The sequence below is a fragment of the Candidatus Allofournierella merdavium genome, from assembly GCF_944382735.1.
Classification (GTDB): domain Bacteria; phylum Bacillota; class Clostridia; order Oscillospirales; family Ruminococcaceae; genus Allofournierella_A; species Allofournierella_A merdavium.
In genome coordinates this window covers 56177-112669 of record NZ_CALWND010000002.1, presented here as the reverse complement: position 1 = coordinate 112669, position 56493 = coordinate 56177, and the positions used below count along the sequence as shown (strand labels likewise).

Sequence of the window (56493 nt, the reverse complement as noted above, 5' to 3'; positions counted from 1 at the left end):
CGCCTCGTTGATGGCGACGCCGGGCAGCTTTTCCGGCCCGTAGGCAGCTTCCGCGATGGCCAGGCGCAGCACCGTCAGGTTGACGCGGGGGATGCGCTCCAGCGTCCAGCCCTTGAGGTTCGCGCGGATGAGTTCGTTGATCTCGGCGCTGTGGTCATAGTAAGCGGCGAGCAGCGCCTGGGCGAACTCGTCCAGCGGGTAGTCCCCCGCTTCGTTGGCCCGCTCGATCACATCGGCGAGGGGCATATCGTCAAAAGTGGCGGCAAAAGCGGCCAGAAACGCGTTTTCGCGGGCGGCGCGGCGGGATAATTTCTCCATTTTCGTTCCTTTCACAGCGAGCGGCCCCCCCTGCGTGGCGCGGGAGGGCCCTGGCGTTTTTTGTTGGTTCGTCGGCTTATTCCTCGGTGGGCTCCGGGCGGACCTGCACGCCGGCCACGATCACATTCACCCGGGAAACGGTGATGCTGGTCATGCTCTGCACGGCGGCCTTGACGTTCTTCTGCACCTTTTCGCACACCGAAGGAATCCTGGCGCCGTAGAACACGACGATCTGCAGCGTGAGTTCGGCCACATCGTCGGTCAGGCTGACCGCCACGCTCTTGGATTTGGAGAGCAAGCCCTTCACGCCGGCAGCGGCAGGGCTGACTTCCTTGACGCCCTCGATCTCCAGCGCAGCCATGCGGGCGATCTTGGCGATCACTTCGGTGGAAATCTGCAGGCTGCCATTCACAACGCAGGTATTTGAAACGTCCATACCCGGCCCTCCCAAAACAAGCTTTTTTGCGTCCATGCCGCGGCATGGGAACTTCCCTGTTATTATACCATCATCCGCCCGATTCTACAACTGTTATTTTACCTCCACGATGGTGATGTTCTGGGCGGTGACCTTGCACTTGCTCAGCACGATATCCCGGATCTGGGCCACCTCTTCCTTGGTGAGGCCGTCGCTGGTGGTCATCACGGTCACATCCACCGCGTCCCCGTCGATGAAGGCGACGCAGTCCACAAAGCCCTTGGCTTTCACCAGGTTTTCGATGTCGCTCTCGGCGGTGATATGGTCGATGGTGGCGGTGAGTTCGGCGGTGAGTTTATCCTTCTCCTCGTCGGAGAGTTTCGCGCTCTTCAGGCTTTTCTGCAGGGTGTCCAGCGCCTCGTCCCGGGATTTGGTGCGGGAGAGACGCGCCTGTTCGAAGAACTCCTCGCCGGTGGGCTCCCCCACGCTGACCAGCTGGGCCTCGCCGTAGTTCTTGTCGCCGGTGGTCACGTCGCCGTCCACCGCCAGCGCGTCGGACACCACACCGGCGGTCACCGGCGCGTTGGCCTCGGCGGCGTCCAGCGCCAGGTCGGTGCTCTTGGCGTACTCCCAATTCAGGTAGACCGCCACGCCCAGGGCGACCACAAGGGTGAGCAGGGTCATCTTCTGGTTCAATTTTTTGCTGCGCATCACGATACCTCCAACTAACTCATTTTTGCTATGCTGATCCGGTTTGTGGACACCCCGGTGAGCACCGAGACCGCCTGGGTGATCTGCGCGTTCACCGTAATGTCGTCCGCGCCCTCGCACACCACGGCAATGCCGCGGATCACCGGTTCCCAGGTCATTTCCACCAGCGCGTCCTGGCCATCACGGGTATCCACCAGAATGTGTTCCAGCTGCCGCTGGCCATTCTCTCCGCCGTCGGTCTCGTCCAGGGCGTAGACCGTTTCCGCGCTGGCGTCCAGCGTGACCGCCACCCGCGTTTTGCCGGCGCCCTGGATGGAGCCGATCAGTTCGGTGAGGGTCTGTTCCAGCTGCCGGGCATATGCCTCGCTGCGCTGCTGGGCGGTCTGCACGGCAGCGGTGTCCACTGACTTCTCCCCGCTCCCGAAGGGAAGCCCGCCGGCGATCAGGAAAAACACGCCGAACACTCCCGCAAAAAACACGAGACTGCCGCGCCCGGCAAGCTGTTTGGGCAGCAGCGCCCCGATCCGTTCAAGTTTCATCTTCCCATCCCTCATGTTTGCGGCGGCGCGGTGTCGAATGTATACGCCGTTTCGTCCAGAAGTTCCTTCGCCAGCGCCAGTGCCTCCTCCGGCTGATCGGTGAAGAGCGTCACCGCCGCCGGCGCATCCGCCGCCGCGGCGGTGATCCGCACCTGCGCGACGACACCCGCGTCGGCCAGCCGGCTCTCCAGCTGCTGCGCAAGCTGTGCTGCGGCCAGGTCGGAGACGTAGGCGGTGTAATCCGCGGGCTGCGCGGCCGTCTCAAAGGAGAGATCCGCAAGCCCCCGCCAGTCCGCTCCGGCCGCAGGGCTGACCACCGATACTAAAATATACAGCGCCAGCACGGTTTTTATGCTCTTGAAACTGCCCTGCCGGGGCAAAAACAGATCCAGCGCCCCGGCCAGGATGCAGGCCACACAGACGTTCAGTGCCCACAGTTTCACCCTTATCCACCTCCCCCCATGGTGATCATCAATGCGGTGGACAGCACCACCAGCATGAAAAAGAACACCAGGAACGACACGCAGATGCCCACGGCCTGCCCCATGCCCTCCAGCACCCGGCCCGCCCGCTCCAGGCCGAAGGCCTTGGAGGCGGCGCCGCCCAGCTGATAGGCGGCGTAATAGAACACGCTCTGTACCAGGATGGGCAGAAAATCGATGGCCAGCACCGCGATGGCGGCAAAGCCCAGCGACCCCTTGAGCACCCGCAGGCCGCTGAGCACGCTGCCCATGGCGTCGGACGCCACGCTGCCCACCACCGGGATGCTGCTGCTGAGCAGGAATTTGCCGGTCTTCATGGCCAGGGTATCCGCGTTCTGCGCCAGCACGCTCTGCAGGCCCAGCACCGCGCCGAACACAACAGACACCAGCCCCAGCAGCCACTTGACCGCCTTTGCCAGCAGTTCGCAGCCGTCGGCCACGCCGCCCACGCCGCACAGGCCGCCGGCGGTGTTCAGCGCCAGATACACCTGCAGCACCGGCAGCGCCGCCGCGCAGATGACCTGGGCGCTGAAATTTGCCATGGTCAGGAACATCCCGCTGTAGACCATGGCCTGCGTGGGCTGGCCGCAGCTGGCGATCACGCCGGAAAAGACAGGCACAAAGCTGACCAGATAGACCTGCCATTGTGAAACGCTCTCGCTCACCGCATTCATCAGTTCCAGGGCCGGGGCAAGGCTCACGGCGAACATTCCCAGCACGCAGACGCTCTCCAGCGGCCGTGCCCAGTCGCCCTGGGGCGCGAGGGCCAGCGCCACCGCCCCCAGCAGCGCCGCGCCCACCAGCTGCACCAGCAGCCGCACCGGCTTTTCAAACTGCTGCCGCGCTGTTTGGAACAGCGCGCCGAGCATTTCTTCCAGCGACGTTTGCTGAAACTCGTCGGCCGTAATGCCCGGCTCGTCCAGCGCCTGCTGCACATCGGGCGGCAGCGTCTCCCCTTCGGCAAACACCCAGGCCGGCAGCATAAACAGCAGGATCAGGATACACACGATTTTTCTCATTGCAAAAACGCGATCAGCGCCCCCATGATCGTTTCAAACAGCGGCAGCGCACACACCAGGATCAGGCAGCGGCCCGCCAGTTCCACCTTCCCCGCGAGGGTGGAAAGCCCGGCGTCTTTGCACACATCCTGCATATTCTGGGCCACCAGCGCAATGCCGGCGGCCTTCAGCACCACCAGAAAACTGTCGCCGTCCAGATAGCCGGCAGCGGCGGAAAACCAGGCCACCAGCGGCTGCGCCAGCTGCAGGATGCGCCCCAGCAGCAGCACCGCGCACAGGCTCAGGCACACGGTGGCATAGGCGGGCAGATACTGGCGCAGCAGCGCGGTGAGCATCGCCGCCACCAGCACAAACGCCGCGATCCCGAAGATCTCCATGGCCCTTAGAGATTGAACAGCGCCTTGATGCTCACGAACAGGTCGCTGATCTGCCGCACCAGCATCGAGAGCACCACGATCAGGCCGGCGAGGGTGGTCATCATGGCTTGATCCTCCCGACCCGAGCGGATCAGCAGCTGATTGAGCACCGCCACGATGATGCCGATGGCGGCGATCTTGAATACCAGGTCAATATCCATTTGCAGCTCCTTTTTCATGGTCAAACCAGCAGCAGCGCCACCAGCGCACCGCAGCACAGCCCTGCTTTGGTGTACAGCTGTTTTGCCTGTTCATACTCCTTTTGGGCCTGCCCCCGCAGGCCTGCGCACCGTTTCAGATAGTAGGCGCAGTGCCGCGCCTCCTCCTGCCCCGCGGCGCTGCCCAGCCGCGCAAAGAATCCCTGCAGCTGGTCCCAGGCGGGCCTGTCCAGCGCGGGCGGGCAGGCAAGATCCTGCAGCTGCGCGCAATCGGCAAGGAAAAGTTCCGGCAGGTCCCGGCGCTGTTGCAGGGTCGAGAGGATTTCCCCCAGCGGCGCGGCACGGTACAGAATTTCGTCCTGCACCAGGGCGATGAGCCGCTCCAGCTGCTCCAGCGCGGCCAGCCGCCGGTGTTTCCTCTCGGTCAGCCAACGTCCGGCGGCCCAGCCCGCAAACACCACAAGCCCCGCCCCCAGCAGACGGATCACCGCGCTCACAACCAGCACACCTGCTTGATAACGCCGGGATGGGAGGCGCCCGCCAGCAGGCCGATGCAGGAAAAACTCTTTGCCAATTGTTCCCGCGTGGCGCAAAAGCGCTGCTCCACCGCCTCCACGTCGTCGCCGTGGACGGTGCAGACAAAACTGACCCCGCCCTTGGACCCGGCGCAGACCGCGGAAAAATCCTCCGCGTCTCCCAATTCGTCGCAGAGGATCACCTGCGGGCCAAGGCTGCGCAGGGCGCTGAGGATGCCCTCCTGCTTGTCGCAGCCGCTGAGCACATCGCAGTGGAGCGGCACCGGCGCGGCAAACCCGCTTGTCCCACAGGGCCAGATCTCCATGCGCTCGTCCACCACCGACACCTTTTTGCCCGCCCGGCTCAACAGGGCGGACACTCCCCGTAGCAGGGTGGTCTTGCCGCTGCCCGGCGGCCCCACCAGCACAAGGCCGCGAAAGGGGCCGAGGATGTGATCCCGCAGCGAGGCGGGCAGTTCGCTCGTCACGGTGCGGGCCACACGGATGTTCAGCGAAGTGACGGCGCTCAGCCCCATCATGGCCTGTCCCTGCAGGTGGAACAGGCCGGCTACCCCCACCCGATGCCCGCCCGGCAGTGTGATAAACCCCCGGGCCAGCTGTTGCTCATAACTGTGCACAGAGTGGTCGCACAGCGAATAAAAGCATTCCTGCAGCTGCGCGTGGGTGAGCGTGGGCCCACCCTGCCCAGGCAGGCAGAATTGGCCGTCGGCGCAGGTCAGCACCACCGGTCTGCCGCTGCGCAGATGGATCTCGTGGACAGTCTGCGCCTGGCGCGGCGGCACCTCCTCCAGCGGGCGGCGCAAAAATCCCGGCAGCCGCCGGATCGCGGTGTAATACTCGTCCATTCTGTTTCACCGTCCTTTGTTTTCTATGGTATGTGCCCCCCCGGCGGGATAGAACAAAAGAACAGAGCGCCCGTCCCCCCTTTGGGACAAGCGCTCTGTCTCAGATAAAATTGTAAAGTAAATCAACTTTGCAGCATCTGCAGGAACTCCTGCTCGGTGAGCACCGGCACCCCCAGCTGCTGCGCCTTGGTGAGTTTGGAACCGGCGGCCTCCCCGGCAAGCACATAGGAGGTCTTTTTGGAGACCGATCCGCTGGCCTTTCCGCCGTTTTTGACGATCAGCGCCTCGGCCTCGGCGCGGGACATGGTCTCCAGCGTGCCGGTGACGACCACAGTCTTGCCCGCCAGCTTATCGGTCTTCTCTTCTCCATGCCAGACCATGTTCACGCCGGCGCGGCGCAGCCGGTCCACAAGGTCGGCGGTGCCCTCCCGGGCAAAGAACTCCACAACGCTCTGGGCCATCACGCCGCCGAACCCGTCGATGGCGCTGATGGATTCGGCATCGGCGGACTGTACCGCCTCCATCGAGCCAAAATGCTCCGCCAGCAGCGCGGCGGCCTTGTCGCCGATGTTGCGGATGCCCAGCCCGAACAGCAGTTTGTCCAGGTTGTTCTCCTTGCTGGCCTCGATGGCGCCCAGCAGGTTGTCGACGCTCTTTTGTTTGAATTTGTCCAGGGTGAGCAGCTGGTCGGCGGTGAGATCGTAGAGATCGGCGGCACAGCGCACATACCCCTTTTCCACCAGCTGCGCCGCCACCGCCTTGCCCAAGCCGTCGATGTCCATGGCCCCGCGGGAGGCGAAGTGGATGAGGTTGCGCAGCGTCTGGGCCGGGCACTCGGGGTTGATGCAGCGCAGCGCCGCCTCCCCCTCCAGATGCACCGCCTTCGCGCCGCAGCTGGGGCAGGTGTCCGGCAGCTGGAAGGGCCGCGCGCCGTCGGCGGCGTGGGCGGTGACAGCCACCACCTCGGGGATGATGTCCCCCGCCTTGCGCACCAGGATGGTATCGCCCACGCAAACGCCCAGCTGGTCGATGAAATCCTGGTTGTGGAGGATGGCGCGGCTGACGGTGGTGCCTGCCAGCTGCACCGGCTCAAAGACCGCCGTGGGGGTGAGCACGCCGGTGCGGCCCACCGTCACGTCCACCCGCAGAAGGATGGTGGGCTTTTCCTCCGGCGGGTACTTGAAGGCGATGGCCCACCGGGGGAATTTGTTGGTGCTGCCCAGCCGCTCCCGCTGGACAAAATCGTCCACCTTGACGACAGCGCCGTCCATATCAAAGGTGAGTTCCCCCCGGCTTCGGCCGATGTCCTCGATCTCGCAGATGGCGGCCTCAATGTCGGTGAAGGCGTTGTAGCGGGGGGACACCGGGAAGCCCAGTGATCTCACATAGTCCAGGCTCTGCCGGTGGCTGGTGATGGCCGGGCCGCCCCGCAGCTGCTGGATGTTGAACACAAAGATGGAAAGCCCCCGTCCGGCGGTGATGCGGCTGTCCTTCTGGCGCAGCGAGCCGGCGGCGGCGTTGCGGGGGTTCTTGAAGGGCTGCTTGTCGCTGAGCTCCTGTTCCTCCACCAGCTTTTCAAAGGCGGCATGGGGCATGTAGACCTCGCCCCGCACCTCCAGAAATTCCGGCGCCTTTTCCAGCTGTTTGGGGATATCCGCGATGGTGGCGAGGTTCGCGGTCACGTCCTCGCCCACCACGCCGTCGCCCCGGGTGGAGCCGCGCACGAAGCGCCCGTTCTCGTATTCCAGGCTCACCGAGAGGCCGTCGATCTTGACCTCCACCACATACAGCGGGTCAATGCCCTCGCCCCGCACCCGCTTGTCAAACTCACGGATCTCGTCATAGCTGAACGCGTCCTGCAGGCTTTCCATCTTGACCTGGTGGGTCACCTTGGCAAACCGGCCGGAAGGTGCGCCTCCCACCTTTTGGGTGGGCGAGTCCGGCGTGACCAGCTGGGGAAACTCGGCTTCCAGCGCCTTCAGTTCCCTTGTCAGCGCGTCGTATTGGTAATCCTCCAGTTCGGGGGCGTCCTGTTCGTAATAAAGGCGGTTGTTGCGCTCGATCACCTGTCGAAGATACGCTACCCGCTCCTTTGCCTGTTCCAGTTCCACTTGTTTCACCTCTGCAGCTGCCGCCCTCCCGTCCATCGGGAGGCTCACGGCCGATCGTCCCGGATATTATACCACATTCAGCCGGAAGAATCTGCCCCCTCCAGATAAAATTGCGGCGTGTCGCCCACGATCAGAAGCTGGGCCACGCAGATCCCGCTCTCGGCCGTGGTCTCCACCTGCATCCCCGCCAGCACAGCGCACAGCTGCACCGAAAATACCAGATCCGTTTGCAGCTTTGTCTGGTTGACGCCGGCACTGACAAAGCCGGTCTCGACACGGCTTTCAATATGTGAAAGGGGGATCACCTTTACAGCGATGTCAGGCCCGCGGCCGGAAAAAAGCTGCAGGCCAAGGAGGGTCCCCAGCGGAATGGCAAAATCCGCCTTCCCTTCTCCCATGGAGCGGGTGAGATCGCTCTCCAGCGTGTATTGCAGCAGGGTGAGGCGGGCGGTATCCCCCACAACGCTCTGCACCTGGCCAGCCTCATCGTATTGGAGGGTGTACAGGTCTTCCAGCAGTTCCGGCGCGTTCTGCAGGCAATCGGCCACCGCCGTTTGCATCCAGCGCACGGCCTGTTCCCGGCAGGCGTATTCCGCCATGGCCCGGGCCACCGGACGGATCTTCTGTTCCAGCTTTACAAGGCTGAACAGGAGCAGCGCGGCCAGAAGCAGCGCGCAGATCATAAACCTGCGCGCCGGGCCGTGTTTCTGCCGGACTGCATACGCCCGCCGCTGCATAAGATTTCCCCCTTTTTGCGCATTGTTCTCTTAAAACAATATTCGCGCGGGGGGAAAAATGTGAAACTTCAGCTTTCCTGGCCATCCTTGCGCCAGAGGATCAACCGGAGAACGCTTTCCAGCACGGCGTACAGCACGCCGGCCACCGGCCAGACCAACCAGGTGACGTCCCACCGGCCGCTGGCAAAACTCCAGGCGAGATAGACGGCGACCGCCAGGAGCCAATAGGCCGTTGCCACCGCCTCTTTCACACCGCTTCTTTTCTTTTCCGCGACCGAATAGTCCTCTTCCTGCAGCAGTTTACCCATGCTGGCCCAGCGCACGCCGCACAGGATGAACAGCACCGCGCCCACCCCCGCCAGCAGGATGGAGAGGCAGAGCAGCAGCACGGGCAAAAATGTTTTTTCCCCCGTGAGGATGGACAAAAACAGCGGTACGGGCGAGAGGATGCACAGACAGGTGGCCACAATGTTGCAGACGGCGTAGGCACCATGGAAATCCTTCTTTTTTTGCGCCACCATGCCCCGCACACCATACTCTGTTTCAAAGGGTTCGGTATCGATGAAAGCGTAGGGGGCGTTGCGGAAGCCGCACCATACGAAGAGGGCCACACCAGCGGCCACCAGCACCGCCAGGGCGCACAGGCCCACGGATGCCGCGACTCCCCCGCTCACCGCCGCGGCGCCCGTCACGGCGGCGCCTCCCAGCAGCAGCAGCGGAAGGACTGCCACGATGCACAGAAAAGCGCCCGCAGCGATGAGAACAGCGGCTTTTCCGCGCCATTGCAGATACTCCTGTGCCTGCGCAAGGGTAACACGCTTTATGGCGCGTTCCTCCCCGCACGGGGCGTATTCCTCCTGTTCCAGTTCGTCCTTGAGAAGATAGTCGGTGGTCACACCGAACAGGGCGCTCAACTGCAGGATCTTCTCCAGTTCCGGCACGGTCTGGGCCCCCTCCCATTTGGACACCGCCTGCCGGGAAACATTCATTTTTTCCGCCAGTTCCTCCTGAGACCAGCCGCTCTTTTTGCGCAGCCGGATGAGCTTGTCAGCAAATATCATATTTTTCCTCCTCCGTTTCGATGCTGCGGCCCGGCGGCCCCTGCCGCTTACCGCTGCGCAAAGAATACCAGAATGCCGGGTTGCGCGCCACCAAACGGCGGCTTGAAATTTGTCAACCGGGGGTTGCGTGCCGGTGCGAGAAAAAAGAAAAGGGCCCGCCGCACAGAGCGAGCCCAAAGGGACACAGGTTCAGATGGAGATGGTCTCCGCCACATCCAGCAGGGTGGTGTCGATGCTCTTGTGCATCGACAGCGCCACATTGATGTCATAATCAACGATCTTATCAGCCGACACGGCCACCACGCGGTTGAAAATGCCCTTTTCCAGCAGCACCACCGCCTGATAGCCCATACGGGATGCGGTGACGCGGTCCCGCAGGCTGGGGTTGCCGCCGCGCTGCACATGGCCGAGCACGGTGGCGCGGGAGTCGATGCCGGTGCGGGCCTGGATCTCGTTGGCCAGGTCCTGCGCATGGCCCGCGCCCTCGGCCACGATCACAATAAAATGCTTTTTGCCGGTCTTCTGGGTGAATTTCATCCGGTCCAGGATATCGCGCTCCAGATCGTAGGGTCGTTCGGGGATCAGGATGGAGATAGCGCCGGTGGCGATGCCCACGTTCAGTGCGATGTAGCCGGCATTGCGGCCCATGACCTCCACCACGCTGCAGCGGTCATGGCTCTGGGTGGTGTCACGCAGTTTATCCACCATCTCCACCGCCGTGTTCATCGCGGTGTCATAGCCGATGGTGTACTCGCTGCAGGCAATGTCGTTGTCGATGGTGCCGGGGATGCCGATGCAGGGGATCCCCAGGTTCGCCAGCGCCTTGGCGCCGCGGAAAGAGCCGTCGCCGCCGATGACCACCAGCGCGTCGATCCCAAGCTGCTGGCACATCTCGGCGCCCTTGCGCTGGCCTTCCTCGGTCATAAATTCCAGGCAGCGGGCAGTGTACAGGATCGTGCCGCCGCGATGGATGATCTCGGAAACGCTGCGCAGGTTCATCTCATAGGCCTCACCGTTCAGCAGACCGTTGAAGCCGCGCTCAATGCCGATCACCCGCATACCATGGCTCAGGGCAGTACGCACAACAGCACGCACCGCGGCATTCATGCCAGGCGCATCGCCGCCGCTGGTAAGCACGCCGATCGTCTTGACTTCCTTAGCCATAAAAAAAGCCCCCTCTGTTACGATTCATTCAAAACAAACCGCCCGGAAACACGTTCCGAGGCAAAAACCGCGATCACGCAGCTGTGATTTATCACAGGGCTATTATACCATCGGTGCAACAAAAACGCAAAAGAAAGATGTGCCGAAATGTTCACAAATTTTGTCTGACCGTCTCTTAACAAATTGTGCGAATGGCGCTATCAGGCGTTTTTTTATTTGAACGCCACATTTCCGTCGCCCAAAATGCGTTTTAACTCACACGTCAAAAGTTCATGTTCCATGCTCCACAGATTGCGGGGGGCGAGTGTGAGTTGTTTGCGGTCTTCAAAATAGATGTAAACCGGCAGCGGGCCCTCAAAAATGGACAACAGATTCTCCACCTTCGCAAACTCCGCACTGTCCCGGCCGGGCACCTTCAGATACATCCCCTTGCGGGCTGTTTTGGCCGGCGCCGGGCGCGATGCGGCGCCGGGCGCCGCGGGAGAATACGCAGCGATGGGCATGATCTTTTCCGCCACCAGTTTGGCGTTCTCCTCTTCCTTGACAGAGACACGCCCGTTGATGACCACCACCGCGTTCTCCTGCAGCGCGCTGCGGCAGTCCGCCAGCACCTTCGGGAAAACGATGATCTCCATGGTGCCGCTCAGGTCCTCCACGTTGGTGAAGGCCATCATCGTATTGGAACGAGTGGTCATGAATTTGGTCTTGATCACCGCGCAGACGATGTTCACATGTTTGCCGTCGTAGCGGCGGGCCTCCTCCCCCATCAGGTCGGCAATGCGGCAGGCTCCGATGGCCTGGATCTGCTTGCGGTATCCGTCCAGCGGATGACCGGACAGATACAGCCCGCTGACCTCCTTTTCCATTTTCAGCAGTTCCGGCAGTTCAAATTCGCCGTGGTCCTCGATGTGGAAATCTTCGCCGGCGCTCGCTTCCCCGCCGCCCATCTGGCTGAACAGGTCCAGCTGCCCCTCCACGTTGCGGCCGATGTCGGTCTCCACGCTCTTAAAGATGGCGTCCACGTTCTCCAGCATTGCCTTGCGGCTGACGCCGGTCTCGTCGAAGGCGCCGCACTTGACCAGGCTCTCCACCGCGCGGCGGTTGAGTTCCTGCCCGTGCAGCCGGCGGCAGAAGTCATAGAGCGAGGCAAAGGGCTTTTCCCTGCGCTCGCGCACCACGGCGGCGATGAGGTTGCGCCCCACATTTTTGGTGGCGTTCAGCCCGAAGCGGATGTTTTTTCCGTCCACCGTGAATCCGCCGTCGCTGATGTTGATGCTGGGCGGCAGCACCTTGATGCCAAGGCGCTGGCATTCGCCGGTGTACTCGATGACCTTGTCGGTGTTGTCCAGCACGCTGGTGAGCAGCGCCGCCATGAATTCGCTGGGGTAATGACACTTCAGGTAGGCCGTCTGGAACGCCACATAGGCATAGCAGGCCGCGTGGGATTTGTTAAAGGCGTAGGAGGCAAAGCTGCTCATGTCGTCAAATATCTCGTTGGCAGCCTGTTCGCTGATGCCGTTTGCCGCGCAGCCGGTCACGAAGTGCTGGCGCTCCTTTTCCATGACATCGTGCTTTTTCTTGCTCATGGCGCGGCGCACCAGGTCCGCCTGGCCCAGGGTGAAGCCCGCCAGTTCCCGGCAGATCTGCATCACCTGCTCCTGGTAGACGATGCACCCGTTGGTCACGTCCAGGATGTGCGCCAGCTGGGGCGTTTTGTAGCGCACCTTGTCCGGTTCGTGGCGGTTGCGCAGATAGGTGGGGATGGAATCCATCGGGCCGGGCCGGTACAGGCTGATGAGCGCGATGATGTCCTCCAGGTTCTTGGGTTGCAGCCCCGTCAACACCTGCTTCATGCCGGTGCTTTCCAGCTGGAACACGCCCTCCGTCTCGCTGCGGCCCAGCATCTCGTAGGTGGCGGCGTCGTCGTAGGAGATGGCATCCATGGAAAAATCCGGTTCGCGGCGGCGCACCATGTCCTCGGCGTTCTTGATGACCGTCAGGGTACGCAGGCCCAGAAAATCCATCTTCAAAAGGCCCAGTTCCTCGATGGTGGTCATGGTGAACTGGGTCACCGGCACCCCGTCGTTGGAGGCCAGCGGCACATACTCGTTCGCTGCCTCCCGGGTGATGACCACCCCCGCCGCGTGGGTGGAGGCGTGCCGCGGCATCCCCTCGATCTTGATGGCGGTGTCGATGAGCTCCTTCACCTGGGGGTCGGCGTCGTACTGGGCTTTGAGCTCCGGCGAGACCTCCAGCGCCCGGTGCAGGGTCATTTTCAGTTCCATGGGCACCATCTTGGAGATGGAATCCACCTGGGCGTAGGGCATGCCCAGCACCCGGCCCACGTCCCGGATGGCCGCCCGGGCCGCCATGGTCCCGAAGGTGATGATCTGGGCTACATGGTCGTGGCCGTACTTCTCGTTCACATAGTCGATGACCTCCTGCCGGCGCTCGTAGCAGAAGTCCACGTCAAAATCGGGCATACTCACCCGCTCGGGGTTCAAAAAGCGCTCGAACAGCAGGTTATAGCGGATGGGGTCGATGTTGGTGATGCCCACGCAGTAGGCGGCGAGGCTGCCCGCGCCGCTGCCGCGGCCGGGGCCCACGGGGATGCCCTGCTGTTTCGCGTAGTTGATGAAGTCAAAAACGATCAGATAATAGTTGGTGTATCCCATCCGGCGGATGACGTCGATCTCATATTCCAGCCGATCGTGCATCTCCTGGGTCACGCCGTCGCCGTAGCGCCGTACAAGCCCTTCCCGGCAGAGTTTTTCAAAATAGACCTGGTTGTCCATCCCGTCGGGCGCTTCGAAGTACGGCAGTTTGGTGACGCCGAACTCAAAGTCAAAATTGCACATCTCGGCGATTTTGGCGGTGTTCTCGCAGGCGTCCGGCGCGATGGAGAACAGGTCATACATCTCCTCAGTGCTCTTGAGATAGAATTCGTCAGTCTCAAACTCCAGCTTGTCCGCGTCCTGCACCGTCTTGCCGGTCTGGATACAGATGAGGATGCTCTGCATCTTGCTGTCCTCCCTGCGGAGGTAGTGGGCGTCGTTGGTGGCCACCAGCGGGATGCCTGTCTCCCGGGCAAGGCGGATAAGCAGCGGCAGGATCTGCTGCTGGGCGTCAATGCCGTGGTCCTGGATCTCCAAATAGAAATTCCCCTGGCCAAACAGGTCGTTGAAGTAGAGGGCGGCGGCCTTCGCCTTCTCATAATCCCCCGCCAGCAGCGCCTGGGGTATTTCGCCGGCGAGGCAGGCGGACAGACACACCAGCCCCTCGTGGTGCTGTTCCAGCAGTTCCTTGTCCACCCGCGGCTTGGAATAAAAGCCCTCGATGAACCCGGCGGAGACCAGCTTGATGAGGTTTTTATAGCCGGTCTCGTTTTTGCACAGCAACACCAGATGGTTGGAGCCGTCGATGCGATTCACCTTGTCGAACCGCGAGCGGGTGGCTACATAGACCTCGCAGCCGATGATGGGCTTGACCCCCGCCTTCTTCGCAGCCTTGTAAAAATCCACGCAGCCGTACATCACGCCGTGGTCGGTGATGGCGATGGCAGTCTGCCCCAGTTCTTTTACCCGGTCGAACATCCGGTCGATGCGGCAGGCGCCGTCCAGCAGGCTGTATTCCGTGTGCACATGCAGATGCACAAATTGCTTTTCAGACATCGCTTCTCCTTTGCCGCAGATCATCGGCCAGATGTTCCAGCTTTTTCAGCCGGTGGGACAGGCCGGATTTGCTGATGGGCTCCGCGCTCTTTTCCACCAGCTGCGCCAGCGACAGGTCCGGCCAGTCCAGCCGCAGCTGCGCCGCCTGCCGCAGCGGGGCGGGCAGCGCGTCAAAGTCGCCGTTTTGCTGTAAGTACTCGATGGCCCTGCGCGCCGCCACGTTGGCGGTGACCACCTTGTCGATGTTCGCCGTTTCGCAGTTGTTCAGCCGGTTGGTTTTGTTGCGCAGTTCCTTGAACAGCTTGTGGTCCATGATCTGCATGGCGGCGCCCCCAGCCCCCATGAAGGTGAGCAGGTCCGCCACCTGTTCGCTGGCCTTGACATAGATCACATTCACCCCTTTGCGCACCGTGCGCCGGGGGGTGAACTCGTGTTCCGCCAAAATCCCTTCCAGGTCTCTGGCCAGGTTGTAGCGGGGGCACAGGAATTCCAGATTGTACTCCTTGCGGGGGTCGGTCATGGTGCCGCAGCACAGAAAGGCCGAGGCCACAAAGGCCGAAAAACAGTGCCCGCAGCGGATGAGCCGGGGGTCGATATGCCGGCTGACCTGCTCCTCTTCACAGTGGAACAGACGCAGCATCGCTTCCACCTCGGCGGGCTCGTCCACCTTGAACTCGTACAGCGGGCCGCTGGGCCGTTCCTTGGTGGTGATGGTGCCGTGGATGCCGCAGATGCCGAACAGCCGCCTGGCGTACTGCGCCACCCCCTGCAGTTCGGTGTGAAGCACAAGGCCTTTCCGGTCAAAATATCGTCCGAAACAGGCGATCCCGTAGCTTGCGGCCAGCGCGCAGCACTCCCGGGTGATCTTCTTTTGCACGATCTCGTTTTTCACGTCCTGGGAAAAACTCACACGCCGCACCTCCTTTCAAGCACAGGCCTGCCGTCAGGCCGTGCGGTTCACATCCCGATGATGGACGGCGGGATGATAGCCCAGCCCGGCACAAAACCGGCCGATCAGCCGGGCAAAGGTGATGGACCGGTGCTTGCCGCCGGTGCATCCCACGGCGATGGTCAGCTGGCTTTTCCCCTCTTTGACATACAGCGGCAGCGAATATTCCAGCAGCGACTGGATGCGGCGCAGCAACTCCCGGGACTCGGCCGAGTCCATCACATAGTCCACCACGGCCTGATCGAGGCCGGTGAGGGATTTGAGCTGGGGCACATAAAAGGGGTTGGGCAGGCAGCGCACATCCAGCACGATGTCCGCCTCCTTGGGCAGCCCGTATTTGAATCCGAAGGACACGATGTTCAGCACCATGCCCTCCTTCTCCTCCTGAAGGAACAGGCTGCAGATCCGCTCCTTGTTCTGGGCGGGCGAAAGGAGCGAGGTGTCCAGCACGAAATCCGCCCGCTCGAAAAGCGGCCGGAGCACCTCCCGCTCCATGGCGATGGCACGAGAGGTGGATACTCCCTCGTAGCTGGTCAGCGGATGGATGCGCCGGGTCTCCTTGTAGCGGCGCTGCAGCACTTCCTCGGAACAATCCAGAAACAGGATGCGGTAATTCACGCCGCATTTGTCCAGGCCGTCCAGCGCTTCCTGCACGTCGGAGGCGCTGCGGCAGCCGCGCACATCCAGCACCACCGCCACCTTTTCCAGCAGATTTTCGCCCTGCTGCGCAAAATCCACAAGGCGGGGCATCAGCCCCGCCGGAATGTTGTCGATGCAGAAATAGCCGATATCCTCCAACACGTTCATTGCCAGCGATTTGCCGGCGCCCGAAAGGCCGGTCACGATCAGAAGTTCCATGGTTTTTCCTTCCCGCTCCGCCCGGCTCACTCCACCACGCGGATCTCCTTTTCCAGCACAAAGCCGGTCTGCTCTTTTACCGTTTTGCTCACAAGATCAGCCAGGGCCAGCACGTCCGCGCAGGTCGCATCGCCAAGGTTGATGATGAACCCGCAGTGCTTTTCGCTGATGGCCGCGCCACCCACCCGCGCGCCCCGCAGGCCGCACTGTTGGATCAGCGCGCCCGCGAAAGCGCCCTGGGGCCGCTTGAACGCGCTGCCGGCGCTGGGGTATTCCAGCGGCTGCTTGGCAATACGGCGGGCCATCAGGTCCTCCATCACGGACTCGATCTCCCGGCGGTCGCCCGGGGCGAGGCGGAACGCGGCGCTGAGCACGCACCAGCCGGTGCGCCCGAAGATGCTGGTGCGGTAGCCCAGTTCCAGTTCCTCCACCGGCAGTGTGCGCACCGCGCCCTGATCGTCCAGGAAGGTCACGCTGTGCAGCACATTGCGCATCTCGCCGCCGTAGGCGCCGGCGTTCATATACACCGCGCCGCCCACGCTGCCGGGGATCCCAAAGGCAAATTCCAGGCCGGTGAGGCTTTGGGCCGCCACCGCCTTGCAGAGGGCGTTCAGCCCCAGGCCCGCGTCCGCGTGGACGATCTCCCCCTCAAAGCGTGGCTCGCCGGCCAGGGCGGCGGTGCTGATCACCATCCCGTCGAACCCCGCGTCGGAAAACAGCACATTGGACCCTTTGCCCAGGATATAGCGGCGCACGCCGAACCGCTCGCACAGTTCGATCGCCCGGATTATCTGCCCGGCGTCCGCCGGCGCGCAGAACACCCGCGCCGGGCCGCCGATGTGAAAACTCGTGTGCCTGGACAGCGGCTCCCCACAGAGAAAGTCGATGGATTCGTCTTTTAAGGCCCGGCACAGGGCCTGCAGTTGCTCCACAGAGTTCAGCCTCCGAATACTTATTTGCGGTGAAACGCCGCTCAGGTCTTGACCTGGTCGCCCAGACGGGCGGCGCCCACCACACCGGCGTCGTTGAACAGCTCGGCCGCCTTGATCTTGACACGGCGCTTGCCGTCGCGGGAGTAATCTTCCCAGTCCACCTGGCGGCGCACCGGCCCCAGCAGCACCTCACCCTCGCGGGAAACGCCGCCGCCGATGCAGACGATCTCCGGCTGGAAGATGTTGATCACATTGGTCAGGCCGCAGGCCACATACTCCACATATTTGTCGATCAGGCGTTTTGCCAGTTCGTCGCCTGCGCGCATCCCCTGAAAAGCGGTCTTGGCGTTGACCTTGTTCACATCGCCGTCCACCAGCTTCCACATCATGTTGTCGGGGTGGGACAGCATCGCAGCCTTTGTGTCTTCGGTGAGCGCCCGGGCGGAGGCGTACTTCTCCCAGCAGCCGTTTCGCCCGCACATGCAGGCACGGCCGTCCTTCTGGATGACCATGTGGCCCAACTCCGCGCCGGCGTAGTTAAAGCCGGCAAAGATCTTGCCGTCGATGATGATGCCGCCGCCGATGCCGGTGCCCAGCGTGATGACCACCGCGTAGCGGGCGCCCTTCGCGCCGCCGGCTATGTATTCGCCATAGGCCGCCGCGTTGGCGTCGTTCTCGATGAAGACCTGGCAGTTCAGCAGATTTTCCATCTGCTGCTGCAACGGCCAATCCCGATACCCGAAATTCGCGTTAAAATCCACAACGCCCAGCTGGCTGTTCACGCTGCCGGGCGTGCCGATGCCCACCCACTGAATGTCGTCGAATGTAAGCTGATTTTCCGCAAGGACCCGCTTGCACAGATCGGCGATCTTCTGTTCGATCGCCTCCTGGGGCTGTGGCAACTCGGTGGCGCAGGTGCTTTTTGCGATGATGTTGCAATCCTCGTCCACAATGCCCGCAGTGATGGTGGTGCCGCCCAGATCGACGCCGATGGTATACTTTTTCATAATGCTCCTCCTATACGTTCCGCAACAGGTTTGTTGTGCAGTTTTAACTCTTCCAGCAACCGCTGGGGCGATCCGTTCACCACCAGTTCCTCCGGAAAATCGATCTCCTCCAGCAGCCGGACCAGGTGTTCCACCCCTGCCCGCATCTGGTAAATCGAGTGCGCGTCCGAGTTGAGCGCCACCGGGCACCCCGCCTTTTTACAGGCCAGCGCCAGCGCTTTCATGTTGCCGGCCCCTTCCGGCCGCACCACACAGGAATTGCCGTTGAGCTCCACGACCTTTCGCTTGCTTGCAAACACCCGGGCAACGGCGTCATAGTCATATACATGCTGTGCCTGCTCCGAGTGGCCGATCATATCCACCAGCGGGTTTTCCGCGATCTTCAGCCACAGATGTGTGGCCTGCTCCACCGTGAGGGTGCCCGGCATGCAGTCGGTGTGGATGGAGGCCGTGACCCAATCCAGCTTTGCCAGAAGCTCCTCCGGCAGGTCAAGCCCGCCTTCAAGATCCACAACGTCCACTTCCGCCCCCTTGAGCACCGGGATGCCCTCCAGCACATCCGGCAGCCGCCGCAGGTTGTGGAAGTACCAGATGTGGGGCGAATCCGGCATGGCGGGCCCGTGGTCGGTGACGGCAAGGGCCCGATACCCCATCTCCCTGGCCGTGCGGGCCATCTCGGTGATGGTGTTGAATGCGTGATTGGATACAAGAGTGTGGGTGTGCAGGTCTGCAATGATCCGATACAAAATGATATGCTTCCTTTCCGATTAAATGCTCACGTCGTCCTCCAGACCGAGACGTGCCAGCAGTTCCTTTGCCGCGTTGTAGCCCATCTTCTTCTGGCGGTTGTTGATGGCCGCCGTCTCGATGATGACCGCAAGGTTCCGGCCCGGCATGACCGGGATCACCGTGCAGGGGATCTGCACGCCCAGAATGTCATAGGTGTCGTTTTCCAGGCCGGTGCGGTCGTAATTCTTGGTCTTGTCCCAGGGTTCCAGCTGCACCACCAGATCCACCCGCTCGCTGACCTTGACCGCGCCGATGCCGAACACCCGCGCCACGTTCACGATGCCGATGCCCCGCAACTCGATAAAATGGCGGATGTTCTCCGGCGCGGTGCCCACAACGGTGCGGTTGGAGGTCTTGCGCAGTTCCACCGCGTCGTCCGCCACCAGCCGGTGACCGCGCTTCACCAGTTCCACCGCCGTCTCGCTCTTGCCCACGCCGCTGTCGCCCAGGATCAGGATGCCCTCGCCGTACACCTCCACGAACACGCCGTGGCGGGTCACGCGGGGGGCCAGTTCCACATTCAAAATGTTGATGAGGGAACTGAGCAGCGTGGACGTGCTCTCGGTGGAGACCAGCAGCGGAACCTCATACTGGCGGGCAAACTCCAGAAATTCCGGCAGCACCTCCAGCCCCCGGCTGATGATCACGGCGGGGGGCTTGAGCGAAAGCATTTTTTCCAGCCGGCTGCGGCGCTCCGCTTCAGGCAGCTCTTTCAGATAGGCGATCTCCACCATGCCGCAGATCTGGATACGGCTTGCGTCAAAATACTGGTAGTACCCTGCCAGCATGATGCCGGGACGGTTCACGTCCGCTGTGTAGATCGGAATGTCGGAAAGTTCCTTCGGGGCGTAGATGGTATCCATTTTCAAGGTGGCCGCAAGGTCGCTTAACGGGACGGAAAACGCTGGCATGAAGAACACCCTTTCTTTGATTCGCAGGACCAAAGCCCCACCGCCCGGCTTGGGCCGTGCCATGAAAAGCGGAGCGCCGGTCTTGTCTGCAGATACACTTATTATATAATATACCGTTCGGAATGGCAATTTCCAATCGCAACAAAAAGTGACCCGCACAGAAAAACGCCGGCCGCAAACCGATGCGGCCGGCGGGTCGTTCCTGATTTCAAACCATTCGCAGCAGGCAGTCAAACTGCACCACGCCCGCCTGCGAAAGGCGTCCGTCCGCCTGCATGGCTGCACAGGTACGCTCGTCCAGGTTCGCCAGACGGCTGCCCAGCAGAAACACGTCGTTGCCCTTTCTCAATGTATCGTCCACAAGTTCGTTCAGAAGGCTGTGCACCTCCCGGTCGATGGCCTCCTCCAGCTGCCTGTCCTGGCCGGGCAAAGCCGCGCCCCGGGGGCTGACCAGCCGCTGGATCGTGCCGCTGAACCGAACGTCCAGTTCCATCCCCTCCCGGGTAAACACGGGCTCAAAGCGCAGTTTGGGCGAGCGCACCTGGAAGCTGACCGAGAGCGGCTCCAGCGTCAGTTCCATCTCATCGGCCTGGCCGGCCAGCAGCCGTGCAAGCTGGGCCTTTGCTCCCCTCCAGACAGCCGTTGGCCGTCCCGCTCCGTAGAGGGTCAATTTGTCAAACGCGGCGGTGTTTTCCTGCACCGACAGCCCCGGAATGATGCCGCTGTCGCCCTCAAACTGGTACAGATAGGTTTTGAACAGCCCCCGTTTTTCCAGCTGCTCCACACTGTTCAGAAACTCTGTACCCTCCTGCTGCAGCTGTTCAAACGTGTCGGGATCCGCATCCAGGCCGTACACCGCCATATTCGGCCTGCCGCTGGTGTCGCTGGCCAGATACCGGCAGGCATCGAGCACGCCGTCTTCCATCAGCCGCGGCCCGATGAACAGCAGCTCGTTCTGCCCGTAAAACAGGCGCTTGCTCTCGCTTTGTTCGGCAGCCTGCAGCGCCTCGTACACCGTCGTCCCGCTGCCCGCAAGGCAACGCGCCTGTTCGCTCGCCTGGCCGGTGTCGGCGCTGGGCGCTGCCTCCAGTACCAGGATCCGCGCCTCGTAGTCCGCTTCCTTTTCAACGTACACCGCTTTCACCGCCACCCGGTCTCCCAGCCCGCCGCTGGTGCAGCCCGCAAGAAGCGCCGCCATAGCCAGCACAAGGCCCATCCGCCAGAATCTCATGGTTTTTTCCTCCCCTTCTTCATTCTGCAGCTTGCCGGCGCGGCCAGCAGCGCCAGCGCCAGCGCCAGCAGCACCTGCTGGACCAGCATCGCCTGCGCCTCGCGCTGGTTCCAGACCATCAGGAACGCTCCCATCACCGCGGCCAGGGCAATCCAGTAAGGTGCATGACCTTTACACGGCTTAATGTTCTGCCACAGCGCCACAAACCCGGCAAAATACAGGCTGATCTTGATGAGGAACAGCAACAGCCACACCCCTACATGCAGCGCGTCCAGACGGCGGAAGACCGACAGTCCGCCCAGCCGCGCGATGGTGTACACGGGCTGCGTCTCGTTTGCATAGGCGACACCCAGGGTCATCTCCCCCAGCAATGCCAGCAGGCTGTCCACCAGGAAAACGACCCCGATCAGTTTGGCCGCGCCGCGCCCGCTGCCGCCCCGCCTGCAGAGAAAGGGCAGCAGGATGAGTTCCGGCGGCAGATAAAAGCGCTCCAACGCAAGCCGCGCCAGCAATTCGGGCGAAGCGGCCGGCGTTTGCAGGTGGCTGAACTGCATCTGCCCCGCCACCGACCAACCCAGCGCCAGCACCGACGCCCCCGCCAGCACCAGCACCGGCCAGGCCGCGCGGCCCAGCGCCTGCACCCCGGCGAAGGCTCCGTAATAGGCGGCGCCGAACACGAGGATCAAAAACACCAGCGCCTGCAGCTGTTGTTGCATCACATAGTTATAAAACCGTTCACCCTGGATGATCTCCAGCGCGATGGAGATCACCAGCGCGCCGCACAAAAGCAGCGAGCGGAGCCTCCCGGGCTGCCCGCGCCCGCACCAGCGCAGGTACAGGACCGTTATCCCGCACAGCAGGGCAAACTGGACGGCGCCCGACAGGATGGCCGTGCGGGCGGGCAGAACGTCGGCCTGCCGCCCGAAGGGCTGGATAAAACTGTCGGTCAGAAAGGCGGCGAGCACCAGCACCCCCGCCTGCTTTTGCTCAAAAATCGATTCATGATTCATACTGCTGTTCACCACCGGGCAGATCGTTCACGTCAAAGGGATGGTCCGCCAGCCGATGCCAGGGCATCCGCACCAGGGCATCCCGCATCGCGCCGCGGCCAAAGGGCACAAGCGGCGAGGTGTAAGGCACGCCGAAGGAGTGCATCCCGCAGATGCTCACCAGCATCAGAAAAAACATGGTCACCATGCCGAAGGGCCCAAACAGACCGCCGGCCAGCACAAACAGCACCCGCAGAACGGTGGCCGGCTCGTACAGCGAGGGGATCACGAAGATGGAGATGGTGGTCAGCGCCGCGACGATCAGCACCGGCGTGCTCATGATGCCGGCCTTGGTGGCGGCGTCCCCCACGATCAGCGCGGCCACCAGGCTCACCGAATGGCCGATGGGCTTCGGCAGCCGCAGGCCGGCCTCCCGGATGATCTCCAGCAGCACGATCACCAGCATCATCTCCATGAACAGCGGCAGAGGCGTGGCCGTCTCGGCGGCGGCCACCTTGTAGAGCAGCTGTGGCGGGAAGAGTTCCGGCGTGTATTCCGCGATGGAGACGAACAGCCCCGGCAGCAGCACGGATAAAAGGAACGCAGTGTATTTGAGCAGCCGCACGGCGCTGGCAAAGTAAGCCTTGCCGGCATAGTCGTCCAGGCTCTGAAAGTTTTCGTTGAAGAAATAGGGCACGATCATCGCGAAGGGGCTGGCGTTCACCAGCACCACGATCTTGCCCTCGCAGATCTTTGCGGCGGCGGTCACCGGGCGTTCGGTGTATCCTACTTCCTGAAAGAAACTGAAGCTTCCCCGCTGCAGAAAAGGCGCCAGATAGCCGCTGTCAAACAGCACCGGAAGATCCACCGCCTGCAGCTTTTCCACGATGGCGTTTACGAAATCCGGCTTTGCCAGCGCCCGGTCGTACAACACGGCCACCTCGGTAGCCGTGCGCCGGCCAACGGGAAAGATCCGGGTAGTGAGCGTCTCAGTGCGCACCAGCCGGCGCACCAGGCTCACATTGATCCGCACAAGGTCGCAAAAGCCCTCCCGGGAGCCACGGATGTCCCCTTCGCCGGAGGGCTCCTGTACCGAGCGGAACTGCATATTCTGAGTGGAAAGCACTATCGCTTTACAGCAGTTGTCGATGAGCATCACCGTCGTGCCCGCGGTGAGCTGGGTGCGCAGCGCGTCAAAGTCCTCCACCGGCGTGTTCTCCACCGGCAGATCGGTTCGATTCTGGATATAGTCGAACAACTCCTGCCCGTCAGCGGGTTCAAAGCGGCTTTCGTTGAGCATCGAGAGCATCACCACCCACAGCCGTTCCAGGGTGGACAGGCCCTCGAACATACACAGGCAGCAGGGTATGCCGCGCACCTCTACGGGCTTTGCATACAGGTCGGCGGAATTGCCAAACATCTCTTTCAGGCGGGCAACATTCGCTTTCAGCGAACAAGACAGGGGTTTTGGCATCGTGTTTCACCTCGCTGCTTAGTATACCCCGGCCCCGACGCCGCAAAACCACATGCCGGGAGGAGTTTCGTATGTTGGTGCTCATGCTCCGAACCTTGATGATCTACCTTTTGATCGTTGCCGCCATGCGGCTGATGGGAAAGCGCCAGTTGGGCGAACTGCAGCCCTCGGAACTGGTATCCACCATCCTGATCTCCAATCTTGCCTCCATCTCCATCGAATCGCCGGAGGTACCGCTGGCCGCCAGCCTTGCCCCGGTCTGCCTGATCGTGGTGCTGGAACTGCTCTCCTCCGCGCTGTGTTACCTGAGCCCCACGGCGGCCAGGATCCTGTCCGGCACGCCGGTGGCGGTGATCCGCGGCGGAAAGATCGACCAGAAGACCCTGCGGGAACTGCGCTTCAGCGCCAGCGATCTGCTGGAAGCGCTGCGGAGCAAGGACATCTTCGACCCCGCCGAAGTAAACTACGCGCTGGTGGAGACCAACGGTACCCTGAGCGTCAGCCGGATGCAGCAAAAGGATACCCCCACCCGGGAAGACCTGCACATCCCCCCGCCCCAGGCCCGCACCCCCATGGTACCTCTGGTGATCGACGGCCGGCCGCTGACCGACAATCTTGCCTGGTGCGGAAAAAACGAAAAATGGCTGGAAAAGGTGCTGCGGCAGAACAAATGCACCCTGCGGCAGGTGCTTCTGCTGCTGGGGGACGATTCCGGCCAGACTCAGCTGATAAAAAAAGAGAGCCGCTGAGGATTCAGCGGCTCTCCGAAGGGAGGACGAGAGGATGAAACGGGTGCGAGCAGCGTTTGGCCTGCTGGCGCTTCTGGTGGTGTTGATCATTGCCAGCAGCATCCTGGTGCACACCACCAACGACGCATTGCTGCAGGATCTGGACAGGATCGGGCAGCTGAGCGCGGCCGGCAGTTACGAGGAGGCCCTGCGCACCATCGACGAGATGAACGACTATTTTGCCCATCGTGAACACTGGATGGCGCTGTTCATCAAGCGGGATTACCTCAGCGGCATCGCCATGTGTCTGGGCGGCCTTTCGGCCTATGTGGGGCCGGACAACCAGCAGGATCTGCAGAGCGAACTGGGGAAAGCGCGCACCCAGATCCTGATGACCGGCCACTTATTTTTCAGTATGCTTTGAGGAGTGGCTGTTGAGCATATCCTTCAGCTCATCCATGAAGGTGTTCAGATCGCTGAACTGCCGATAGACCGAGGCAAAGCGCACATAGGCCACCTCGTCAATCTTTTTCAGTTCCGCCATGGCCAACTCCCCGATGCGCATGGAGGTGACCTCCCGCTCATAGCTGTTCAGCAAGGTTTGTTCGATGTTGTCCACAGCGGCCTCCAGCGTTTGATAGCTGACCTCCCGCTTTTCGCTGGCCCGCAGCATGCCGCCCAGCAGTTTCTGCCGGTCGAACGCTTCGCGGGAGCGGTCCCGCTTGATGACCATCAAAGGCACCGTCTCCACGATCTCGTAGGTCGTGAAGCGCTTGGAGCAGCTCAGGCACTCACGGCGGCGGCGGATCTTCTCACCGTCCTCGGTGGGACGCGAGTCGATCACCTTGGAGTCGAGTTCGCCGCAATAGGGGCATTTCATGGCTTTTTCCTCCTTGGCTGGGGAATGGGCGGCCGCTGAGCCGCCATCAAAACGCTATACCAACAGTATAACATATTTTTCCATAAAGAAAAGATTTTTATCCTCTGGTTTTGTTCAAAAGTGCTTCGTACAGGGCCTTTGTCTCGCTTTCATCCGCCGCGCTGAGCACCATGGTCTTCCCTTTCACCTGCAGCACAATACAGGCCTCACAGCCGGTGTAAGCGTAGCGGGTGTAATCTCCGAACACATCGTTGCGGAAGGCCCCCATGGAAAGGCGCGGCGAGCCGAAACCGTTTGTACGGCTTCCTGCCGGGACGCCCTCAGCGTACTCCACGCTCTCCACATCGACGTAATCCACCTTGGCGTCAGGCCAGTAACTCGCCTGAATCGTGAGGGCGCTCTGCCCCACGGTATAACGGATGTCGCCGGTGAAGAGAAGCACAAAGGTTCCCACCGCCGCCGCGGCCAGAATGGCCAGTACGGCAGCCGCCACCATACGGTCGGCCTTTGACCTGCGCAGAGTCGCGTTCCAGCTGCCGTTTTGAACCTGCGCGCGGTACAGCCGGTAGGAATAGACACAGGGCGCCACGGCCAAAACCGCGATGACCGCCAGCATTCCCGCGATCATGGCAGTCTCCGGCAGCAGGCAGAACACCAGCAGCACAAGGCCGCCCGCGACCCACATCCTGCCACCCGCGCGGTGGGTGCGGTTCCAGTTCTCTTCGTTGGCCAGCGTCCAGGGCAGACGGATGCCCAGCGTGGGATTGCGCTTCATTTTGGGCATGTAGTTGCCGATGACAAGGAACATCAGCCCCAGGCTGGCGGGCACCAGCCGCTCCCAGCCCAATTTTACGTCCAGCGCCACCGCGCAGGTGCCGGCGCTACAGAACAACGAAACACAGGGCAGCAGCCAATACACCAGTTCCAGAGCCTTTTTGCTCTGCCCGTTTTGTCGGTTGGTGCGGAAGGTGAGCCAGAGGCACAGCCAGTGAGTCGCCAGCATCGCGGCGGGTGTACCAAGGCAGAAAGCCAGCTTTTCCGGGCCATTCCCGCCGGGAAGGCGGTTCCACAGCGCAATGCCGGCCATCGCAGGCAGCAGGATGAGCGCGGAGGATGCCAGCGCCTTGCGTCTATTCAAAAGTTCCATGGTTCCCTTCCCCCTTCAGCATCGTCAACCAGAGCAGGATCTCCTCCAGCACCGAGGCGTTGAGTTCATAGTAAATATACTTGCCGTCCCGCCGATCCCGCACAAGGTCCGCTTCCTTCAGCACCGACAGATGACGGGAGACCGCCGCCGCCGAAACCGGGAACCGCTCGGCGATCTGCCCGGCTGTTCGCGGGCCTGCACGCAGCAGTGTCAGTATTTCACGGCGCGTGGGGTCTGCAAGCGCCCGCAGCGTATCCTGCATCGCCATGAAGTCACCTCATTTAACATTTAACTTTATTGTTAAATGAAATATACCATCATCCGGCATCTTTGTCAACACGCAAGAAAAGGCCGCCCTTTTTTGCGAGGGCGGCCCTTCCGGGACAGGGTTTATTTGGCCAGCAGTTTTTCCAGCGTGGCGATGCGCACGCAGATGCAAAGCAGCGTCGCGGCCTGCTCCAACTCCTCCAGGCTGGGATAGGTGGGGGCGATGCGCAGGTGGTGATCGTGGGGATCAATGCCATAGGGATACGCGGCGCCGGCGGGGGTCAGCACCACGCCCGCCTGCTTGCACAGTTCCACCGTGCGCTTGGCGCAGCCGTCCATCACATAGAGGCTCAGGAAATAACCGCCCTTGGGCTCGGTCCAGTGGGCGATGCCGGGGCAGCTGCCCAGGTCACGGCTGAAGATCTGCTTTACCAGATCAAACTTCGGCGCGATGATGGCCCGATGCTTCGCCATATGCTCCAGCACGCCCTTGCGGTCCTTCAAAAAGCGCACATGGCGCAGCTGGTTCATCTTGTCGTAACTGATGATCATGGAGCTCATGTTCTTCAGGATGTGCTGGATGCTTTTGCGGCTGGAGGCCACGGCCGCAACGCCCGCGCCGGGGAAGGTCATCTTGCTGGTGGAGCAGAACATCAGCGCCCGGTCGGGATGGCCGGCCTTGTCGCACTCCTCCAGGATGGGCAGCACATTGTACACCTCGTCGGTGAGGGTGTGCACACAGTAGGCGTCGTCCCAGAAGATCTTGAAGTCGGGCGCGGCGGTCTGCATGGCAGCCAGCCGGCGCACGGTGTCGTCGCTGTAAGAGTAGCCGTCGGGATTGGAATAAACAGGCACGCACCAGATGCCCTTTACGCTGTCGTCATCCTTCACCAGCTGCTCCACCACATCCATGTCCGGGCCACTCTCCAGCATGGGCACCGGGATCAGCTGGAACCCGAAGTACTCGGTGACTTTGAAATGCCGGTCGTAGCCGGGAGTGGGGCAAAGGAATTTGATGTTGGTGCAGAAGCGCCAGGGCCGCACGGAATCCACGAAGCCCACGCGCCAGCCCAGATCCACCAGATAGTACATGGTGGACAAGGCGGAGTTGCCGCACACCAGCACCTGTTCCGGGCTGGGCACACGCATCAGGTCGGCAAAGAAGCGCCGCGCCTCGGGCATCCCCTCCAGGTAGCCGTAGTTTCGGGCGTCCACACCGTTTTCACCGATGTAACTTTCCAGCTTCATCATGTCGTTGGAGAGATCCAGCTGTTCCGGGCAGGGTTTGCCGCGGGACATATCCAGTTTCAAACCTTTCTGTTTGAACGCGTCGTACTGGCTCTGCTGAGAGCTGAGTTCTGCCTCCAGCGCGGCCCGGTCCATGGAACCGTATTCCTTCATTGCATCCATTCCCCTCTTTCATATATTTCACTCTATGCTGCCGCCGCGCTGTTTGCGCACTGCGCCGCGGCCTTTCCCTTGCCGCACAGCCCAACGGATAAAGTGTACTCCGATATTATAGTACAATTTTCGGCGGGAGACAAGCGTTTGCCCCCATCGGTTTTCATTGCGGCATTCAGGGCCGCTGCCGCAAGCCCAAAAACAGCCCTGCCGCAGGGCAGGGCTGTGGGATCAGGCGTGCGCGGGGCTCACACCTGCATGTTCATGGGATTCTCGGCGGTCTCGCTGTCCACCTTGTCGAACTGGTAGTCGTTGCCGGGCAGGATGGCGTTCAGCAGGATGCCCAGGATGGCGGCGATGGCCAGGCCGGACAGGGTGATGCTCACACCGGCCACGTTGAAGGTAAGGCCACCCAGGCTGTTGAAGCCCAGCGCGCTCACCAGGATCACCGCGGCGATGATCAGGTTGCGGCTGTTGGTGAAGTCCACCTGGTTCTCCACCACGTTGCGCACGCCGATGGCGCTGATCATGCCGTACAGGATGAAGGACACGCCGCCGATGATGGCGGTGGGCACGGTGTTGATCACCGCGTCGAACTTGGGGCTGAAGCTCATCAGGATGGCAAACACGGCGGCGATGCGCATCACGCGGGGGTCGTAGATCTTGGTGAGGGCCAGCACGCCGGTGTTCTCACCGTAGGTGGTGTTGGCGGGGCCGCCCAGGATGCCGGCCAGGCTGGTGGCCAGACCGTCGCCCAGCAGGGTCTTGTTCAGGCCCGGGTCGCGGATGTAGTTTTTGCCGGTGGTGGCGCTGATGGCGGCGATGTCGCCGATGTGCTCCATCATGGTGGCCAGGGCGATGGGCATGATGGTCAGGATGGCGGAGATGTCAAACTTGGCCATGGCGCTGGTGTGTACAGGCAAGCCCAGCCAGCTGGCCTCGGCGATGGGGGCGAAATCCACCGAGCGGGTGATGAGCGCCACCGCATAGGCCACCAGAACGCCCAGCAGGATGGGCAGGATCTTGACCATGCCCTTGCCCCAGATGTTGCAGACCACAACGGTGCCCAGGGCCACGAAGGCCAGCAGCCAGTTGGTCTGGCAGTTGGTGATGGCGCTGGGTGCCAGAATCAGGCCGATGGCGATGATGATGGGGCCGGTGACGACCGGGGGGAAGAAGCGCATGATGCGCCCGATGCCGAACACCGTGATGAGCAGGCTCATGACCAGATACACGATGCCGGCGAACACCACGCCGCCGCAGGCGTAGGGAAGCATCTCAACGTTGGGGGTGCCGTCCGCGGCCATGGGCGCGACGATGGCGAAACCGCCCAGGAAAGCGAAGGACGAGCCCAGGAACGCGGGGACCTTGCCCTTGGTGATCAGGTGGAACAGAAGGGTGCCCAGGCCCGCGCACAGCAGCGTGGTGGACACATCCAGGCCGGTCAGCAGAGGCACCAGCACCGTGGCGCCGAACATCGCAAAGGTGTGCTGCACGCCCAAAATGATCATTTTGGGCACACCCAGCTGGCGGGCGTCAAAAATGCCCTCGTTCACTTTCTCATTCATTCACATTTTCCTCCTCTGTCTCTTTGCTGCTCTATTCTAAAAACCGGCGGGAACCACCGGCGCATAGAAAGCCAAAAAAAGAGGCATTGGTGTTAAAACACCAATGCCTCTTTGGAAACCGAAAACAAAACCGGCGAAAAGCCAGCAGCGCATTTTTCAAAAGCACTTTTTTCTTCATGCCCGCCGGCCTCCTTCGCAAATTTTTTACATTATATCAGTTCCCTTCACAAAATGCAAGCCCTGTTTTCTTGCGTTGTGACTGAAAATCCAATTCAGTATTTTCCGCTGCCCAAATCTCTTGCGGAAGATGCAAAAGCATAGATTATCACTGCAACGGACAGCCCGCCTGCAGCAGGAAAAAGCCAGCCGGTCAAAAGGACGCACTCCAGCGCAATGCAGAAAAATGTGACAGACAGAAAGGCAAACACCACACCGGACTGGCGATAATGCAGCTTTTTGTCCATTGCTTCCCGTTCTTTCCTCGTCGCCCATATCCAGGCATTGTTCATGAGCGGGCCTTTTTCCATGAACTGCATGACACTGACGATCAGGCAAAAAAGCGCAAGCACACCGCAAACGGCGGCCGTGATCTCCGAAGGCATATCGAACCCCTCCTGCTGTGCAAAAGAGAAAAACGCCGGGGCAAACAAGCGTTTGCTCCGGCGTGGTGCCGCTGACCGGGATCGAACCGGTACGGTGTTGCCACCGAGGGATTTTAAGTCCCTTGCGTCTGCCAGTTCCGCCACAGCGGCGCAGTTGAAAAACTATTCTATACTATACAATACCCACCCGGTAAAGTCAACACGAGGGGTGGGAAATTGTATTTTTGCCGTTCATGCCTTATAATAATGGAAACACGCTGCCCGCCTTGTGCCGGGCGGCCATGCACGGAGGCTGCGATGACCCTGACCAAACAACGAAACACCCGTCTTTTTCTGCTGGGGACCCTGCTGGGCCTTGCGGCCTTTCTGTGTGTGTACGGCGTTTCAGCGCTAGATGTGACCAACGACGCCTTTTTGCGCGGCGGCTACATCGAGCAGGACGTGCAGCAGCATTACGCGGGCTGGCTGTTTTACCGCCAGTCTCCCCTTTCGCTGCCCCTGTGTGAGACGGACCATCTGAACTGGCCGGACGGCACCAGCATCGCCTTCACCGATTCCATCCCGCTCTTTGCGGCCTTTTTCCGCCTGCTGAGCCCGCTTTTGCCCCAGACGTTCCAGTATTTCGGGCTGTATACCGCCCTGTGCTTTGCGCTGCAGGGGGGCTTCGCGGCGCTGCTGGTGGGTCTGTTTGTGCACTCGGACCTGACGGCGCTGCTGGGTTCGGTCCCCTTTGTGCTCAGCCCCATCCTGCTGGAGCGGGCTTTCCGCCACACCTCGCTGGCGGCGCACTTCCTCATCCTGGCGGCACTGTACTATTATGTGCTGGGCACCCGGCAAAACCGGTTTTGCTTTAAGGGTCTGTTCGCCGTCAATGCCCTGGCCATTGCCCTGCACCCCTATTTTGTGCCCATGACCTACGCCGTCACCTTCGCGCTGCTGGCTGGTCACGTTCAGCGCAACCGAAAGCCGGCAAAGCCCGCCGCCTTTCTGGCGGCCGACCTTGCGGCCACCGCCTGTGTGGGCTGGCTGTTCGGCGTGTTCTCCGGCTCCGGCGCGGGGGGCGCGGGCAACCAGTACGGCTATTTTTCCATGAATCTGAACGCGCTGTGGAACCCTACCAGCCGCGGGGTGGTCTGGAGCCTGTTTTTGCCGGTGCAGAACCAGACGGGCGGCAACTACGACGGGTTCAACTATCTGGGTCTCGGAGTGCTGCTGGGCGCGGCGGCGGCCGTGCTGTGGGGAGACTGGGCCCTGCGCCGGCGTCTGCCCGCGCTGCTGCGCCGGCACCTCTGGCTGCTGTTCGTCTGCGCCTGTCTGACCGTCTTTGCGGTGAGCAACGTGGTCACGGCCAACGGCGCGACCCTGGCCCGCATCCCCCTGCCGCAGGCCCTTGTGGAACTGGCCACCACCCTGCGCAGCAGCGGCCGGATGTTCTGGCCGGTCTACTATCTCATCATGCTCACAGCCGTGGCGGGGCTTGCCCGGCTGTGCGCCGCCCTGCCTGTAAAACAAGGCGGTGCGCTGGCTCTCGCCTGTATGTGCCTGGTGCAGCTGGCGGATCTGAGCCCGGCGCTTTCACAGAAAGCCGCCTCGCTGCGGGCGTATTCCCCCATCGTCACCGACCTTGTCACCGGGACGACGCCGGAACTGAGCGCAACGACCGACTTCTTTGACGCGGTCCGCGGCCGCTACGCCACCCTGATCGCGCTGGACCCGCTGACCCGGACCGGGCTGGAGCTGGCCCTGTACGCCGCCGACGAGGGGATGAACAGCACCGACACCGCGGTGGTGGCCCGCTACAACGAAGAAGCCGCGGCCGCACGGCGCGCCTCCTTGATCGACGAGGTGCTGGCCGGCGGGCTGCGCGGCGACTGCCTGTATGTGACCGAGCGGGCCGAGACGTTCTTGCGTCTGGCGGACGCCGCCGAAGAACAGGGCGCCTGGTGCGGGGCTTTGTACGCGCAAGTCGGGGACGGCGAGGCCGAACCCGTGCTGTATGTGATCGCGCCGGGGCTGGAAGGCTACCGCCATGACCTTGCCGTGGCGTACAGCGAGGATTTCCCCCTGCGCGTTGCCGACTACTCCGACGATTATTGGTACCAAGGTGTTTTGAGCACGAATCTGGCCGACATCGGCCGTGAGGCGGACGCCAACAAGGTGGTGTTGTTTTATGACACGCCTCTCGCCCGCCGCCGCCTTGCGGCGGGCGCGGTCCTTCTCTGCGGGGAGCAGCGCTATCCCGTTCTGGATGTGAACGACAGCGACGAGGGCTGGCTGATGGTGACGCTGGACACGGCGGACGCCCGCCCGCTGGTGGGAAAGGATCTGGTGATCGAGTAAGATGGAAGTGCTCCGCGTGAATTGTCTTTTGCCCACCCGGCTGGACAGATACCTGATGCAGCTTTACCCGGTGCTGACGCCCGGCCGCCTGAACAAGGCCCTGCGGGAGAACAAGATCAAGCTGAACGGCAAAAAACAGCCCCTTTCCACCCGGGTGCAGGCGGGCGACGAGATCAGGCTGTTCCTGCTGCCAGACCAGCTGAAGGCGAGCGGCCCCGTGGAAGGCCCTGCTTTTCTGGGCGCGAAATACCCGGCCAAGGTGGTGTATGAGGACGACCAGCTGCTCATTGCCGACAAGCCCGCCGGCCTGCCGGTGAGCGATGACGCCCAGCCGGACACCCTCATCCACCGAGTGCTGCTGTATCTCCACCAGAAGGGCGAGTATCAGCCCGGCGGCGGGTTCACGCCCGCGCTGTGTCACCGGCTGGACACCGGCACCAGCGGCCTGGTGCTGGTGGCAAAGACCGCTCCGGCGCTGGCCGATCTCACCGAACTGATCCGCGCCCGCCGGCTGAAAAAGGAATACCTCTGCGTCACCTTCGGCCGCCCCGAGCCCCCCGCAGCCACCCTGACCGGGTGGCTGAAAAAGGACGCCGCCAAGGGGCGGGTCACTGTGCTGCAACACCCTTCTCCCGATGCCCTGCCCATTGAGACCCGCTATGAAACGCTGGCGGTCAGCGGGCGGCTGGCCCTGCTGCGGGTGGAGCTCATCACCGGGCGCACCCACCAGATCCGGGCCCATCTCGCCAGCATCGGCTGCCCCATTCTGGGGGACGGGAAATACGGCCAGAACGCCGTAAACCGGCAGCTGCGCTTCAAATACCAGGCGCTGTGCGCCTGGCGGCTCACCTTCCCGGCGGATTGCCCGCCCTCCCTTTCCGCCGTGAGCGGAAAAACCTTTACGCTGGAAAAGCCCTGGTACTGCCGGCAGCTGCTGGACGGCGAACTGAAATAAGCATACGGAAAACGGACCGCGGCGCGGGCGTCAGCCCCGCTGCGGTCCGTTTTGCATCCCATCGATCTCTTCCCAGGTGTAAAGGCTGTTCAGCACCTCGCACAGCGCCTTTTTGGACAGCCGCGGCGGCAGGCCCAGCCGCTTCAAAAATGCATACCGTTCTTCCCTGCTCCCCGCCGTGCCCGAGAGGCCCCATGCGTAAAGGTCCGCGTAGGTGATGGCCCGCCCGGCGCGCTCCGCCGTCCGCTGCGCGCCCGCGGCCAGCACCGCCTGCCGGAGCGCCTGCACGTCGAAGCCCTCCACCCCCAGCAGGCCCTCCTTGCCGGGAACGGCTTTGCGCCGCTCCTTGCCCGCCACCGCCGGCACATAGGCGTGGCGCACATGTTCCGCCCCCACCAGGTCCGCCACAAAGCGTCGGATGCGGAAGCCTGCGGCGTCCGGGTCGGTGAGAAGGATCACCCCCCGCTGCCGCCCCAGTTCCCGCAGCAGCGCCTGGGTCTCCCTGTCCTTGAAGATGGCAAATCCGTCGGTGGTCAGGATCAGGGCGTCCACCGCGTTGGCAAGGGCCGCCGCGTCGTAGCGGCCTTCCACCACCAGCACCTGCCGGACCCGCGGCCGTCCGCCCGTCACCGGGCGCCTCCCGCCGCCGCCAGGCGGCACAGAGCGGTTTGCAGCAACACGTCCGGCGCTGTGGGCGAGCCGCCCTTCAGGTCGTCGTCCAGTTCGGCCAGCACCCCAAGGCAGGCGCCCAGCTGCGCCAGTGTGTAGCGGCTGGCGTTTTTGCCGCTGATCTGCAGGCGGGTGGGCTTTCCAGTATAGCCGAAGTCCTTATGAACGCGGTTGAAATCCAGCTTCTGCATCTGGGCGGCCTTGACCCGGTACATATCCACAAAACTGCTGGCCAGGGCCGCGGTGATGGCGATGGGGTCGGTCTTGAGCCGCAGCAGCACCTCCAGAATCTCACAGGCGCGGGCGGCGTTTCGTGAGGTGACGCAGCGCACCATGTCAAACACATCCGCCTCCAGATTGCGGGTGCCCATCTCCACCACCAGCGCGGGGGTGATCTCGGTGTAACCGCTGGCCGCTGCCAGCTTGTCCACCTCGTTTTCCAACAGATACATATCCTGCCCGCACCGCTCCAGCATCGCGGCGGCCGCGTTTTCCGAGAGTTCGGTCTCAAGTTCATGGGCACGCTGGCGCAGCAGCGCCCGCAGCTGCTGGGGGCCGGGATGGACCAGCTGCGCCGCGTAACCCGACTTCTCGCACAGGGCGATCAATTTTTTTGCCTGTTTGCCGATCTTCAGCTGCCCCCGCTCCTCGCTGAACACGCTGTAAGCCACAAAGGCGGCGTTCTCCGCGCTGGCCAGCACATCGCACACCTCGTCCAGATCCTTTTCCCCGTAGGCGGCGGGCTGCAGGTCCGGCAGCGACACGATGCGGCGCGTGCCGAAAAAGGAGATGGTGCCCGCCGCCATGACCAGTTCCTCCACGCCGGGGGCGGGGCCTTCCAGCACCGTCACCTCGCCGTCGGTAGCGGCCGCCAGTTCCGAAAGGGTCTTCTCGGCGGCAGCCCGCGCCAGGAACAGGTCAGAGGAGTAAAAATAGAAGATGGGGGCGCCCTTTTCCAGCGCTTCACGCCACTGGGTCTTGTTGTAAAGCATAGGTTCCTCCCCTCAACACCACCGCCCTGCCCGGCCGGATCAGGACCCGGGCACTGCGCGGCGCATAGTACAGATCGCATTGCCGCTGTGCCTGCCAGTCGCAGGCCATGCGGGTGAGCAGCGTTTTTGCCCGCAGGTTGCCCGGCGCGGCGCTGCCCGTCACCGCCAGATCCACCTGCACCGGCGTGCCGGTGTTGGCCGTTCCCGAGGGAACGGCGATCTTGTAGCCCCTGATATCCAGCACTACCAGGCACCCTTTCCGCAGCCGGATCGCTGTCGTCATTATATCACATACGGCGGCACTGTGGGCCTCGTTCACCCCAAAATCCTTCAGGGAAAGGGTATGTACCGCTTCGGGCGGCGGCGAACTTGCGCCGGTGCGCAGGTCTACCACCCATTGCGGCCGTTCAATGCCCCGGCTTTGGAGATACTCCCGGACCTGCTCGGCATTGGCATCGCCGCCCCGGAACACCACCACCGCCTGCCGGTCCTGTACCGCCACGACGCAGGGGCTGGCGGCGCTGCCCACCACGGCGATCTCCACCGTGTCACGCTGCAGCATCGCTGCCCAGACAATGCCCAGTAACAGCAGCGGCGCGATCGCCAGGCATGCCAGCCGCCGAAAGCGCAAACGCCACCCACAGAGCGCGACAGCCCCCACCGCCGCCAGCACGATGAGGGTATACTCCCGGGGCAGCGGCAGACGGGCCAGCGGCAGCGCCGCGCAGAACGCCGCGATGGCGTTGAGCAGCTTTGCCAGCAATCCGCCCGCCAGAGAGAAAGCGCGGGCAGCAAACTCCAGCCACGGAAAGAACCCGCAGCTGCCGGCCAGCATGCCAAAGACCACGCAAAAACCCACCAGCCGAAGCGCCAGCAGATTTGCCAGTACCGACACACCGCTGACCGCAAGCCCGCCCAGCAGCTGTACCGGCAGGGTGAACAGAGCCGCGAACACCGTGGGCAGCAACAGGTCGGCCGCATAAAAACGTATTTTCACCAGCGGCGGCGTCTCCTTCTTATCGCTGGCATCCGGGCGAAGCGAGCGAAGGACACCGCCCGCCAGCACCACGCCAAGCGCGGCGGCAAAGGAGAGCTGAAATGCCAGGTCGCACACGGCATAAGGGCCCTGCAGACTGATGAGCACGGCGGCCAGCCCCATGGAAGTGAGTGAGTCGGCGGAAAGCAGGAACAGATCCCCTGTGTAGAAAATCAGCGCGCCAACACCCGCCCGAAGCACCGAAGGGGTGAAGCCGGTAAGAGCCATCATAAACAGAACAAGGCCGAGGGCCGCCAGCGCCCGAAGACGGCGGAACCGGCCGCCGCTCCGGGTGGCGAACACGCCGCACACCAGGCTGAGATGCAGCCCGGACACCACCAGCAGATGTGAAATGCCGGCGGCACGATAATTTTCGACAACATCGTCGGGCAGGCGGCTTTTGTCGCCGCTGGCCACCGCTGCCAGCACTCCGCCCTCGTCGCCCGGCAGATAGCGTGCCGCATTGGCGGCGAACTGCTGCTGAAAACGGCGCAGCGCGTAGAGGATGCTTCCGCTTTCTCCCGCCGGTTCCGGCGATTCCAGACACTCGGCCTCCAGATAGACCCCGTCCGCAAGGCTGGAGTACAGATAATCATCCTCGTCCAGCGCCTCCGCCAACAGAGACACCCGGAATCGCTGCCCCGCCTCACAATCCGGGAAGACGTCCACCGCCACCAGCACCCCGGCCAGGTTCCGGCCGTCACTGTCTGTGCCCGTCAGCTTCAGCCGCACGCGCGCGGTGTCCTCCGCAAAGCCCGGCTCGGCGCTCACCACCTCGGCCAGCGTGTCCACCCGCCGCCCGACCAGTGCAAGCGCCGGCCGCACCTGCGTTGTAAAGCCTATGCACTGCACAGAGAATCCGATCAGGATCGCCGCCGGCAGAATGCGGACCGTGCCGCGTTTTCCGCAAGCGCAAGCGATGATGCACCCGCATACAAAAACTGCCGCAAGCGGCAAAAAAGCCGCCGGCGGCAGACTGACAGCAGCCAGCTGGGTGAGGATGTATGCGCCGCCAAAAACGGCAACCGGGCGCCTCATGGTGCTCAGTGCGGGAACAGCGGCAGTTTTTCCAGATACACGATATCCGTCCGGTCGGCGGCGTCGCCCTCCGCCAGCACGGCTGCCCGCGCCACCACGGTTCCGGTGCTGCGGCCCACCAGTGCTTCCAGCGCGTGCAGCGAACCGCCGGTGCTGATGACATCGTCCACGATCAGCACCCGCTTGCCGTTCATGGCGTCAAGGTCCTTGCGGTCGATCACCAGCTTCTGTTTTCCGCTGGTGGTGATGGATTCATCTTCCACAACCACCGGGTCACTCATGTAAAGTTTAATACCTTTACGGGCAGGAATGTACAATTTCCCGATCTGGCGGCCCATCTCATAGGCCAGAGGGATGCCTTTGGCCTCGGCGGTGACGATCACATCGAACTCCGGGCAGCGCTTCAGCAGTTCCTCGGCGCAGGCCACAGTGAGTTCCACATCGCTGAACATCACAAACGCCGCAATATCCAGATGCTCGTTGACGGCACAGATGGGCAACTCACGGGTGAGCCCTGCCACCTGCAGCGAATAGGTTTTCTGAGACATTCAAGTTTCCTCCTGTATCCACAATTGCACAGGTCAACAACAGCGTACTTTACGCGCCGTCCGGCGGCGTGAAATCAGCCCGGAGGCCAGGCGAGGCTGCGCTTTGCCAGCACATGAAAGTGCAGGTGCTGCACGCTTTGGCCGCCGTCTTCCCCCACATTGGTGACCACCCGGTATCCCTTTTCACAGCCCAACTCGTCGCACAACCGCGCGATGGTGGCAAACACATGGGCCAGCAGCGCTCCGTCCTTTTCCTCCAGCTTGGCGGCGGAGTCGATGTGAGTCTTGGGGATCACCAGAAAATGCACAGGCGCCTGGGGATTGAGGTCGTAAAACGCCAGGATGCGATCGTCCTCGAACAGCTTGTTCGAAGGGATCTCGCCTGCCGCGATTTTGCAGAACAAGCAATCGTCCATCAACAGTCTCCTCCTTTCGGAATGATCGCAGCGCCAGGCCGGTGCGGCCCGGCGCTGCGTTTCGTCAGTTTTTCAGGCCTGCAGGATGCCGGCAACGATGCCGGGCACCGCGTTCAGCGCCTCGTCGATCTTGGTGGCGTCCTTCAGACCGGCCATAGCCAGGTCGGGCTTGCCGCCGCCGTTGCCGCCGGCGATCACCGCAATCTGCTTGACCAGGGCGCCCGCCTTAAGGCCGGCGTCCTGGGCGCCCTTGCCGCAGGAGACCACCAGGGTGATCTTGCCGTCGGTGCTGCCCACCAGAGCGCTCACCGCGTTGGGCGCCTTGTCGCGGATCTTTTCACCCATGCTGCGCAAGGCTTCCGGAGCGGTGCCGGAGAAATAAGCGGAAACGATCTTGATGCCGTTCACGTCGGCGGCGTTCTGGAACAGGCCGTCGATCTTGCTGGCGGCCATCTCGCCCTTCAGCTGTTCCAGTTCCCTGGTAAGGCTCTTGACCTCGGAGGCAATGCCCTCGGCGCGCAAGGGCAGGTCCTTGAGGTTGTTCACCTTCAGGCTGCCGGCCACCTTGTGCAGCATCTCGGTGCGCTCGTCCAGCAGGCGCAGCACGCCGGTGCCGGTGGTACCCTCGATGCGGCGCACACCGGCCGCCACGCTGGACTCGCTGAGGATCTTGAAGCAGCCCAGCTGGGCGGTATTGCTCACATGGGTGCCGCCGCAGAACTCGGTGGACCAGCCGCTCACATCCACCACGCGCACGATCTCGCCGTACTTCTCGCCAAAGAGGGCCATGGCGCCCATCTTCTTGGCCTCGGCCAGGGGCATATTCTTCACGGTGACGTCCAGCGCTTCAAAGATCTTCTGGTTGACGATGTGCTCCACCAGCGCCAGTTCCTCGGGGGTGACAGCGCTGAAATGGGTGAAGTCAAAGCGCACCCGCTCGTCGTCCTCGTAGGAGCCGGCCTGATGCACATGGCTGCCCAGTACCTCGCGCAGGGCCTTTTGCAGCAGATGGGCGGCGGTGTGGTTGCGGGCGATGGCGCGCCGACGGCCCTTGGACACGCTGGCGGTGGCGCTCTCGCCCACGATGGCGGTGCCCTCGGTCAGGGTGCAGGTATGCACAAAGAAGCCCTTGGGAGTCTTTTTGACCGCCCTCACTTCCAGCCGCGCGCCGGAAGCGGTAACAATGGTGCCGGTGTCCGCCACCTGGCCGCCGCTTTCGGCATAGAAGGGGGTGCGGTCCAGCACCACCAGCACGCCCTCTTTGGCGCCGTCGTCGGTGGAGACCGCCTCCAGCAGCTCCTCCCCGTCGGAGAGGGCCAGCACCGTGCCCTTGTCCTCCAGCACATCATAGCCGGTGAACACGGTGGGTGCGGCGTTCAATTCGCCGAACAGGTCGGCGCTCCAGCCGGAGATGTCCCGGGACAGACGATCCTGCCGGGCCTTCTCCTTCTGTTTTTTCATCTCCACCTGGAAGTTCTCTTCATCCACCGTGATGCCCGCCTCGGCGGCGATCTCGCGGGTCAGGTCCAGGGGGAAGCCGAAGGTGTCGTTCAGCTTGAAAGCGTCGATGCCGGAGAGGATCTTCTCCTTGCCGGAGAGCGCCGCCTTGGTGATGTTGTCGATCAGGCCGTTCAGGATGTTCAGGCCCTGATCGATGGTCTTATAGAAGCGCTCCTCCTCGGTGCCGATGACCTTTTTGATGTAGTCGGCGTGCTCCTCCAGTTCGGGATAGCCGGCCTTGTTCTCATGGATGACCGTGTCCACCAGTTCAGTGAGGAAGGGGCGGTCGATGCCCAGCATCCGGCCGTGGCGGGCGGCGCGGCGCAGCAGGCGGCGCAACACATAGCCGCGGCCCTCGTTGGAGGGCAGGATGCCGTCGCTCACCATAAAGGTGGTGGAGCGGATGTGGTCGGTGATGACGCGGATGGAGATGTCGGTCTTCTCGTCCTGGCCGTAGATGTGGCCGCTGATGCGCTCCACATGGTTCAGGATGGCCCGCACCGTGTCCACCTCGAACAGGTTGCCCACATTCTGCATCACACAGGCCAGACGCTCCAGGCCCATGCCGGTGTCGATGTTGGGCTTTTCCAGCCGGGTGTAATTGCCCTTGCCGTCGGAGTCGAACTGGCTGAACACCAGGTTCCAGACCTCCATATAGCGGTCGCAGTCGCAGCCCACCTTGCAGGTGGGCTTGCCGCAGCCGTGCTCGGGGCCACGGTCAAAGTAGATCTCGCTGCAGGGGCCGCAGGGGCCGGAGCCGTGCTCCCAGAAGTTGTCCTCCTTGCCGAAGCGGACCATATGGTCCTCCGGAACGCCCACCTCTTTGGTCCAGATGTCCCAGGCCTCGTCGTCGTCCTGGTAGACCGAGATGTACAGCAGGTCGGCGGGGATCTCCAGCACGCCGGTCAAGAACTCCCAGGCCCAGTGGATCGCCTCGGTCTTGAAGTAATCCTGGAAGCTGAAGTTGCCCAGCATCTCAAAGTAGGTGCCGTGACGGGCGGTGATGCCCACCCGCTCGATGTCCGGGGTGCGGATGCACTTCTGGCAGGTGGTCACCCGGTGGCGGGGCGGCTCCTCCTGGCCCAGGAACCACTTTTTCATGGGGGCCATGCCGCTGTTGATCAGCAGCAGGCTGTTGTCGTTCTTGGGCACCAGCGGAAAGCTGCCCAGGCGCAGGTGGCCCTTGCTCTCAAAGAAAGAGAGGTACTTTTCCCGCAATTCATTCAGACCGGTCCATTGCATCGTTACAAATCTCCTCTTTATGAATTTGGATTCAGCCGGACGGCACAGCGAAAAAAACAGCCTCCGCCCCCTTTGCAGGGACGAAGGCCGAAACGCTCCGTGGTACCACCCAGATTGCGGCCCCGAAGGAGCCGCCGCTTTTGCGCCCGTTAACGCCGTGCCTACGCCCGGCTCGTCACCGGGGGCTCAAGGGTGGCTTGTGTCGCGCTTTTGGCCGGGACCTTTCACCAGCCGGTCCCCTCTCTGTATGCCCCGCACGCCGTTGGCCCTATCGCAGCCATTTTGCTTGTTTTACGTTGCAATTATACCGCCCTCACGCGTTGTTGTCAACACCGTTTTCCGCCTGGGAGGCCGCTGTTTCGGCATTTTCCAGCGCCGTGTACTCCCCCGGCTCCAACCAGTAGAGCGCTTCGCAGATCTGCGCGAAGATTTCGCCGCAGCTGACCGCCGGTTCGGGCACGCCGTCCTGCATGACCACAATGGTGTAGCGGGGCTGCTCCGCTGGCCAGAAGCCGGCGAACCAGTAGTTCATCAGCTCCTCGCCCGCCTCGTTGTAGGTGCCGGTCTGGGCGGTGCCGGTCTTGCCCGCCGCCCGGCCGTGCTGGGGTTGGGCGTCCTTTCCCAGGCCGTTCTCCACCACGCTCTCCAGCATCCCGCACAGGATGTCCGCGTTCTCCTGACCCATCACCCGCCGGCTCTCGGGTGCATAGAGAGACTGCACCGCGGCGCCGGTGTTCTCATCGATCACCGCTTCCAGAAAGCTGGGGGTTCGCCATACCCCTCCCGCCGCGATGGCATTGAAGGCCCCCGCCACCTGCACCGGCGTGGCCAGCAGTTCCCCCTGGCCAAAACTGAGGCTGGCCAGCTGGCCCAGGTCCTCCAGGCGGTCGGCGTCCGGCAGGTTGCCCTCCGCGCTTTGCAGCCCGCCCGCGAGATACACCGCATCCCCGAAGCCGAAGTCCGCGGCGGCCTCGTTCACCGCGTCCCCACCCAGCTTGAGCCCCAGTTCGATAAAGAAGCAGTTGCAGCTTTTTTCCAGGGCGCTGGTCAGGTTCATCCGTCCGTGGGCCCGGCTGAGGGCGCAGCGGTAGACATGGCCGTTCAGGTCCACCGAGCCCTCACAGTCATAGGTGTACCAGTCCCAGGTCTTTTCCAGTGCGGCGGCCGCCAGCACCGGCTTGAACACCGACCCCACATTGTACTGGCACAGCACCCGGTTGAGCAGCGAGGTATCCTGGGCCTGGATGCTCTTTTCCACCGCCGTGGGGTCGAACTCCGGCACGCTCACGCTCGCGCGCACCCGGGCGCTGTCCACCTCCAGCACCAGGATGCAGCCCCGGGTCATATTCTTTTGCGCCACCCCTTCGCAGGCGCGCTGGATGGTCTCATCCAGGGTCAGCATGACCCCGTCCGCCTGGCCCTGCCGGGTGACGAGCTGCGGCTCGCTGCCCTGCACAAGATTGCCCTGGGCGGTGGTGACGCACTGGACGCTCTGCAGGGTGCGCTGGCTGCCCAGCACGTCATCAAAGGCCAGTTCCAGCCCGCTTACCCCCTCGCCTTCTCCATTCACATAACCCACCAGATGCGGCGCCAGAGGGACGGGAAAGTATCGTCCCGGAACGGCATAGGTGTAGATGCCCTGGTCGGTGAGGTCCTGCCCCACCTGCACAAGAAAGGGCTCATTGGAATTGCGCCGGCTGTACAGCAGCGATTGCTGCGCGTAGGGCACATAGTTGAACAGCCGGGAATAACTGCTCTCACCGGGTATGGAAAGGGCATAGTATTCCACCCCGTAGGCGGTGAGGTTTCGCCCCTTGCAATCATAAAGATTCCCCCGGGAATACGCCAGCGGCAGGGTCGTCACCGTCTGGGCCTGGGCGGTGTCGGCATACTCCCTGTTCTGAGCCAGCACGAACAGCCGCCCCAGCACTATGCTGAACGCTGCCAGCAGCGCGCCAAACAGCGTCACAAGACGTCTTGTGGTCAAATCGCAGCGCCTCCTGTCTGCCGGCCTTTGCGCGCGGCCGGTCTCACAGAGAGTATGGCCCGGTGCGAAACGGCGCAATCACCCCCTGTCGGGCGCGCTTGCGGGGCGTCTTTTCCCATTCCCGCCAGACGCAAAAAAATCCGGACCCGCCTGAAATTCAGGCGGGTCCGGACACTGCTTACCGGATGGGTGTGCGGCTTAGTACATGCCGCCCATGCCCATGTCGGGCGCGGGGGCCGCGGGAGCGGGCTGCTCCGGCTCGTCGGCCACCAGGCTCTCGGTGGTCAACACCATGCTGGCCACGCTGGCGGCGTTCTCCAGAGCGGAACGGGTCACCTTGGTGGGATCCACGATGCCGGCCTCGATCATGTCGCAGTAGACTTCCTTCTGGGCGTCGAAGCCGTAGTTGATCTTGCCGGCGCTGAGGATCTTGTCGATGATGACGCTGCCCTCCAGGCCGGCGTTCTTGGCGATCTGACGCAGAGGAGCCTCCAGGGCTTTCAGCACGATCTTGGCGCCGGTGCGCTCGTCGCCCTCCAGGGTCTCGCAGACCTTGGAAACAGCGGGGATGGCATTGATGGGGGCGGTGCCGCCGCCGGCCACGATGCCCTCTTCCACAGCCGCCTTGGTGGCGTTCAGGGCGTCCTCGATGCGCAGCTTCTTGTCCTTCATCTCCACTTCGGTGGCAGCGCCGACCTTGATGACGGCCACGCCGCCGGCCAGCTTGGCCAGGCGCTCCTGCAGCTTCTCCTTGTCGAAGTCGCTGGTGGCAACTTCCATCTGGGCGCGGATCTGAGCCACGCGGTCCTTGATGGCCTGCTTGTCACCAAAGCCGTCCACAATGGTGGTGGTCTCCTTGGTGACCTTCACCTGGCGGGCACGGCCCAGCATATCCACGGTGGCGTCCTTCAGCTCATAGCCCAGTTCCTCGCTGATGACCTGGCCGCCGGTGAGGATGGCGATATCCTGCAGCATCTCCTTGCGGCGGTCGCCGAAGCCGGGAGCCTTGACGGCCACGCAGGTGAAGGTGCCGCGCAGGCGGTTGACGATCAGGGTGGACAGAGCCTCGCCCTCAATGTCCTCGGCGATGATGACCAGCTTCTTGCCGCTCTGAACGATCTGCTCCAGCAAGGGCAGCAGGTCCTGAATGACGCTGATCTTCTTGTCGGTGATCAGGATGTAGGCGTCGTCGATGACCGCCTCCATCTTCTCGGTGTCGGTGACCATGTAGGGGGTGATGTAGCCGCGGTCGAACTGCATGCCCTCCACGACCTCGGAGTAGGTCTCGGCGGTCTTGCTCTCCTCGATGGTGATCACGCCGTCGGCGCTGACCTTCTCCATCGCCTCGGCGATCAACTCGCCCACGGTGGCGTCGCCGGCGGAGACGGTGGCCACACGGGCGATGTCCTTGGAGCCGTTGACCTTCTTGCTGTTGGTGGCAAAGGCCTCCACGGCGGCCTTGACGGCCTTCTGCATACCGCGCTTCACATCCATGGGATTGGCACCGGCAGCCACGTTCTTCATGCCCTCGCTCACCAGAGCCTGGGCCAGAACGGTGGCGGTGGTGGTGCCGTCGCCGGCGGCGTCGTTGGTCTTGGTGGCCACTTCGCGCACCAGCTGAGCGCCCATATTTTCAAAGGCATTCTTCAGTTCGATCTCCTTGGCGATGGTCACACCGTCGTTGGTGATCACGGGGCTGCCGAACTTCTTGCCCAGCACCACGTTGCGGCCCTTGGGGCCCAGGGTGATCTTAACGGTATCCGCCAGGGTATCAATGCCGGCGCTCAGGGCCTTGCGAGCCTCTTCGCCGTGCAGGATCTGTTTAGCCATAATCATCTATCTCCTTTTCGTTCGATTCTTACGAAAGAATTACTCTTCCACGATGGCAAGAATATCGCTCTGCCGCACGATGGTGCACTCCTCGCCGTCCACCTTGACCTCGGTGCCGGAATACTTGCTGGTGAGCACCTTGTCGCCCACCTTGACGAGCATCTGCACTTCCTTGCCGTCCACCATACCGCCGGGGCCCACTGCCAGCACAACGGCCACCTGGGGTTTCTCTTTGGCGGAGCCGGCCAGAATGATGCCGCTCTTGGTGGTTTCTTCGGCTTCCACGGTCTTGATCACAACGCGATCAGCCAAGGGTTTGATCTGCATAAGAATGCCTCCTGTTCGAACTATAAAATAATTTGCATTACTAAAACTTGTTTAGCACTCATTGTCCCCGAGTGCTAATATATATTTTATCCACTTGCATAACAAAAATCAAGAGGGAAAATTTAAAAATTTTTGTGAACATACGATTTTGATATTTTCCCCGCGCAACCTTCGCCGACAAAAACAACCGCCCTTTGCCGGGCGGTTGTTTTTGTCGGCAGACTCCCAGTCAGAACATATCAGTCTCCGGCAGGCAGGATGATCCGGGCGGCAAGGGGGCACACCCGGGCCGACACGCCCATGCGCTCCTCGCACTCCCCGTCCTCGGTGACGACAATGGGCCGTCCGTCCAGCACCTCCACCTGCACACTGCGCACCCTGCGGAAAAGCGCGATCTTTTGGAACGACGGGGCCACCTGCCCATTTTGGATGTGCGCCCCTTTTTTGTAGTCGCCGATGACCCGCGCCACCGCCAGCCGTCCGATCTTGCGGATGAGCACAAGATCCAGCAGGCCATCCTGCATATCCGCCTCGGGCGCCGCAACGTAGCCGCCGCCGTAGGCCTTTCCGTTGCAGATGGCCAGCATCAGGAAGTTGCCGGTGATGACCTCGTCGTCCGCCTGTACCCGCAACCGATGTCCCAGCGGCCCACAGATCGCCTGTACGATGGACAGATTATAGGACATCGTACCGCCGCAGAAAGGCAGACGGCGAAATTTCGGGATGCCATAGGCGACCTGCGCGTCCAGCCCGGCGGAGCAGATGGTGGTGGCGATCCCCTTTTCCGTCTGGATCAGGTCGATGTCCATCACCGTCCCGCGCATCATCCGCTCCAGGTCCAAAAACGGCTCCCGCTCGCCGAAATTCCGCACAAAATCATTGCCGCTGCCGCAGGGAATACAGCCCACCGCCGCATTGCCGTAGCCATAGGCGCCCCGGATCACCTCGTTGAAGGTGCCGTCGCCCCCGCAGGCGTACAAGCGCACATCCCCCGGCGCCCGCGCCTGCTCTTCGGCAAGCTTTTTGGCGTGGCCGGCATACTCTGTGAGCAGGATCTCGCAGTCGATCCCCATTTTTTCGGCTGCCGAAGTGATCTGCGGCACCAGCGTGCCGCTGGGGTCCGCTTTGCCGGAAACCGGGTTGACGATGAATACATACCGCATTTTCTGCGTCTCCTCACATCAATATTTAGCCGCGTGCGCGCCTCACGGCAGCGCACAACACCCGGAAGCCGATCTCGCCTGCATGAAGGCCTCGATCTCCTCCACGGTTTTGGGAATGGACGCCGTCAGCACCTCACAGCCGTCACGGGTGACCAGAAGGGTGTCCTCGATGCGTATGCCCAGCTGCAGCTCGTCGAAATAGAGCCCCGGCTCCAGGGTGAACATCATATTTTCCTCCAGCGGCGCGTTGTCGTCGCCCACGTCGTGCGTATACAGGCCAATGTAATGACCCGATCCGTGAAAATAGTATTTTGCGATCTCCTCCGGCCGCTCGATCATGCCGATGCGGACCAGTTCCCGGGCCATCACCTCCCGGCTGATGCCGGCCAGTTCGTTTTTGGGCTGGCCGGGGCGGGCTGCGGCGATGGCGGCCTCCAGCCCCTTGAGCACCACATTATACAATGCTTTCTGTTGGTCGGTGAATCGGCCGCTGACGGGAAACGTCCGGCTCACATCCGCCGCGTAATACCCGCACTCCGCGCCGAGATCGAACAGGATCATCTCCCCGTCCCGTATCCGGCGGTCGTTGGCGGAATAGTGCATCACACAGGCATTGGCGCCGCTGGCCGCGATGGTGGCAAAGGCGTGGCGGGCGTTGGCGCTTTTGAGCACAAAGTCAAAATAGGCCTCCGCCTGGTACTCATACATACCGGGACGCAGGTGCGCCAGCATACACTTTACCCCGTCCGCGGTGACGTCGCACGCGCGGCGGTGCAGGGCGATCTCCTCGTCCGTCTTTACCTGACGGAGGAGCGCCAGATCCTGAAAGGTGTTACGGATGGGGATGTCCGGATACTTGGCGCGGATCTCCGCCGCGAACTTCTGGGCCTGGGTCATGTGATCCTCGCCGCTCCAGTTGGCCATATCCACATAAATGCATTTGACGCTGCCGGGCCAGCTGAACAGCGAGAATTCCTCGCGGAAGGCGTCGAGGTATTCCACCCGCTGAATGCCCGTTTCCGCCTGCACGCTCTCCCGGGTGCTGCAAACGCCCTCCCAGCGCTTCATGCGCTCGTCGGCGCGCCGGATGTACAGCACTTCCTGGACCCGGCCGCCGCGCTTGGTCATTTTCAACACCGCTTTGGGCTGGTCAAACCCGGTGAGATAATAGAAGTTGGCGTAGGGTGTGAACGGGTACAGTTCATCCCCCTTGTCCGGCAGTTCATTCCCGGCGAAAACGAAGGCGGCACAGTCGTCCTCCAGCAGTTCGGCATACCGTTTTCGGCGGGAAGCGTGGAACTCTTTGCTCACCATGTGGCTTGTCTCCTTTGTGATCTTTATGTGCCTATTTTACCATAGATGCGTTGGTATTCCAACCGAAAAACAGTCCATAAAACCCGCTTGTATTCCCTGTCGGCCCTCGCGCCGCAGCGCCAAATGTGCCCGCCGGCCCGCCGCCCATCCGTCCCGCAGCAGGCGGACAGCTCTCTTCACGCAAGGCACGGCATTCCGGCACAAGGCGCGGCCGGCCGTTCTGTAAAGCTATTTACCGGCACACACCTGTCGCATCAAACCAAAAGCCCTCCGGGCGTACCCGGAGGGCTTTGTGCTTACTGTATGGGGTCGTTTTGAGCGGCTCAGCCGAAGTAACGCTCCAGCAGGCCCTGCATGCCGCGGCCGTGACGAGCCTCGTCCTTGGCCATCTCATGAACGGTGTCATGGATGGCATCCAGGCCCAGCTCCTTGGCCTTCTTGGCCAGATCCATCTTGCCGCTGCAGGCGCCGCACTCGGCGTCCACACGCATCTGCAGGTTCTTCTTGGTGCTGTCGGTCAGCACCTCGCCCAGCAGTTCGGCGAACTTGGCGGCATGCTCCGCCTCCTCAAAGGCGTAGCGCTTCCATGCCTCGGCGATCTCGGGGTAGCCCTCGCGGTCAGCCACACGGCTCATGGCCAGGTACATGCCCACCTCGCTGCACTCGCCGTTGAAGTTCATGCGCAGGCCCTCGATGATGTCCTCGGGAACGCCCTCCTTGGCGATGCCCACCACATGCTCGGTGACATAGGTGTTCTCGACCTTCTCCACGAACTTGTCCTTGGGAGCCTTGCAGACGGGGCAGAACTCAGGGGCTTCGCCCTCGGCGATGTAACCACAAACGGTGCAAACAAACTTCTTGGTCATTTTCTCTTCCTCCAAATCATTTTATATGTTTCGCATTGAAACGGTCCCTATTAATAGGAATCATTCTTTGTTATGGTCACAGTATAGCATACTCTCAAGAGTTCGTCAACAGGAAAATCATGAAAAAGCTATGAATTTTTCCGTGGGGCGCGGGGATCGGTGGAAAATCCCATTTTCCCCAGTGCCGGCAGCAAAGCGGCCAGGCTTGAACTGGTGACAAAGCCCATGCCAAGGCCGAAAATGATCATGATGGGGGCATAGGTAAGGGCCAGGGCGCTGCTGAGCAGGAAGCTGGCGGCGATCAGCTGGCCGATGTTGTGGCCCAGCGCACCGCACACCGAAAGGATGAACCAGGTGGGGCGGCGGGGCAGCTTGTAGAGCGCCCACATCACCAGCAGCGAAACAAGGCCTCCGCTGAGGGACAGAAGCCCCGCCGTGACGCCGCGGGTCAGGCCCACAAAGAAGGCTTTGAGGAGGTTGAGGGTGAGCGCCTGGGGAAAGCCCATGAAGAACAGCGCGTACATGACCACGATGTTCGCCAGGCCGATCTTGACGCCCGGAATGAGCCCCAACAGCGGCGTGATGGCGCTCTCCATGAAGGACAGCGCCATGGCCAGCGCGAACAGCAGGCCGGACAGCGCCACCTGGCGTGTTTTGTTGTTTCGCATGGTGTTCTCTCCCTTTGTTGACAGCCTTTGACTGGTTATCAGTCTAAGCCGCTTTTTTTCATCTGTCAAGAAAAACGCGCCGGATTTGACTTTGCGGGCGTTTTCTCTTATAATAGGTGCAAACCTGTCCCCCTGAAACGGGCGACGACACGGAGGTGATTCTATGCGCCGCAGACATCTGGCAACGGCGGTCTGTTGCATCCTTGCTGTGCTGCTGGCGGGGTGCGGCTACAAAGACGGTACATACAGCGCGGAATTTACAAATTTCGACAGCCTGGGCTACAAAGACCGGCTCCAGATCACCGTGACCGACGGCGTTATCACCGACGCCCAGTTCGACGGAGTGAACGAGGAGGGCGGTCTGAAAAGCGAGGACGAGGCCTATGCCGGCCGGATGCGCCCGCTGTGCGGCACCGACCCGGCCGGGATCCGGCAGTATTACAGCGAGGCTTTGACGGGGCTGAAGGACCCGAAGGACCTGGAGGTGGACGCCGTAAGCGGCGCGACGGTGTCGGCCCAGCATTTTGCGGCGCTCTGGCAGGCGCTGCAAACGCCCATGAAGAAGGGAGAGACCGACCCGGTGACGGTGGCGGATATCCCCGAATTTTCGCCCGCGGCAAGCACCGATGAATAATGTGTTAAAATTTGGCACACACTTGCACTGAGACTTGCAATCCCAAGGGATATAGTATAGAATTTTCGTAGGGTTTTTCAAAAAGGAGAGTACGACAAATGAAAAAGATCGTTTCGCTGCTCATGGCAGTTCTGCTTTGCTCGTTTGCGCTGGCCGGCTGCGGCGGCGGGTCCGAGACCGCTTCTTACAACCTGTCCGATATCGTGGCCGCGGTGGAAAAGGTGAACCCGGTGAGCAATCCCCGGGACGTGGACGACAACTTCATCCAGCTGGATATGCTCCTCACCCCTGACAACATCGCGGAATACGCCGGCAAGGTGAGCAACGACCAGGGCAACAGCGCGCTGATCGTGGCCATCAAGGCGGTGGAGGGCAAAGCCTCCGCCGTGCAGGAGGAGCTGAACGCCTACAAGACCAGCATCTCCACCGGCGGCCTGTACGCCGAATTCGCGGACATGGAGGCCATGGCCGCCGACGCCCGCATCGTTGTGAAGGGCGATTATCTGGTGATGGTGGTGGCCAACACCGAGGGTGCCGATTACGCCCAGATCGACACGGCGCTGGACGAGGCGCTCAAGTAAGGCGAACCGCGCTGAAAGATAAGGCCGATACCTGCGTTTTCCAGGTACCGGCCTTTTGTGTGAAAGGGAGGGTCGTTTTTTGATCTTCAGCACGATACTGTTCTTGTTCCGCTTTCTGCCCATCACCCTGGCACTGTACTACATCGCGCCGCCCAGGCTGAAAAACCTGGCGCTGTTTGTGTGCAGCCTGGTGTTCTATTCCTGGGGCGAGGTCAAGTTCTTCCCCGTCATGGTGGTGCTCATCCTCATCAACTATATCTGCAGCCTTTTGATGGAAAAGTTCGACGGCAGCGTGAAGGCGCGGCGGGTGCTGCTGGTGGCGTCCATCGTGGGCAGCCTGTCCATGCTGGTGTTCTTCAAATACACCAATTTCCTCATCGGCACCGTGAACAGCCTGTTCGGTCTGTCCATCGGGCTGATCGAGGCGGCCACCGTGCTGCCTTTGGGCATCAGCTTCTACACCTTCCAGACCATGAGTTACTCCATCGACGTCTATCGCCGGGACGTGCCCGCCGAACACAACATCATCAACTTCGGTGCCTATGTGGTCATGTTCCCCCAGCTGATCGCCGGCCCCATCGTGAAATACCGGGACGTGGCCGCTCAGCTGCATGTGTACAAAAACCGGTACAGCCTTTCCCAGATCCAGGACGGCATCTGCCTGTTCGTGTTCGGCCTGGCAAAAAAGGTGCTGCTGGCGGACATGATCAGCCAGCTTTGGTATGACATCATCGGCCAGTGGTCCGGCGGGACGCTGGATATTGCGGGCATCGGTCTGGAAAACGCCAGCACGCCCCTGGCGTGGCTGGGTCTTCTGGCCTACAGCCTGCAGCTCTACTTCGACTTCTCCGGCTACTCTCTCATGGGCATCGGCATGGGCAAGATGCTGGGCTTCGACTTCCCCATGAACTTCAACCTGCCCTATATCGCGTCCAGCATCACCGACTTTTGGCGCCGGTGGCACATCACCCTCTCCAGCTGGTTCAAGGAGTATGTGTATATCCCGCTGGGCGGCAACCGCCGCGGCATCAAGCGCCAGATCTTCAACATGTTCGTGGTGTGGGCCCTCACCGGCATCTGGCACGGCGCGGACTGGAACTTTGTGCTCTGGGGCATCTACTACTTTGTGCTGCTCACCATCGAAAAGGTCTTTCTGCTGGATAAGCTGAAAAAGGGCAAGGTGTGGCCCCACATTTACACCCTGTTCCTGGTGGCCGTTGGCTGGGCGCTGTTCGTGGGCAACGAGAGCGGCGTGGGCCTGTCGCTGCTGTTCCAGAAGCTGTTCATCCCCAGCGGCGGCGTGGGCTGTCTGTACTTCCTGCGCAACTACGGCGTGCTGCTGGCGGTGTGCATCGCCTGCTGCACTCCCCTGCCGCTGAAGATCTACGACCGGATCAAGGACAACACCTTCCTGCGCATCGCGCTGGTGGGGCTGCTGCTGGTGTTGTGCATCGCGTATATCGTGGCGTCCACCAACACGCCGTTCCTCTATTTCCGTTTCTGAGGGGGTGCGAGAGATATGAAGGAAAAATGGAATGAACTGAAAAAGTATCCCCTGCTGGTGCTGTTTTTTGTGTTCCTGTTCGGGTTTATGTTTCTGGACATGGCCTGGCCGAAGCGGGAATACAGCGACCTGGAGCGCCGTGATCTGGCCCAGGTGCCGGAGTTCAGCCTGACGAAACTGTTTGAAAACGTCTGGACCAGCGAGTATGACACCTACACCAAGGATCAGGTGGTGGGCCGGGACATGTGGCTGCGGCTGCAAAGCCGCAGCGAGAGCCTCGTGTTCCAGAAGGAGGAGATCGGCGGTGCACTGCTGGGCGACGACGAGATGCTCTTCACCCAGACGCTGGCCCTCAAGCCCACTGAGGAGCGCATTTTGAAGGGCAACATCCAGCAGTCTTCCCTCTTTGCCCAGCGCTACCCGGGCAAGGTGACCCTGCTGCTTACCCCCTCCTCCAGCCTCATCTATGCCGACAAGCTGCCCGCGAACGCCCCGCTGCTGGACGAAAACGCGCTGCTGGATACCATCTTTGAAATGCACGAGGGCGCCAACTGCCTGGACCTGCGGGATGCCTTCAGCGCCGCCGCGGCTGACACACAGCTGTACTACAAAACCGACCACCACTGGACCACTGACGGCGGCGCCTATCTGGCCTACCAGGAATACTGCCGCAGCCTGGGCCTTACCCCCATGGAGGTGAGCGCCGAGGATTTCGGGCAGGTGCCGGACTTCTGGGGCACCACCTACTCCAAGTGCCTGCGGTGGGACCAGACGCCGGACACCATCGCCTATCTTGATACTCCCGTGCAAATGACGGTGTGGAAGACCGACGCCCGGGGCGAGGCCACCGAGCCGCTGTTCACCAGCGGCCTGTACGAGATGGAAAAGGCCGAGACCGGTGACAAGTACGCCCTGTTCCTCTACGGCAACCAGGCCTACACCACCATCCAGGGCACCGGCGAAGGCCGGCTGCTGGTGGTGAAGGACAGTTACGCCAACTGCTTCGTTCCCTATCTCACCGAGAACTACGCCGAGATCTGTGTGGTCGATCCCCGCAGCTACCGCAACAGCATCGACGCGCTGATGCAGCGGGAACAGTTCGACCAGGTGCTGCTGCTGTTCAGCTTCCAGACCTATTCCACCACCAACATCGCCAGCTACCTGGCCGCCTCGGCCACCGCCGGCTGAAACACTTTTGAGGCTCCCGCGCCATCGCGCGGGGGCCTTTTTTGTTGCCGCAGGCCCCACTTTTTACGGACATTTTACATTGCGGGGTGGGAAAACAGCCGCAAATGTTTTATACTGGAAGCGGATAAAATCGCCCGGTCCCGCCGCAGCGCCCCGCCCGCCTTTCGGGGGGGCACAGTGCGGCACCGCACCGGGTTTGAAGGGAGAACATCATGTCGGTGATCTACGTTTTGGAGGACGACAACAGCATCCGCGAACTTGTGGTGTACACGCTGAACCACTCCGGCCATGAGGCCCAGGGCTTCGGTCTGCCCAGCCAGTTCTGGGCGCAGATGGCCAAGGCCGCGCCCGATCTGCTTTTGCTGGACATCATGCTGCCCGAACAGGACGGCATTGAGATCCTCAAGCAGCTGCGGGCAGAGCCCGCCACCCGCAAGCTGCCGGTGATCATGCTCACCGCCAAAGGCAGCGAATACGACCGGGTGCTGGGGCTGGACAGCGGCGCCGACGATTATATCCCCAAGCCCTTCGGCATGATGGAACTGGTGGCGCGGGTCAACGCGCTGCTGCGCCGCACGGCCCCCGGCGAACAGGCCGTGGAATACAAGGCCGCGGGCCTGACCGTCTGTCCCGCCCGCCACCAGGTGCTGGCGAACGGCAAGCCGGTCACCCTGACACACAAGGAATTTGAACTGCTGAGTCTGTTGATCCAGTCTCCCGGCATCGTGTTCACCCGTGAGCAGCTGCTGCGGGAGGTGTGGGGCTACACCTTTGACGCCGAAAGCCGCACGCTGGATGTGCATGTGCGCACCCTGCGTCAGAAGTTGGGCGAGTGCGGCAGCTGCATCGAGACGGTGCGCGGCTCCGGCTACCGCATCCGGGAGAACGACCAATGAGCAAACGGATCTTCCAGGCGATGATGGCCGTCACCCTCACCACCCTTGTGGTGTGCATGGTCCTGTTTGTCGCCATCCTGTTCCCCTATTTTGAGACGCAGCTGTCCAACGAACTGATGAACGAACTGGCCTATCTTGTTCCCAACGTGGAGCAGGAGGGCGTGGGCTATCTGGAACAGCTGCCCCAGGGCCAGAACCGCCTGACCCTGATCGACGCCGACGGCACCGTGCTCTTTGACAGCAAATCCGACCCGGCCCGGATGGAAAACCACGCCGACCGGCAGGAGGTGCAGCAAGCCATGGCGAGCGGCACGGGCCAGAGCAGCCGCTACTCCGAAACGCTGGCCAAAAAGACCATCAACTGCGCCATGCGGCTCTCCGACGGCCAGGTGCTGCGCATCTCCAGCACCCAATATTCCAGCATGGCCCTTCTGGTGAGCCTCACCCAGCCGCTGTTCCTGGTGCTGATCTTCGCGGCGCTCATCGCGGTGACCATCGCCTACAAGCTGAGCCAGCGGCTGACAAAACCGCTGAACGAGATCGATCTGGAACACCCGCATGTGAATCAGGCTCCCTACGAGGAACTCAAGCCCCTGCTGCGCCGCCTGCATCATCAGAACCACCAGATCAAGGAGCAGATCCAACAGCTGCAGGCGCAAAAGCGCCAGTTCACCGCCATCACCGACAATATGCGGGAAGGATTTCTGGTGCTGGACGCCGACGGCCTGGTGCTCTCCTACAATTCCAGCGCCACCCGCCTGCTGCAGCCGGAAAAGCCGCTGGACGGGCACAACATCCGTGACCTGACCGACCAGCCGGACTTTCTGGAAGGGCTGCGCAGCGCGCAGGAGGGCGAACATGTGGAGTGCCTTGTGCCGCTGCACGGGCGGGTGTGCCAGCTGCTCGCGAACCCGGTCTATCAGGAGAGCACGCTCACCGGCATCGTGCTGGTGCTGCTGGACGTGACCGAACAGCAGCAGCGGGAGGGTCTGCGCCGGGAATTCAGCGCCAACGTGTCCCACGAGCTGAAAACGCCCCTGACCTCCATCGCCGGCATCGCCGAGATCATGAAGAACGGCATGATCGACCCGGCGGACGTGCCCCACTTTGCCGGCAAGATCTACGATGAATCCCAGCGATTGATCCAGCTGGTGCGGGACATCATCCGCATCTCCCAGCTGGACGAAAACAATGTTCCCGACACGCCAGTGCCGGTGGAACTGAAGGAGTGCGCCGCCCGCACCCTCGCCCGGCTGGAAAGCGCCGCCGAGGCTGCCCATGTGACCCTGCGGCTGGAAGGTGGAGAGGCCACCATCCAGGCGGTGCCGGCCATCCTGAACGAAATGGTGTACAACCTGTGCGAGAACGCGGTGAAGTACAACCGGCCCGGCGGCAGCGTCACCGTGACGGTCAGGTCCGACGCCGGCCATGCCATCCTGCAGGTGGCGGACACCGGCATCGGCATCGCGCCCGAGCATCAAAGCCGGGTGTTTGAACGGTTCTACCGGGTGGACAAGAGCCACTCCAAGGAGATCGGCGGCACCGGGCTGGGCCTGTCCATCGTCAAGCACGGCGCTGCCTTCCACCACGCCCAGGTGGAACTGGAAAGCGCCCTGGGCAAGGGCACCACCATCCGCCTGATCTTTCCCAAGCACGCCGCGCTGTGACATTCGAAGGCAACGTTGAACGAAAGCGCCCCCTGGCAAGTCGATCAGCTTGTCAGGGGGCGCTTTCGCGTTTGTATTGCGGAAAAGGGCCTGCCGGCTTGGCCGGGGCATGGCTCAATCCTCTTCCTGCTCGTACTGTTCCTGTTCCTCCACCAGCTTTTCCCACTGGTCGAACAGTTCCTGCTGATGGAACCGGGTGTCGTCCAATTCGTCACAGGTGTCCCGCAGCAGCACATGGTCCCGCAGGACTTCGGGGTCATTGATGGAATTTTCCAGTTCCACCACCCGGGCGCCGATCTGCTCGATCTCCTCCTCCACAGCCTTGATCTTGGCCCGCAGTTCCGCGCGGCGGCGGCGCTGCTCCTTGCCGTAGGAGGCCTTGCCGCCAGTGGCGTTCTGGGGATTGGAGACGGGCTCCGGCGCGGCCTGGCCGCGGCCCATCATCTTTTCGTAGCTCTCGTACAGGGTGGCCTTGCCGTTCTCAATGTAGAGGATGGGGCAGGCCAGGCTGTTCATCAGGTAGCGGTCGTGGGTGATCAGCAGCAGAGTGCCCTCATAGGCAGCCAGCGCCTCGGTGAGGCTGTCGCGGGTGTAGATGTCCAGGTGGTTGGTGGGCTCGTCCATAAACAGCAGGTTGGGCCGCTCCAGCACGATCTCGGCGAGGCGCAGACGGGCGAGTTCGCCGCCGGACAGCGCGCCGCAGGGCTTGAACACATCCTCGCCCTTAAAGCCAAAGCGGGCCAGATGGCTGCGCACTTCCAGTTCGGTCATGCGGGGCCACTTGTCCCACACGGCGTCGATGACCCGGCCGCCGCGGCGCAGCTGCTGCTGCTCAAACACGCTCACCTTCGCCCCCGCGCCCAGGCGTACCATTCCCCCGCTGGGTTTCCTTCGCCCCGCCAGCACCTGCATCAGGGTGGATTTGCCCGCGCCGTTGGGCCCGGCGATCACCAGCCGCTCGCCCCGCAGCACCTGCAGGTCGAAGGGCTCCAGCAGCGTGCGTCCCTCGATCTTGACACAGAGGTTTTTCAGGGTCAGGATCTCGTTGTAAGGGGTCACGTCAAATTCGAAGCGGAATTTCAGCTGCTGCGGGCCGCTGGAAGGCTTCTCGGTGATCTCCATCTTTTCCAGCTGCTTGCGGCGGCTCTGGGCCATTTTGGTGGTGGAGGCCCGCACCAGGTTCCGCGCGATGTAATCCTCCAGCTTTTGCGCCTTG

Annotated in this window: 55 protein-coding genes and 1 tRNA gene (2 of these 56 only partly in view); 10 read left to right on the top strand and 46 right to left on the bottom strand. The window is 62.2% G+C overall.

The annotated features are described in order from the left end of the window. The 24 genes from nusB to ACH2A7_RS01815 all read right to left on the bottom strand — a co-directional run. Window positions 1–333, bottom strand: the 5' portion of a protein-coding gene (gene nusB, locus ACH2A7_RS01930; RefSeq protein ID WP_394959523.1) for a transcription antitermination factor NusB. Its footprint begins 114 nt before the window's first position; 333 of the gene's 447 nt are visible here — the first part of the coding sequence; it begins with the start codon at window positions 331–333; its stop codon lies off the left edge, out of view. Window positions 334–394: 61 nt separating this feature from the next. Continuing rightward, window positions 395–754, bottom strand: coding sequence for an Asp23/Gls24 family envelope stress response protein (locus tag ACH2A7_RS01925; RefSeq protein ID WP_394959521.1), 360 nt, complete (start codon window positions 752–754; stop codon window positions 395–397). Between the two features lie 93 nt (window positions 755–847). Further along, window positions 848–1444, bottom strand: a complete 597-nt coding sequence (locus tag ACH2A7_RS01920; RefSeq protein ID WP_394959519.1) for a SpoIIIAH-like family protein — start codon at window positions 1442–1444, stop codon at window positions 848–850. 14 nt (window positions 1445–1458) lie between these two features. Further along, a complete protein-coding gene (locus ACH2A7_RS01915) occupies window positions 1459–1983 on the bottom strand; it encodes a stage III sporulation protein AG (protein ID WP_394959517.1) in 525 nt (174 codons plus the stop codon). Between the two features lie 11 nt (window positions 1984–1994). Beyond that, window positions 1995–2426 carry a hypothetical protein gene (locus ACH2A7_RS01910; RefSeq protein WP_394959515.1) on the bottom strand — a complete coding sequence of 144 codons (432 nt, stop codon included), beginning with the start codon at window positions 2424–2426 and terminating at the stop codon, window positions 1995–1997. Window positions 2427–2428: 2 nt separating this feature from the next. Further along, window positions 2429–3472 carry a hypothetical protein gene (locus ACH2A7_RS01905; RefSeq protein WP_394959512.1) on the bottom strand — a complete coding sequence of 348 codons (1044 nt, stop codon included), beginning with the start codon at window positions 3470–3472 and terminating at the stop codon, window positions 2429–2431. A gap of 8 nt (window positions 3473–3480) precedes the next feature. After that, complete coding sequence (locus ACH2A7_RS01900) at window positions 3481–3861, bottom strand: SpoIIIAC/SpoIIIAD family protein (protein ID WP_394959510.1); 381 nt, start codon at window positions 3859–3861, stop codon at window positions 3481–3483. 5 nt (window positions 3862–3866) lie between these two features. Then, window positions 3867–4061, bottom strand: a complete 195-nt coding sequence (gene spoIIIAC, locus ACH2A7_RS01895) for a stage III sporulation protein AC (protein ID WP_177563735.1) — start codon at window positions 4059–4061, stop codon at window positions 3867–3869. A gap of 20 nt (window positions 4062–4081) precedes the next feature. Next, the gene (locus ACH2A7_RS01890; protein ID WP_394959508.1) at window positions 4082–4555 is read right to left on the bottom strand and encodes a stage III sporulation protein AB; all 474 of its coding nucleotides are present in this window, start codon (window positions 4553–4555) and stop codon (window positions 4082–4084) included. Next, a complete protein-coding gene (locus tag ACH2A7_RS01885) occupies window positions 4552–5439 on the bottom strand; it encodes an ATPase, T2SS/T4P/T4SS family (RefSeq protein WP_394959506.1) in 888 nt (295 codons plus the stop codon). Before ACH2A7_RS01885 ends, ACH2A7_RS01890 begins: the two co-directional genes overlap by 4 nt. A gap of 122 nt (window positions 5440–5561) precedes the next feature. Beyond that, the gene (gene ligA / locus ACH2A7_RS01880; RefSeq protein WP_394959739.1) at window positions 5562–7586 is read right to left on the bottom strand and encodes an NAD-dependent DNA ligase LigA; all 2025 of its coding nucleotides are present in this window, start codon (window positions 7584–7586) and stop codon (window positions 5562–5564) included. 41 nt (window positions 7587–7627) lie between these two features. Next, window positions 7628–8233: a sporulation protein YunB gene (locus tag ACH2A7_RS01875; protein ID WP_394959504.1), complete on the bottom strand. Its 606-nt coding sequence runs from the start codon at window positions 8231–8233 to the stop codon at window positions 7628–7630. A 122-nt stretch (window positions 8234–8355) separates the two neighbouring features. After that, entirely contained in the window at window positions 8356–9348 is a 993-nt protein-coding gene (locus tag ACH2A7_RS01870) for a helix-turn-helix domain-containing protein (protein WP_394959502.1), read from the bottom strand. A gap of 189 nt (window positions 9349–9537) precedes the next feature. Then, window positions 9538–10512, bottom strand: coding sequence for a 6-phosphofructokinase (gene pfkA / locus ACH2A7_RS01865; protein ID WP_394959500.1), 975 nt, complete (start codon window positions 10510–10512; stop codon window positions 9538–9540). A gap of 212 nt (window positions 10513–10724) precedes the next feature. Then, window positions 10725–14183, bottom strand: a complete 3459-nt coding sequence (locus ACH2A7_RS01860) for a DNA polymerase III subunit alpha (protein WP_394959498.1) — start codon at window positions 14181–14183, stop codon at window positions 10725–10727. Next, window positions 14176–15093 carry a DNA-binding protein WhiA gene (whiA, locus tag ACH2A7_RS01855; RefSeq protein WP_394959496.1) on the bottom strand — a complete coding sequence of 306 codons (918 nt, stop codon included), beginning with the start codon at window positions 15091–15093 and terminating at the stop codon, window positions 14176–14178. Before whiA ends, ACH2A7_RS01860 begins: the two co-directional genes overlap by 8 nt. A 33-nt stretch (window positions 15094–15126) precedes the next feature. Beyond that, window positions 15127–15990, bottom strand: coding sequence for an RNase adapter RapZ (gene rapZ / locus ACH2A7_RS01850; RefSeq protein ID WP_394959494.1), 864 nt, complete (start codon window positions 15988–15990; stop codon window positions 15127–15129). Window positions 15991–16016: 26 nt separating this feature from the next. Continuing rightward, the gene (gene murB, locus ACH2A7_RS01845) at window positions 16017–16922 is read right to left on the bottom strand and encodes a UDP-N-acetylmuramate dehydrogenase (protein ID WP_394959492.1); all 906 of its coding nucleotides are present in this window, start codon (window positions 16920–16922) and stop codon (window positions 16017–16019) included. A 41-nt stretch (window positions 16923–16963) separates the two neighbouring features. Beyond that, window positions 16964–17929 (bottom strand): ROK family protein, encoded by a 966-nt coding sequence (locus tag ACH2A7_RS01840; RefSeq protein ID WP_394959490.1) that lies wholly within the window; start codon window positions 17927–17929, stop codon window positions 16964–16966. Further along, entirely contained in the window at window positions 17926–18675 is a 750-nt protein-coding gene (locus ACH2A7_RS01835) for a phosphatase (protein WP_394959488.1), read from the bottom strand. Before ACH2A7_RS01835 ends, ACH2A7_RS01840 begins: the two co-directional genes overlap by 4 nt. 21 nt (window positions 18676–18696) lie before the next feature. Beyond that, window positions 18697–19629 (bottom strand): HPr(Ser) kinase/phosphatase, encoded by a 933-nt coding sequence (gene hprK / locus ACH2A7_RS01830; protein WP_394959486.1) that lies wholly within the window; start codon window positions 19627–19629, stop codon window positions 18697–18699. 208 nt (window positions 19630–19837) lie between these two features. Beyond that, window positions 19838–20860, bottom strand: coding sequence for a hypothetical protein (locus ACH2A7_RS01825; protein ID WP_394959484.1), 1023 nt, complete (start codon window positions 20858–20860; stop codon window positions 19838–19840). Continuing rightward, window positions 20857–21870, bottom strand: a complete 1014-nt coding sequence (locus ACH2A7_RS01820; protein ID WP_394959482.1) for a GerAB/ArcD/ProY family transporter — start codon at window positions 21868–21870, stop codon at window positions 20857–20859. The genes ACH2A7_RS01825 and ACH2A7_RS01820 overlap by 4 nt, the downstream gene beginning before the upstream one ends. Beyond that, on the bottom strand, window positions 21860–23323 hold the full coding sequence (locus tag ACH2A7_RS01815) for a spore germination protein (protein ID WP_394959480.1): 1464 nt from the start codon (window positions 23321–23323) through the stop codon (window positions 21860–21862). Before ACH2A7_RS01815 ends, ACH2A7_RS01820 begins: the two co-directional genes overlap by 11 nt. A gap of 71 nt (window positions 23324–23394) precedes the next feature. On the opposite strand from ACH2A7_RS01815, the gene ACH2A7_RS01810 reads away from it, so the two are divergent. Both ACH2A7_RS01810 and ACH2A7_RS01805 read left to right on the top strand, forming a co-directional pair. Continuing rightward, window positions 23395–24072 carry a DUF421 domain-containing protein gene (locus ACH2A7_RS01810; protein ID WP_394959478.1) on the top strand — a complete coding sequence of 226 codons (678 nt, stop codon included), beginning with the start codon at window positions 23395–23397 and terminating at the stop codon, window positions 24070–24072. A gap of 34 nt (window positions 24073–24106) precedes the next feature. Next, window positions 24107–24475, top strand: a complete 369-nt coding sequence (locus ACH2A7_RS01805; RefSeq protein ID WP_394959476.1) for a DUF4363 family protein — start codon at window positions 24107–24109, stop codon at window positions 24473–24475. Here ACH2A7_RS01805 and nrdR read toward each other — a convergent pair. The 8 genes from nrdR to ACH2A7_RS01765 form a co-directional block, all read right to left on the bottom strand. Then, entirely contained in the window at window positions 24455–24931 is a 477-nt protein-coding gene (gene nrdR, locus ACH2A7_RS01800; protein ID WP_394959474.1) for a transcriptional regulator NrdR, read from the bottom strand. The genes ACH2A7_RS01805 and nrdR overlap by 21 nt on opposite strands. 97 nt (window positions 24932–25028) lie before the next feature. Continuing rightward, window positions 25029–26078: an SdpI family protein gene (locus tag ACH2A7_RS01795; protein ID WP_394959472.1), complete on the bottom strand. Its 1050-nt coding sequence runs from the start codon at window positions 26076–26078 to the stop codon at window positions 25029–25031. Further along, window positions 26062–26346 carry an autorepressor SdpR family transcription factor gene (locus ACH2A7_RS01790; protein ID WP_394959470.1) on the bottom strand — a complete coding sequence of 95 codons (285 nt, stop codon included), beginning with the start codon at window positions 26344–26346 and terminating at the stop codon, window positions 26062–26064. Before ACH2A7_RS01790 ends, ACH2A7_RS01795 begins: the two co-directional genes overlap by 17 nt. Window positions 26347–26468: 122 nt before the next feature. Then, window positions 26469–27746 carry an aminotransferase class I/II-fold pyridoxal phosphate-dependent enzyme gene (locus ACH2A7_RS01785; RefSeq protein WP_394959469.1) on the bottom strand — a complete coding sequence of 426 codons (1278 nt, stop codon included), beginning with the start codon at window positions 27744–27746 and terminating at the stop codon, window positions 26469–26471. Window positions 27747–27994: 248 nt separating this feature from the next. Next, on the bottom strand, window positions 27995–29314 hold the full coding sequence (locus tag ACH2A7_RS01780; RefSeq protein ID WP_394959467.1) for a uracil-xanthine permease family protein: 1320 nt from the start codon (window positions 29312–29314) through the stop codon (window positions 27995–27997). Between the two features lie 31 nt (window positions 29315–29345). Beyond that, entirely contained in the window at window positions 29346–29492 is a 147-nt protein-coding gene (locus ACH2A7_RS01775) for a hypothetical protein (RefSeq protein WP_394959465.1), read from the bottom strand. 94 nt (window positions 29493–29586) lie between these two features. Further along, on the bottom strand, window positions 29587–29916 hold the full coding sequence (locus ACH2A7_RS01770) for a DUF3784 domain-containing protein (RefSeq protein WP_394959463.1): 330 nt from the start codon (window positions 29914–29916) through the stop codon (window positions 29587–29589). Window positions 29917–29979: 63 nt separating this feature from the next. Next, a tRNA-Leu gene (locus ACH2A7_RS01765) sits at window positions 29980–30066 on the bottom strand. A gap of 147 nt (window positions 30067–30213) precedes the next feature. Between ACH2A7_RS01765 and ACH2A7_RS01760 the strand changes: the two genes are divergently transcribed. After that, window positions 30214–32256: a DUF6311 domain-containing protein gene (locus tag ACH2A7_RS01760; protein WP_394959461.1), complete on the top strand. Its 2043-nt coding sequence runs from the start codon at window positions 30214–30216 to the stop codon at window positions 32254–32256. Between the two features lie 16 nt (window positions 32257–32272). Further along, window positions 32273–33211 carry a pseudouridine synthase gene (locus ACH2A7_RS01755; protein ID WP_394959459.1) on the top strand — a complete coding sequence of 313 codons (939 nt, stop codon included), beginning with the start codon at window positions 32273–32275 and terminating at the stop codon, window positions 33209–33211. Window positions 33212–33241: 30 nt separating this feature from the next. Here the strand turns inward: ACH2A7_RS01755 and ACH2A7_RS01750 are convergent, their stop codons facing one another. The 13 genes from ACH2A7_RS01750 to ACH2A7_RS01690 form a co-directional block, all read right to left on the bottom strand. Further along, window positions 33242–33841 (bottom strand): toprim domain-containing protein, encoded by a 600-nt coding sequence (locus tag ACH2A7_RS01750; RefSeq protein ID WP_394959457.1) that lies wholly within the window; start codon window positions 33839–33841, stop codon window positions 33242–33244. Next, window positions 33838–34872, bottom strand: coding sequence for a DNA polymerase III subunit delta (gene holA, locus ACH2A7_RS01745; RefSeq protein WP_394959455.1), 1035 nt, complete (start codon window positions 34870–34872; stop codon window positions 33838–33840). Before holA ends, ACH2A7_RS01750 begins: the two co-directional genes overlap by 4 nt. Further along, on the bottom strand, window positions 34844–36733 hold the full coding sequence (locus ACH2A7_RS01740; RefSeq protein ID WP_394959453.1) for a ComEC/Rec2 family competence protein: 1890 nt from the start codon (window positions 36731–36733) through the stop codon (window positions 34844–34846). Before ACH2A7_RS01740 ends, holA begins: the two co-directional genes overlap by 29 nt. A 218-nt stretch (window positions 36734–36951) precedes the next feature. Next, complete coding sequence (locus ACH2A7_RS01735) at window positions 36952–37494, bottom strand: phosphoribosyltransferase family protein (protein WP_394959451.1); 543 nt, start codon at window positions 37492–37494, stop codon at window positions 36952–36954. Window positions 37495–37568: 74 nt separating this feature from the next. Then, window positions 37569–37910, bottom strand: a complete 342-nt coding sequence (locus tag ACH2A7_RS01730; protein ID WP_394959449.1) for a histidine triad nucleotide-binding protein — start codon at window positions 37908–37910, stop codon at window positions 37569–37571. Between the two features lie 72 nt (window positions 37911–37982). After that, window positions 37983–40652: an alanine--tRNA ligase gene (gene alaS, locus ACH2A7_RS01725; protein WP_394959447.1), complete on the bottom strand. Its 2670-nt coding sequence runs from the start codon at window positions 40650–40652 to the stop codon at window positions 37983–37985. Between the two features lie 313 nt (window positions 40653–40965). Then, window positions 40966–42639 (bottom strand): peptidoglycan D,D-transpeptidase FtsI family protein, encoded by a 1674-nt coding sequence (locus tag ACH2A7_RS01720; protein ID WP_394959445.1) that lies wholly within the window; start codon window positions 42637–42639, stop codon window positions 40966–40968. A gap of 198 nt (window positions 42640–42837) precedes the next feature. Continuing rightward, window positions 42838–44469 carry a chaperonin GroEL gene (groL, locus tag ACH2A7_RS01715; RefSeq protein ID WP_394959443.1) on the bottom strand — a complete coding sequence of 544 codons (1632 nt, stop codon included), beginning with the start codon at window positions 44467–44469 and terminating at the stop codon, window positions 42838–42840. 39 nt (window positions 44470–44508) lie between these two features. After that, complete coding sequence (gene groES / locus ACH2A7_RS01710; RefSeq protein WP_394959442.1) at window positions 44509–44796, bottom strand: co-chaperone GroES; 288 nt, start codon at window positions 44794–44796, stop codon at window positions 44509–44511. 239 nt (window positions 44797–45035) lie between these two features. After that, on the bottom strand, window positions 45036–45959 hold the full coding sequence (locus ACH2A7_RS01705; RefSeq protein WP_394959440.1) for a diacylglycerol/lipid kinase family protein: 924 nt from the start codon (window positions 45957–45959) through the stop codon (window positions 45036–45038). A gap of 42 nt (window positions 45960–46001) precedes the next feature. Continuing rightward, the gene (locus ACH2A7_RS01700) at window positions 46002–47273 is read right to left on the bottom strand and encodes an aminopeptidase P family protein (RefSeq protein WP_394959438.1); all 1272 of its coding nucleotides are present in this window, start codon (window positions 47271–47273) and stop codon (window positions 46002–46004) included. A gap of 323 nt (window positions 47274–47596) precedes the next feature. Beyond that, on the bottom strand, window positions 47597–48139 hold the full coding sequence (locus ACH2A7_RS01695) for an NADH peroxidase (RefSeq protein WP_394959435.1): 543 nt from the start codon (window positions 48137–48139) through the stop codon (window positions 47597–47599). Between the two features lie 128 nt (window positions 48140–48267). After that, on the bottom strand, window positions 48268–48807 hold the full coding sequence (locus ACH2A7_RS01690; RefSeq protein WP_394959433.1) for a Gx transporter family protein: 540 nt from the start codon (window positions 48805–48807) through the stop codon (window positions 48268–48270). A 163-nt stretch (window positions 48808–48970) separates the two neighbouring features. Between ACH2A7_RS01690 and ACH2A7_RS01685 the strand changes: the two genes are divergently transcribed. The 6 genes from ACH2A7_RS01685 (at window position 48971) to ACH2A7_RS01660 (ending at window position 55277) form a co-directional block, all read left to right on the top strand. Continuing rightward, window positions 48971–49441, top strand: a complete 471-nt coding sequence (locus ACH2A7_RS01685; RefSeq protein ID WP_394959431.1) for an FMN-binding protein — start codon at window positions 48971–48973, stop codon at window positions 49439–49441. A gap of 98 nt (window positions 49442–49539) precedes the next feature. Next, window positions 49540–50022 carry a DUF4358 domain-containing protein gene (locus ACH2A7_RS01680; protein ID WP_394959429.1) on the top strand — a complete coding sequence of 161 codons (483 nt, stop codon included), beginning with the start codon at window positions 49540–49542 and terminating at the stop codon, window positions 50020–50022. A gap of 79 nt (window positions 50023–50101) precedes the next feature. Continuing rightward, complete coding sequence (locus ACH2A7_RS01675) at window positions 50102–51526, top strand: MBOAT family O-acyltransferase (protein ID WP_394959427.1); 1425 nt, start codon at window positions 50102–50104, stop codon at window positions 51524–51526. 15 nt (window positions 51527–51541) lie between these two features. Continuing rightward, window positions 51542–52714 (top strand): DHHW family protein, encoded by a 1173-nt coding sequence (locus tag ACH2A7_RS01670; RefSeq protein ID WP_394959425.1) that lies wholly within the window; start codon window positions 51542–51544, stop codon window positions 52712–52714. Window positions 52715–52932: 218 nt separating this feature from the next. Next, window positions 52933–53610: a response regulator transcription factor gene (locus ACH2A7_RS01665; RefSeq protein ID WP_394959737.1), complete on the top strand. Its 678-nt coding sequence runs from the start codon at window positions 52933–52935 to the stop codon at window positions 53608–53610. Beyond that, complete coding sequence (locus ACH2A7_RS01660; protein ID WP_394959423.1) at window positions 53607–55277, top strand: ATP-binding protein; 1671 nt, start codon at window positions 53607–53609, stop codon at window positions 55275–55277. Before ACH2A7_RS01665 ends, ACH2A7_RS01660 begins: the two co-directional genes overlap by 4 nt. A gap of 114 nt (window positions 55278–55391) precedes the next feature. On the opposite strand, the gene ACH2A7_RS01655 is transcribed toward ACH2A7_RS01660, so the two are convergent. After that, on the bottom strand, window positions 55392–56493 hold the 3' portion of the coding sequence (locus ACH2A7_RS01655; protein ID WP_394959421.1) for an ABC-F family ATP-binding cassette domain-containing protein. The gene runs 791 nt beyond the window's last position; 1102 of the gene's 1893 nt are visible here — the last part of the coding sequence; its start codon lies beyond the right edge, outside the window; it ends in the stop codon at window positions 55392–55394.

What these genes read in the sequence shown, in the direction of transcription:
- ACH2A7_RS01785 (WP_394959469.1), bottom strand. Translation starts at nt 27,746, where the DNA reads ATGAAGGAATACGGTTCCATGGACCGGGCCGCGCTGGAGGCAGAACTC.
- ACH2A7_RS01705 (WP_394959440.1), bottom strand. Translation starts at nt 45,959, where the DNA reads ATGCGGTATGTATTCATCGTCAACCCGGTTTCCGGCAAAGCGGACCCC.
- ACH2A7_RS01775 (WP_394959465.1), bottom strand. Translation starts at nt 29,492, where the DNA reads ATGAAGAAAAAAGTGCTTTTGAAAAATGCGCTGCTGGCTTTTCGCCGG.
- ACH2A7_RS01690 (WP_394959433.1), bottom strand. Translation starts at nt 48,807, where the DNA reads ATGCGAAACAACAAAACACGCCAGGTGGCGCTGTCCGGCCTGCTGTTC.
- ACH2A7_RS01885 (WP_394959506.1), bottom strand. Translation starts at nt 5,439, where the DNA reads ATGGACGAGTATTACACCGCGATCCGGCGGCTGCCGGGATTTTTGCGC.
- ACH2A7_RS01700 (WP_394959438.1), bottom strand. Translation starts at nt 47,273, where the DNA reads ATGGTGAGCAAAGAGTTCCACGCTTCCCGCCGAAAACGGTATGCCGAA.
- ACH2A7_RS01810 (WP_394959478.1), top strand. Translation starts at nt 23,395, where the DNA reads ATGTTGGTGCTCATGCTCCGAACCTTGATGATCTACCTTTTGATCGTT.
- spoIIIAC (WP_177563735.1), bottom strand. Translation starts at nt 4,061, where the DNA reads ATGGATATTGACCTGGTATTCAAGATCGCCGCCATCGGCATCATCGTG.
- ACH2A7_RS01730 (WP_394959449.1), bottom strand. Translation starts at nt 37,910, where the DNA reads ATGGACGATTGCTTGTTCTGCAAAATCGCGGCAGGCGAGATCCCTTCG.
- ACH2A7_RS01820 (WP_394959482.1), bottom strand. Translation starts at nt 21,870, where the DNA reads ATGAATCATGAATCGATTTTTGAGCAAAAGCAGGCGGGGGTGCTGGTG.
- groL (WP_394959443.1), bottom strand. Translation starts at nt 44,469, where the DNA reads ATGGCTAAACAGATCCTGCACGGCGAAGAGGCTCGCAAGGCCCTGAGC.
- ACH2A7_RS01870 (WP_394959502.1), bottom strand. Translation starts at nt 9,348, where the DNA reads ATGATATTTGCTGACAAGCTCATCCGGCTGCGCAAAAAGAGCGGCTGG.
- ACH2A7_RS01915 (WP_394959517.1), bottom strand. Translation starts at nt 1,983, where the DNA reads ATGAAACTTGAACGGATCGGGGCGCTGCTGCCCAAACAGCTTGCCGGG.
- ACH2A7_RS01875 (WP_394959504.1), bottom strand. Translation starts at nt 8,233, where the DNA reads ATGATCTGCGCGCTGCTTCTGGCCGCGCTGCTCCTGTTCAGCCTTGTA.
- rapZ (WP_394959494.1), bottom strand. Translation starts at nt 15,990, where the DNA reads ATGGAACTTCTGATCGTGACCGGCCTTTCGGGCGCCGGCAAATCGCTG.
- ACH2A7_RS01670 (WP_394959425.1), top strand. Translation starts at nt 51,542, where the DNA reads ATGAAGGAAAAATGGAATGAACTGAAAAAGTATCCCCTGCTGGTGCTG.
- ACH2A7_RS01660 (WP_394959423.1), top strand. Translation starts at nt 53,607, where the DNA reads ATGAGCAAACGGATCTTCCAGGCGATGATGGCCGTCACCCTCACCACC.
- pfkA (WP_394959500.1), bottom strand. Translation starts at nt 10,512, where the DNA reads ATGGCTAAGGAAGTCAAGACGATCGGCGTGCTTACCAGCGGCGGCGAT.
- ACH2A7_RS01815 (WP_394959480.1), bottom strand. Translation starts at nt 23,323, where the DNA reads ATGCCAAAACCCCTGTCTTGTTCGCTGAAAGCGAATGTTGCCCGCCTG.
- groES (WP_394959442.1), bottom strand. Translation starts at nt 44,796, where the DNA reads ATGCAGATCAAACCCTTGGCTGATCGCGTTGTGATCAAGACCGTGGAA.
- hprK (WP_394959486.1), bottom strand. Translation starts at nt 19,629, where the DNA reads ATGCCAGCGTTTTCCGTCCCGTTAAGCGACCTTGCGGCCACCTTGAAA.
- ACH2A7_RS01900 (WP_394959510.1), bottom strand. Translation starts at nt 3,861, where the DNA reads ATGGAGATCTTCGGGATCGCGGCGTTTGTGCTGGTGGCGGCGATGCTC.
- ACH2A7_RS01695 (WP_394959435.1), bottom strand. Translation starts at nt 48,139, where the DNA reads ATGACCAAGAAGTTTGTTTGCACCGTTTGTGGTTACATCGCCGAGGGC.
- ACH2A7_RS01795 (WP_394959472.1), bottom strand. Translation starts at nt 26,078, where the DNA reads ATGGAACTTTTGAATAGACGCAAGGCGCTGGCATCCTCCGCGCTCATC.
- ACH2A7_RS01780 (WP_394959467.1), bottom strand. Translation starts at nt 29,314, where the DNA reads ATGAATGAGAAAGTGAACGAGGGCATTTTTGACGCCCGCCAGCTGGGT.
- alaS (WP_394959447.1), bottom strand. Translation starts at nt 40,652, where the DNA reads ATGCAATGGACCGGTCTGAATGAATTGCGGGAAAAGTACCTCTCTTTC.
- ACH2A7_RS01860 (WP_394959498.1), bottom strand. Translation starts at nt 14,183, where the DNA reads ATGTCTGAAAAGCAATTTGTGCATCTGCATGTGCACACGGAATACAGC.
- ACH2A7_RS01805 (WP_394959476.1), top strand. Translation starts at nt 24,107, where the DNA reads ATGAAACGGGTGCGAGCAGCGTTTGGCCTGCTGGCGCTTCTGGTGGTG.
- ACH2A7_RS01685 (WP_394959431.1), top strand. Translation starts at nt 48,971, where the DNA reads ATGCGCCGCAGACATCTGGCAACGGCGGTCTGTTGCATCCTTGCTGTG.
- ACH2A7_RS01735 (WP_394959451.1), bottom strand. Translation starts at nt 37,494, where the DNA reads ATGTCTCAGAAAACCTATTCGCTGCAGGTGGCAGGGCTCACCCGTGAG.
- ACH2A7_RS01790 (WP_394959470.1), bottom strand. Translation starts at nt 26,346, where the DNA reads ATGGCGATGCAGGATACGCTGCGGGCGCTTGCAGACCCCACGCGCCGT.
- ACH2A7_RS01840 (WP_394959490.1), bottom strand. Translation starts at nt 17,929, where the DNA reads ATGAAAAAGTATACCATCGGCGTCGATCTGGGCGGCACCACCATCACT.
- ACH2A7_RS01925 (WP_394959521.1), bottom strand. Translation starts at nt 754, where the DNA reads ATGGACGTTTCAAATACCTGCGTTGTGAATGGCAGCCTGCAGATTTCC.
- ACH2A7_RS01920 (WP_394959519.1), bottom strand. Translation starts at nt 1,444, where the DNA reads ATGCGCAGCAAAAAATTGAACCAGAAGATGACCCTGCTCACCCTTGTG.
- ACH2A7_RS01825 (WP_394959484.1), bottom strand. Translation starts at nt 20,860, where the DNA reads ATGAGATTCTGGCGGATGGGCCTTGTGCTGGCTATGGCGGCGCTTCTT.
- ACH2A7_RS01760 (WP_394959461.1), top strand. Translation starts at nt 30,214, where the DNA reads ATGACCCTGACCAAACAACGAAACACCCGTCTTTTTCTGCTGGGGACC.
- nrdR (WP_394959474.1), bottom strand. Translation starts at nt 24,931, where the DNA reads ATGAAATGCCCCTATTGCGGCGAACTCGACTCCAAGGTGATCGACTCG.
- ACH2A7_RS01680 (WP_394959429.1), top strand. Translation starts at nt 49,540, where the DNA reads ATGAAAAAGATCGTTTCGCTGCTCATGGCAGTTCTGCTTTGCTCGTTT.
- holA (WP_394959455.1), bottom strand. Translation starts at nt 34,872, where the DNA reads ATGCTTTACAACAAGACCCAGTGGCGTGAAGCGCTGGAAAAGGGCGCC.
- ligA (WP_394959739.1), bottom strand. Translation starts at nt 7,586, where the DNA reads ATGGACGGGAGGGCGGCAGCTGCAGAGGTGAAACAAGTGGAACTGGAA.
- ACH2A7_RS01770 (WP_394959463.1), bottom strand. Translation starts at nt 29,916, where the DNA reads ATGCCTTCGGAGATCACGGCCGCCGTTTGCGGTGTGCTTGCGCTTTTT.